The organism is Melghiribacillus thermohalophilus, assembly GCF_004342905.1.
GTDB classification, from domain to species: Bacteria; Bacillota; Bacilli; order Bacillales; family Alkalibacillaceae; genus Melghiribacillus; species Melghiribacillus thermohalophilus.
This window is the reverse complement of the sequence record NZ_SMAN01000013.1, coordinates 1-57,671: the sequence shown is the minus strand read 5'-3', so window position 1 is coordinate 57,671 and position 57,671 is coordinate 1. Positions and strand designations below refer to the sequence as shown.

Here is a 57,671-nt window from a genome sequence, read left to right as displayed (position 1 = left end):
TTTAATGAATGCCGGGCTGACAGGCTATATCATCGGGCAAAAAAATTATTTTTCCGTGTTTGCAGGAGTTTGGTACTGGATTGCAAATGATATGGTAACCGTAATAAAGGCATCTCCACTATCAAAGTGATTATGAACCGGAGGAAATACCATTGAAATTTGTGCCATTTTGCACGGATGATGGGCAAACCATATGGGGAATCCAGGAAGGAAATGAGATCCGTATCTATGACCTCAACATGATGAATATAAACGTGGATCATTGTGTTTCATTTTGCGCTGAAAAAAAGCCGGACCGGATATCGGCCGGCAAGTGTTTTAAAGAAGGAGACGCGATGAACGAGGGGTACCTCTGAATAGGGTGGAGGCAGCAAATTAACTTAACGATTCTGGAAAGGTGGGAGGGGACTTCGCGTGCGTCTCCTTCTGTACATTTTTATATCATCATCTATTGAGCTGAATCGAATGGGTAAAACTGCAAAATCTTCGAGGAAATCATCACTGTTTTTATAAGAATGCTTGACGGCTCTGGAGAAATGAATATCGCGGCAAATAGAAAAAAAGAAAAATGATTTTTTTAAGATTAACTGGACAAGGAATCATAAACGGTATGAGATAAACTAGTTTTATATATTCATTTACCCGATCGCTGACTTTAATATGACATTTTCTTTCTCGGTGGAAACAGAATAATTTCCTTACAGCCATCCATGGAAAAAAAGGCCATAAGGTTAGACATAAGACATAGAGACGCCGCAAGGAAACCGATTTACTAATTTTTAGAATATAATATTGAAAGATTCTGAAAAATGGGGTATAATCCATGTAAAAGAAAGCGCTTTCCCGGGAATAACTTTATTTTATGGTGTTTTTCCCAAGCCGGTCCGCGCAATTTTTAGCGAAAAAAGTAAACCGGTTTCCTTAAGAAGGTCGGGGCTTTTTCTCCATTCATTAAAAATGAACAAGTGGGGTGAACAGTTTTGAGAGTATTTCGTATTTCTGCTTTTCTGTTTTTGTTGGTGGTATTGTTAGTGGGATGCAGCGAGGATGAGGACGCATCAGGGGACGGAAAGGTAACCTTAAAATTCTGGGTATTTGGAAGTGCAGGATACGAACAGCTTGCAGAAGAATATATGGAAGATCATCCGGATGTGAACATTGAAATTAATCATTCGGAAATGAACGACCTGCACAACAATTTATTTACCTCCATTTCAGCAGGTAGCGGTGCTCCGGATATAACCATGATCGAAGTAAGTGCCATTGCTAAGTTTATGGAAGCACAGGACAGATTTTACAACCTTTATGATTTCGGAGCAGAAGATATAAAAGATCAGTATCTTGACTGGAAATGGAATATGGCTGAGAGTCCCGATGGCAGCTATTTGATTGGCCTTCCAACCGATATCGGCCCGACAACGATGTTTTATCGCACAGATGTTTTTGAAGAAGCTGGACTGCCGACAGATCCTGACGAGGTATCATCCATGTTTCAAACCTGGGAAGATTTCTTTGAAATTGGCAAACAAATCAAAGCAGAGACAGGAAAACCAATTGTCGACGGACCTGAACTTTTATATAACGCCTTGAGGGATCAGGCTGATCAACAGTATTTTAATGAAAATGATGAATTAATCATAGAAGGAAATTCGGCTGTTAAAGAGGCTTATGACTTCACTGCCCGGCTTATCGAGGAGGGTCTGGTGGGGCAAAATGAGCTGTGGACCCCCGAGTGGGGAAATGCCATGGCAGATGGCAGTTATGGTGTGCTGCTCGCGCCTTCATGGATGGTTGCCAATGTGAAAGAAAATGCACCGGATGCATCCGGAAAATGGCGCATTACGACAATGCCTGAAGGTGCCGGTAACTGGGGAGGCTCTTATATTGCAATTCCGAAAGAGTCTGAGCATCCAGAAGAAGCATATGCCTTTATTGAATGGCTGGTTTCGCCAGAAAATCAATTAACATCTTTTAAAAATAATGGCCTCTTTCCGTCAGCACTGCCGGTTTACGAAGAGTCTGATTTTATCGAGTCAACCGACGATTACTTTGGCGGACAGCAAGTAGCCAAAATTTTCTCTGAAGCTGCTGAACAGGTCAAGCCCGTTTATATGGGCAAAAACCATGCAATTGTCCAGACGGAAATTGTCAATGCTCTGATGAATGTAGTAACGAAAGGAACAGACCCAGAAGCTGAATGGGACGAAGCACTGACGAGAATTAAAGCTCAGCTGGAACGCCAGTAACTGCTTCATTAACAAGGAGCCGGAACAATCCGGCTCCTGATTCAATGGGAGGTGAAAACTGGTGAACTTGAATACAGACAAAAACAAGATGAAGAATATTTCCATCTTCACGGCAAGAATGACTGAAGAAAAAAAGGAAATGGTTACCGGTTATTTGTATATATCGCCTTTTTTTATTTTGTTTACTATTTTTGGACTTTTTCCGATTCTGTTCAGCTTTTACCTGGGATTCCAGAAATGGAACGGTCTGACGGAAATGGAGTTCGTGGGCTGGGCTAATTTTCGGTTCGTGCTGGAGGATCCTCTTTTTTGGAAATCATTATATAACACTTTTATTATGGGGCTTCTCGGAACGTTCCCCCAGCTGGTTGTGGCGATCGTTCTGGCTTTCGCCCTGAACTCGGCTTTGATCAAATTCCGCAATTTTTACAGAGTATCTTATTTTATGCCCTATGTAACGTCTACGGTAGCTGTAGCCGTTGTTTTTGGTGTGATTTTCAGCGAACAGGAATCAGGTTTGATCAATGTGATACTATCGTGGTTTCATTTGGATCCGGTTAACTGGACCACTTCCGAGTGGGGTGTAAAATTCGCTATTGCTGCCATGGTTTTCTGGCGCTGGGTTGGCTATAATACAATTATTTATCTGGCCGGTCTTCAAAGTATTCCAAAAGAACTATATGAAGCAGCCAAAATAGATGGGGCAACATTGTTTCAGCAGCTGAGATATATAACGGTGCCTATGCTGAGACCTTTTATTATCTTTACTGTATTTTTGTCTACAATCGGTGCCTTTCAATTGTTTACAGAGCCCTTGATTTTTTTAGGAAGATCTTATCGGGAAGAGGGAATTACGGTTGTACTGTATCTATGGAGAGAAGCCTTTGTTAATTTGTCATTTGGCCCAGCTTCTGCTACTGCTATTCTCCTGTTTTTCATCATTATCATATTTTCTTCAGTGAATGTATTTCTGGCAAACCGAATCGGAAGATAAGGGGTGAAACGAAATGTATAGGATGAAAAAGAGAATATCCACAGGCTTTGTGCATGTGCTGCTGCTTTCAGGTGCGCTTCTGTCTTTATTCCCCTTTTACTGGATGTTTGTAATGGCTACCAACCATAACAGTGCCATCAACCAGGTCCCTCCAGCTTTTTTGCCGGGAAACCAGACGGTAGAAAATTTTAAAAAAGTATTGAGTAACGTAGATTTTTTTGGTTCCATGTGGAATTCCTTTGTCGTGTCAACCTTAACGACCCTGGGAGTGTTGTTTCTTTGTTCCCTGGCCGGATTTGCATTTGCAAAATATAAATTTCCGGGCAAAAACATTCTGTTTTTGTTTATTTTGTTGACGATGATGGTTCCGCCCCAATTAGGGCTGATTCCCCAGTACTACATCATTACGAAACTGGACTGGCTGAATGATTTAAAAGCTGTGATTGTGCCGGGGCTTATTGATGCATTCGGTATTTTCTGGATGAGGCAATATATCAGCAGTGCCATTCCGGATGAACTGATGGATGCAGCTAAAATAGATGGATGCTCCAATTTTAGGATCTACTGGAATATTGCTGTCCCGATGATTCTGCCTGCCTTTTCAACCCTGGCCATCATTAAATTTATGTATATGTGGAATGATTTTCTGTGGCCTCTGGTTGTCTTAAGGGAAGAATCCGTTTACACCATTCAGATTGCGATCCGCAGCCTGATGGACAACTATGTTCGGGATTATGGTATGATTTTGTCAGGAACATTTTGGGCGACATTGCCATTAGTGTTTATCTTCTTATTTTTTAACAAATTATTTATTGACAGCCTGACACAGGGTGCACTGAAAAGCTGATTTTATATACGCTCAGAGAGGGGTAACCTATGAAACTGACCATACGAGATATAGCAAAAATGGCAAACGTGTCTCCGGCAACCGTTTCCAAAATCTTAAATAATACCGGTTCCATCAGTAAAGAAACCCGGGATAAAGTCATGGCGATCGTGGAACAGACAGGATATCGCCCAACCTTTTCTGCTAAATCTCTGGCAACGAAAAAATCGAACCTCATTGGAATTATTTATGCAGGGAAAGTGAATGTAGATTTTACCCATCCCTTTTTTAACCCAGTTGTTAATACCTTCAAGAAAACGGTAGGGCGGGAAGGGTATGACCTGCTTGTGTTTTCAAATGAAACCTTTTCGCTGGAAAAGGAGAACTACCTTGCCCGCTGCCGCCATTTTCATGTAGACGGCTGCCTGATTATTGCGGGGGAGGAAGTAGAAGAAGCCATCTATGAGTTAGATCAAAGCGATATTCCCTGTGCAGGCATTGACATAGAGCTGACCGGAAATCGATCGAGGTATGTCATGACCGATAACTTTAAAATTCCTGCTCTCGTCGTTGAGTATTTCTACATGAATTCCATTCGGGAAATTGCTTATATTGGCGGTTTGGCTTCTTCAAAAATTGGGGAAATGCGAAGGAAAGGGTTTCTGGAAGCAATGGAGAAATACGGGTTGCCTGTTCGGGAGCAGTGGATGAAATACGGGGACTTCTACGAGGACAGCGGATATCGGGCAATGAATGAAATACTGGAGGGAAAGTCCCACCCTAAAGCAGTTTTTGCTGCTTCAGATATGATGGCCCTCGGGGCGATGCGGGCCATTAAGGAAAAGGGCTTAAAAATCCCGGAAGACATTAATGTAGTTGGGTGTGACGATATTGAAGCCTGCCGTTACAGTGATCCGCAGCTGACTACCGTGAGGCAGGATAAAGAAAAGCTAGGCATGATGGCTGCCCGCATGCTCCTTGAACTGATTCATGGTGAAAATGGAGCGAAATCCGTGCTGATCGATCCTGAATTCATCGTTCGCGAATCATCAATAAAAGGTCTTTGAAAGTAGGAATGATATCATGGGGACTGCCAATAATGTATTTGTTCGGGGCATGGAAATTTTTAGCGCATTTGTGGTGCTTAACATAACCTGGATGATATGCAGTTTCCCTTTAATTACATCGTTTTCAAGTACCCTGGCACTATTTGCTGTGATGAGGGATATTCTCGTAAATGGTATTCAGCCAGGTTATATGAAGCAGTTCTTCATCTACTTTAAACAGTTTCTTGGAAAGGGAATGCAATTGTTTCTTTTCTGGGGAATTCCCGGGATACTGTTTCTTGCAGATTTTTTTCTGTTTCAGACCATTGACTTTGCTGGAAAGGGGTTTCTTTATAGTGTCTTAATTTTTTGTAGTCTCATTTACCTGGTCACCAGTCTGGCATTGTTTCCGGCTATGGTTTATCAAAAAAGTAACTCATTGCCGGTCCTGCTGAAACATGCGCTGTTTTATGGATTGGGAAAACCAGGGTATTCGATTCCTTCAATTTTCATAGTGGCCGGTTTTGCGGCCGTCGTGATTTGGTATCCTTTCTTTTTGCTGATCAGCTTCAGTATGCTTGCGTTTATACTTGTTTACTGGTATCGAAAAACGTATGAGAGGATGATGAAACACATTTAATTGCTTATCTTTTTTGGTTATTTGAGAAACCGGTTTCCTATAAAGATAAAGAAGAACGGAGGATGTCCATATGAGTGTCATTCAGTTTCCGAAAGATTTTGTATGGGGAGTAGCGACTTCTGCCTATCAAATTGAAGGTGCTGCATTTGAAGATGGGAGGGGTCCGTCCATATGGGATACTTTTTCACATACCCCTGGAAATATTATTGATGATGAAAATGGGGATGTAGCCTGTGATAGCTATCATCGCCTGGATGAAGATATTGCTTTGCTGAAGGAGCTTGGAGTAAACTCTTATCGTTTTTCCGTTTCCTGGCCGCGCGTCATTCCGGATGGCACGGGGAAGGTAAACAAAAAGGGTCTTCAATATTATGAAAACCTTGTGGATCAACTGCTTGAACATGGCATTGAGCCTATGTGTACCCTTTATCACTGGGATTTACCCCAAAAACTGGAGGAAAAGGGAGGATGGGACAACCGGGATACGATTGATGCCTTTGTTGAATATGCAAATGTTATGTTTGAACGATTAAACGGAAAGGTTAAGCGGTGGATTACTCTGAATGAGCCCTGGTGTGCCTCCTTTTTGTCTCATTATATCGGAGAGCATGCTCCAGGAAATCAAGATTTGCAGCTGGCGGTCAATGTCGCTCATCATCTTTTAATGGCTCATGGAAAAACGGTTCAGGCATTTCGGGAATTGGCTGTAGAAGGAGAAATTGGGTATGCCCCCAATGTGACATGGCTTGAACCTTACAGTCGAAAAAGTGAAGATATGGAAGCCTGTCGACGCGGGAACGGATGGTTTATCGAATGGTTTATGGATCCTGTTTTTAAGGGGGAATACCCCGCTTTTCTGACAAATTGGTTTGCGGATAAGGGAATAACCATTCCGCTTAAGGATGGGGACCTGGAGGTCATTTCTCAGCCTGTTGATTTCCTGGGCATTAATTACTACAATGGAAATCTTGCAAGGCATAAAGCTAATTCGGGATTGTTTGATGTGGAGAATATTGATGCTGGCTATGACAAAACTGACTTTGACTGGTTCATTTACCCGGATGGTTTTTATTCCGTCTTGCTGTATGTGAAAAAGCGTTACGGAAATATTCCTGTATATATTACGGAAAATGGTGCCTGCTATGACGATGTAGTCGAAAATGGACGGGTACGGGATGAACAGCGTATTGCATATATTAAAAAACATTTGATTGCACTCAACAGGTGTCTGGAGTCAGGGGTAAATATAAAGGGATACCACGTATGGTCCCTGCTGGATAACTTTGAGTGGGCATACGGGTATACGAAACGATTTGGCATTGTGCATGTCGATTTTCAGACCTTGAAGCGGATTCCAAAAGACAGTTATTACTGGTATCAAAAATTGATCAGAAATAATTGGTTTACCATTTGAAAAACAGTGCCTGTCACTTGTCGAATGCAGACAGACAGAATAAAGCAGTGTTACATTAGAAATTGATTGATTTATTAGGGGTTTTCGTAAAGATTTTTCGACAAGTGACAGGAACCCTGGCCTTATTCACAAAAAATATTCTGGTAGTAATCTGCTGACTGTCTGGACCCATCTTCATTTCCCTGTTCCTCATAAGCGATTAAAATAACACCTATATTCTGTTCAAGCTGTTTGATTTGCCGCTTTTGATCTTCAGACAGTTGTGCGAAACGGTATTTGTCCATTTTATCACATCCTTTTTGATGGTCTTGGAAAGCTGATAAGTTAGATAATGTGTGATGCCCTCATATCAGCATCCTGGAAAACAGATTCGGTTCTTCTTCGGTCACGCCATCTTTGGGACAGTTCGGTTAAAGAAAATATATGCCATGAGAGTAGCATACCGATGCCAGCAGCAAGGATAGGACAATGTAAGGCAGCTGATCCGCTGACTTTGCACTACCTGGATGATTTGTCATCCCGTTTACAGCATTAGTTTGCTCCTAAAGAAAAAATTAAACCGTGAATTGTATATCGTTTCTTGTCGACTTTCGACAAGTGACTGGCACCATAGAGGCATGGTAAAATAAATTTTAAAGGACTTTTTAAGGATGTGGTATCATATGTACAATATTCTTGTAACACTGGATGCCAACTATATACCGCCTTTAAACGTACTGCTCCACTCATTGTTTAAAAACCATCCGGATGATTCTTTTTCCATCTATCTCATGCACTCCAGCATCCCAGACCGGGATTTAACCGATCTGCACCAGTTTGTCAACGAAAGCGAAAATTTTTTATTCCCGATTAAAGTTGATCCCCAGACATTTTCCGGAGCGCCGGTATTCCGTCATTATACGGCTGAGATGTATTACCGATTGTTAGCTCATCAGTTATTGCCGGATCATCTGGAGCGCATTCTTTATTTAGATCCGGATATTGTATGTATGAATTCCATTTCTAAATTTTACAATACACCCTTTCATGATCATTTATTCATAGCGGCAGAACATGAATATTCTTCCCGGATGGCACGTTTGATTAATAAAATGCGCCTCAGGACACCTAAGGCCAAAGGGTATTATAATACAGGAGTACTTTTAATGAACCTCGAAGGAATGCGGGAGACTGTTTATCCCGGGGAGATCTTTCAATTTATTGAACAAAATAAATTGAAACTTGTTTTGCCGGATCAAGACATACTAAATGGCCTCTACTGGGATCGGATTCAATCCGTTCCGTCAATGTACTACAATTTTGACGCAAGATATTATGAGTTCTCGAAGTTTCTCCCCAATCAAAAGTACACCCTGGAATGGATTCGTGAGCATACCGTTTTCATCCATTACTGCGGAAAAAACAAACCATGGCACGATCATTACAGAGGAACGCTGGGAATGTTTTATAAGGAGTATGAAAAAGATTTGATGAAATTGAGAATTCAGGTATAAAATGTTCATCCTTTCTGTTCTGGATAAGGAGGGAGAAAAGGATGAACATAGATATTGCTGACCGGTTTCGAACCTTTTCCTGGACGATCCTGTCAATTCTACTGAAGACAAACGGAAAAACCATTGGGAGTGATCAGGTAATCGGACGGATCCTGCCTGCGGATTTTCAGAAGTCAGGTGATGAACTGATCAATCATATTAAAGATGTACATCCAGATGATGTTCGATCTCCTGGAATGGCAGGGTGACGATTTAAAAATAACCCCGGAAAGAATTGCGATCAACTGTAATGACGGGAAACAGGATAATGCGGGAAGAAAGCCTGCAGATGACTTGATTATTGAAGGTATTCAAATATGATAAGGGAAATAACAATTCCTTCCTTTCTGTCCGAACTTCGAAAATTCACCATCTTAAAGTCATAGTTTGTCGAGCTGACGGTGTCTAAAACTATAGAAAAATTTCTAGTTTTGTCGAATGTATAGCCAGTTTTGTCCGTATATGTTATATATTATTTTAATAAATTAAGCCTTCACCATAGGAGAGGATAGAACGGCAGTAGAACCTGGTCATTTTAATTGAAAAGGATGATGGACACTTATGTCAATTCAAACCGTTGATCGATTGTATGATCAAAAACCATTCAAATTTTCATGTCAGACGATGTATAATTTAAAAATATGGAAAATTATAGGATACGCTATACGCGTGAACACACCATTTTCCCGATTGGCGGAACGTACTGCTTCACTTCAGGAAAGGGATATTCATCAGGATTTAGAAATACTTCGGGGCACTATTAGGGCCTTCACCAGGAATTTTCCTCCCCATCATCGAATGAAGCTGCTGATTAAATTGAACTCTTCAACACTACTCCATACATCTTTTATGCCGTTGATCAAAGAACTCTTGAAGCTCCAGGCCTTTCAAAATTACCAAATCGTATTGGAAATTCATCTTCATCATGAGTCCTCAACGATTCATCTCCTGGAAAACCGAGTACGTCAGTTAAAAGATCTGGGTAGTCTGGTCAGTTTACAGGTGTCTTCATTAGATAGTTCCCCATATCGCTGTTTGATAGATCTAGAACCCTACTGGATTTATTTGAGTCCATATTTTTCATCGGGGTTATCCCGATCAAGAAAGAAGCAAAAAATCGTACATTCCTATGTTGAATCCCTTGGGAACAAAGCTGCCATCGGGCTCGAGGGGATTGAAAAACCAGAAGATCTGGCCATGGCCAAAGTATTAGGTGTTCAATTGGGACAGGGGAGCGTTTTTGATAAGGGGCTGAGCATGATGTGAGTGTCCGGGAAGTGAGTGCAACACAGGTTCCCGGAATTTATTTTATTTGAGAGGTATCCTGTTTTAGAATGGTTCTGTGAAAACCATATAGATTCTTTGATGAATGCCGATAGAAGGGCAAGGAATACATGCTGAATAGGGTTACCTGCATAGGGGAACTTTCTGATTGATTTTTTTGTACCGATAGAGATGTTGGTCTGGCGGAAGGCAACCATTTTCAAAAGAGGAGTGCTTCTGCCAATGTGGCTGCTGCTATAGCTCGCCTGGAAGAAGATGCTACGTTGCTGGTAATGGAGGTGACGATCCCTTTGGTGAAATGGGACAAATAATCCTTTTTTCATAAAATTGATGCCTTCATGTGTACGAAGCTCGGGCAAATTCTTCCCTTCCAACTATCAGGAAGTGAAATACAGGACTGAAATTTACATAAACAAACAGGTGCAATAGATGCACCTGTTTGTTTTATCGAAAACCGCCATTTTTATATTTTTCTATCTCTATTACCCCGGCCAATCAACCATACTGCCAGCGTCATTTTTCCTTTCACCTGCTTCCTGTTCATCACCCCCTTCAAATGTTTTTTCACATTTAGGGCACGTAAAATAAACATCATTCGTATGGAAATCTATGTATCCATATGTTAATTCCTGGATATCGAATATCCATTTCCATTCCATATCAAAATGATATCCACAATTTGGGCAAACGAGGTTAACAAGACCAGAGTGATCCCTTCCCTGGTGCTCTTTTTTACTCATTTCATCACTCCATATCCTTAAAATAGAATAGAAAAAATGTTCATCATCTGTTTTTTTAATCTTGATTGCTAAAAGGATCATATGTACACCCGAATATCCCGTCCCCTTATCATGCTTGAAAGATGATGCAAAGACTGTAGTAATGCCCGCTCTTTGTTAGAGCTGTACCCGATGGCAGTGAGGATATCGGATGATGCAAAATAGATCCCTGCCTGCAAAATCGATTCTTTTGTCATGTTTTTCCCCATGGCAAAGACGGTGTTCCGGTTAATCGTATGATAACTGATCTCAGCGTGTGGACGATGTCCTTTAACAACATACTGAAGGTTTTCTAGAATGGACCGGAGCATCCTGAATTTAATGTCGTTATGAATCGTTTCATGGTACAATAATAGGCAACAGTACATTCCATACATCACCACCGAGTTCGTTTATAGAACTATTTTACCATAGTTCCAAAAACGAACAAATATTTTGCATAAATTTTTTTTTAAAATGGTACCATTAGTCTCGAACACTGAGGGAAAGTGTTGTGAGATTAATGGAACAAAAACTGGCAGAGAACATTAAATATTTTCGCAAATTGCAAAATTGGACGCAGCAGGATCTGGCGAAACATCTCCAAATATCCCGCTCAGTGGTTGCGAAATGGGAAAGTGGGACTTCGGTTCCCGATGTCAAAACACTTATTTTACTGAGTAAAACGTTTCAAGTTTCCATTGATCATCTGGTTGGGATGAATACAAGCCGGGCTGATTTACTGAAGGAATTTCAAAAAATGTACATGTCAGCGGATCAGAGACAGTGGGACCCGGATATGATGGAAATTTTTGATTATCTCGTAAAACATCCCCGTATGAAGGAATATTTTCTGGAAATGATTAAATTACCGCTTAAAAAACAAAAGGTGGTCCACCGTATGTTCCAGACTATTATTGATGAAATGGAACGAACATAAGTGCCTGACGCCTGTCGATTTTTCTCGGTATTCGGCAGGCTTTTATGATGGCAAAAACGTATTCGAGTCTGATCCAGTCCATTATCCTGCCATTGAAAAAAATCAGAGGCACAACCATGTTGTTTACGATAACTCTTCTGCGAATGACCTTACATGATTAGATAATCACATCTAAGAAAACCTCATTGGCCATCTTCTTGACAAAAAATAGCACACGTTAGTTCCAGACACTTTCAAAAAATCCCATGACCTCGGTTCCTCTCAAAATCATGGCGGCTGCCGAAAATACAATGATCCCCTTTATCAATCGTTCATCATCCTCTTTTTCGTTAGGCACGTGTGTATGCCCGGAACATATTGTTTGAAACATTCATACCTGTTTTCCCTTATAATATTATGTAAGTATATATCTGGAATACGTAATAGAAAGCGGGGGATTTCCATGATGCAGGTGAAGAAAGCTATTATACCGGCAGCAGGACTTGGGACAAGGTTTTTACCCGCAACAAAGGCGCAGCCGAAAGAAATGCTTCCGATTGTTGATAAGCCGACGATTCAATATATTGTAGAGGAGGCTGTTGCTTCAGGAATTGAAGATATTTTAATCGTCAGCGGCCGTGGGAAACGTGCCATTGAAGATCATTTTGATAAATCCTACGAACTCGAAGAAACGCTGGCGAAACGGAATAAATTTGACCGATTAAAAGAGGTACAGGAAATAGCCGAACTGGCCAACATTCATTATATCAGGCAAAAGGAACCAAAAGGGTTAGGCCATGCCATCTGGTGTGCACGAAAGTTTATCGGCGATGAACCTTTTGCAGTTATACTCGGTGATGATATTGTCAGAACAGAAGGGGTACCGCCCTGCATCAAACAATTAATGACTATTTTTGAACAGTACCAGACATCGGTAATCGGGGTTCAGACAGTTCCAGAAGAACAGCTTCCAAAATACGGAGTGATCAAGCCGTCAGATGAACAACCGGAAGATGGAGTTCTTTCCATTGAGACACTGGTAGAGAAGCCAGATCAAGGTCAGGCACCATCGAGCTATGCGATCATGGGAAGATACATATTAACGCCTGTGATCTTCCAGATTCTTGAAGAACTTCCTCCCGGTGCAGGAGGAGAAATCCAGCTGACCGATGCCATTCAAATTTTAAATCAAAACGAAAAAGTTCTTGCCTATGAGTTTAAAGGAGACCGTTATGATGTAGGGGATCAATTTGGCTTTATTCAGGCTACACTGGATTTTGCTTTAAAACGCCCGGATTTAAAAGAAAAGCTTGAACGGTATATTCATCAAACCATCAGCAGCTTCGGAAAAACGGAATGAGCTTCTGTAGATGTGTAGCAGGGTGTTTGATCCCATTCCCTGGATGGACAAAAAGATGGTCCCATTTTCCTGATTTTCCGGATCATTCTACCCGAATTTTGTCGACTGTGATACAATAGGGGGTAAAGGTACAACTGGAGAAATCCAGTGTCACAAAGCTACAGGGGCTAAGGGCTTTTGCCTATGCCAGCCAGCTGCCATTACCGTACAAAAGGGAGGAAAAGGTAATGAAACCCGATTGGAGCAAATGGTTTTTTATTTTTTCAGCAGTCATGATTGTTTTTTCAACACCATCCTATATTTTGGCTGATGATGATTTCGAGGATGAAGAGTTAGAAGAATTAGAGGAAGAATTAGAAGAGTTGGAAGACGAACTCGAAGAATTAAATGAAGAATCAGAAGAAGATGATGAAGAAGACCGCGGAAAAGACAAAAAAGACAAGAAGAAAAAAATAGAAGAAAAGATCAGGGAAAAGCAGAAAAAAATTGAAGAACAGCTAAAAGAAAAACAGCAGAAACTGGAAGAGAAAAAACGAAAACAAGAGGAAAAACGTAAAGATAAACGAGAAAAAGAAGAAGAGAAGCTAAAGGAAGCACAGGAAAAAAAGCAGGAAAACTTCGAAAAAACTTTTGAAAAACGTAGTGAATCCATCGACAAGCAACTGGAAAATGTAGAAAAACATCTTGAAAAAATCAATGAGCAAATGGAAGACTATTTTGATGACCTCGCAGGAGACGATGATGCTGGTGAAGAGGACAACGAAACAGCGGAATTGAAAGTGGCAGAAACGGATGATGAAGACGAAGATGGCCAATCAGAAGATACAGATGAGAATGAAGCACTCGAACGAGACGATGATGAAAATGAAAACTATAATGAAGCAATGGAAGACCGGTTGAACAGTTTGTATGGCCAATTCGGTGCCCAGAAAAATAAATTACAAGCTGCAGAAAAAAATGTGAATAATCTGGAACGCTGGGCTGCTGACCGTTTAGAAGATGATATATATGTATCTGAGTTAGATGAACTACGTGACGAAATCGCCAGTCTTCGTGAAGAAATTGCTGCATCCGAAGAGCGCTTAAACGATTTGAAAAATCAAATGAAAGAAGACGCTAAAAAAGACGCTCAAGAAGATATTGAAGAAGAAACAGGAGAAGAAGAATCAGAAGAAGAAGAAAATGCTGGTGAGATAGATGACGAAGACCTGGAAATAATCAAAAAGGTTATAACTGAAACAATTGAGGAAATTGGATATGATTCACCGCTTTCTCAGGATCAGATCGTTCAGATTACATTACTGGTATTAGTTGAAATGTTAACGATGCATCAGTGAGAAGGGTTTGCTGCAGCTTATACGATCAAATAGGCGTTCACGACTATTCGAGGCTCAATGTAGAGCCAGGTTAAAAAAACAAGCCACCTGAACGATGGAAATTCAGGTGGCTTGTTATATGATTAAGCAGCAGATGAATCGTTTGTGCTCTGGGATGTATCGGTGAAATGATCAGGGGATATGTTTGCTTTTATTTGCATCGCAATATAATAGACAATTCCCGCTACAATCAATGACTGAACAGCCGGTAAACCTAATGGCTTGACATACTGAGTGATGTAGCCTATCCCCGTACCAAAAACGAGGGCAATCGTAGCCATCCAATTCCACCCTTTATGATCCACCCATTGTTTATTTCGGATAAAGAAAAAGTCGGTAAACATAACACCTGCCACTGCAGGATAAATTAAAGCAGTTAAATACAGAAAGTCCATAAAATAGTCTAATATTCCGGCCAGAGCAATGATAATGGCAATCAAAGTGCCGATAAATGTTAAAAGGGCTCTTCCTTTTCCAGAATTAACATTCAGCATATTTGATAATGCCAGCCCCATACTATAGTTGTTCACCAATTGGCTTGTCCAGGTTGCGAACCATAAAATTAAAAATCCCCAGACCGGAAAACCGAGATTTAACATCACGTTGACGATATCAGGGTCACCAACTCCGACTGACATGATCGCACCTACATAAAACAGAGGAAAACCCACTCCGATAATGCCCAGAGGAATCAAAACATTATCCTTGATTTTAGGCTTTGCATATCGGGTATAATCAGAGGAAATCACCCACTGTGAAACGTTAACGCCCAATACGAGACTGATTCCGCCCAAGAGTGTCAGCGTTGGGTTTTCCGGCTGCCATGAGACGATGGTATCCCAGCCCGTGTTTTTTAATGCATAAAATATTCCTGCAGCAATCAATACTAATCCTGCCGGAACTGCAATATAATCAGTCCATTTCATAGAAGAATATCCTATGATGGATGGAATGGCGAACAGCAAGCCAATCACAATGGTAATCATGGCCCAGGAGAACCATTGTGTGCTGTAATCAATCCCGAGCATCGCAGAAATCGCATTCCCGGCTACTGCTGTCTGTACGGCCCACCATCCCAGGGAAACGATAAAGATGGTTAAACCTACGATGAATCTGGCCTGTTGTGCCCCAAAGGCTGTGCGAGCAATCACGGAAGATGATCTCCCTGTTTTTGCCCCTATATACCCTGAAATACCATTTCCAACCCATTGGAAAATAAATAACGAAATAAACAAAACCCAAAAGATCGATGACATGCCGAAGCTTCCTACCAGTGTTGCTCCTACCATTAATACAGGAATGGTAAATTCTAATCCGCCAAAAATCATAGCTGGTGTTAACCAGTGCTGGCGCTGATCAAGAGGGATGGCCGATAACGCCTCATCCTTAACGACGGATTTATTTAACACTTTTTCTTCCATAACTTTCACACTCCTAATTACAGAATATTTTGAAAAATAAAAGGAAAATATATTCTCTTAGGGGGCAGCCCCCTAAGAGTAATGGATTTAACTGACTAAAACCCAGACAATTTCACAATCCTGTTCTCCATCATTGAATGCATAATGGGACTCTCCAGCGGGAATATAGGTTGCCTGTCCTTTCGAAATACGATATTCCTTTCCTCCACTTTCTGTAATCAGTGACCCTTTAATAACGAGAGAATATTCGTGTTCCTGATGTGTACTCATTCCTGATAAAGGAACTCGTTGTCCCGGGGGGATCGTCACAAAACCAAATTTCACAATCGTATGTTCAAACTGGTTTTGAAATAGTGTGATTAAAGACACAGGAGAATTTTGATCTGGTCCGATGGTATGAATCGATTGTACCTGCAAGCTACTTCCCTCCATTATTTCGTTCTGATGTTACCCCTTCAACTTCAAAGGTATCCGGGTTGACGATGACACCAAAGAGTTCTTTTGCCTGTTCAACGGTAAAATATTCATTTTTTACATCCATCGCTACTTTTTCAGGTGGCCGTTCAAAAGGGTTCCCATAACCTCCCCCAGAGGCCGTCATTAGTCTGACTTTATCTCCGGTATTTAGCGGGTATCTTGGGTAAATGCCAAAAGGACCATCCGTATCCCCATCACGCTTTTCGATGATGAACTGGTTAGGTGAACCTTCCTTTCCGCCGCTTGAACCCCAGGGTAAAAATTTATTTCTCCCAAACGTTGCTGTAACCATCTGGTTGTCTGTCAATGCTTCATAGGTTCTGATCACACCGCGGCCGCCAATGAATTCTCCTGCACCTGCCCCGTCTGACCTTAAGCTATATTCATTAACACGAACCCCATACCGGGTTTCTGCCACTTCAACTGGAACATTATAGGTTTCACCGTCTCCTATACAGAATTGTCCGCTCGCTCCATCCTGACCTTTGCCTGCCCCCCATCCACCAACAGAGGGCTCAACAATGAGAAATGGTTCGTCAGTATCATGATGTTTACCTGTTAACGTTACAGCGCATACGGACAATAAATGCCCTGCAGTTAATCGATCAGGCAATTCCGGAGCAAGTGCTTTCCAGATCAGATCTGCCCCTGCCAGCATGCTTTCCCAGTATATTGATACGGGAGCAGGTCGTTCAGCAGCCAGTACTGATTTTTCATCTGTAATAATTTTCAGGGGTCTAAATACGCCATCATTGACATCCTGGGAAGGATTCGTAATGGCAAGAAAAATTGTTCTGACGGCTGAAACGAGTGCCGTATACGAACAATTGATTGGCCCCATGACTTGAGGTGAGCTTCCTCGAAAATCACAAATGAACTCATCTTCTGTAATCGTCACCTTTACCTGAATCGGGAAAGGTCCGTTTCCAAATCCATCATCATCAATAAAATCTTTTGCTTCAAAAGTTCCTTTCGGTAGTCTGGATAGTTCTTGTCTTGCGAGCTGTTCTCCGTGGTCCAGCAGGTGATTGATTGATGTCAGAACCATATCTTTTCCATATTTGTCACATAACTCTTTGACCCTTTTTTCACCTGTTTTTAATGCAGCTACTTGAGCCCATAAATCACCGAGAGAAAGGTCTGGAAATCTTACATTGTACTTAATGATTTCAACAACGGCCTGGTTTATATGGCCTTCATTGAATAACTTGACACATGGAAATTGCAATCCTTCCTGGAAAATTTCCGTCGCATCATTGGTAAATGATCCTGGATCTTTTCCGCCAACTTCGGTCCAGTGTGCTTTATTCGCTGAGAAAGCAACCAGTTCTCCTTCATAAAAGATGGGCATGACTAAACCTACATCTGAAAGATGGGATCCTCCCCCGCCATAAGGGTCATTGATAATAAGGATATCTCCAGGTTTTAAATCCTCTTCCCCATACTTTTTCAATGTTTCTTTTACCATAAAAGAGAGCATTCCAATAAAACCGGTTACTCCATTACCCTGAGTCAGAAGTTGTCCTTTTGAATCTAGTAGTCCGCTGGCATAATCAAGCACTTCGTAAATGATGGGGCTCATTGATGTTCTTGCGAGTGCAATAAACATTTCATCTCCAATGGCAATCATCGAGTCTTTTACAATTTCCAGAGTAAATGGGTCTACATTCGGTGTAGCATACACATTCGATTTTTCCATTTATTTCACCCCCGTATCAATAATGAGATTCCCATAAAGATCAACGGTAATGGTTTGTCCCTCATCGATCACTGTTGAAGCTGATGGTTCTTCTACAATAGCTGGACCTTGAATAAAATGGGATGGGGACAGTTTATGTCGGTTATAAACCTTTGTTTTTGTCCATCCTTTTTCTTCAAAGTAAACCTTTCTTGTTTCAATTAAGGCGTCTTCAAGACGATATTTGTTATATTCCATTTCTTTTAGCACAGGCTTTTGTACTTTCCCAAAGGCTGTTAAATGAATATTTACGATTTCGGTAGGAGAACCGTCCAATTTAAAAGTGTAATTTTTTTCATGCAAAGTATGAAATCTCTGGATCACTTCTTCCAGCGTTTCTGTTGTCCATTTTCCATTCGGGACGGGAACTTTAACGGTATGTTCCTGGCCAAGATATCGCATATCGGCAAATCTTGAGAACATGACATTTTCCCGTTCAACTTGTTCTTCCGCAAATTGAGTTAGAGCCTGCTGTTCAAGCTTGTCCCATTCTTCATTCAGTTCATTCAGATCGGCTTCAGCCATTCGGCGAATAAAGGTTTTGATATAGTCATGACGAAGGTCTGTCATTAACATGCCCCATGCTGAAAACACGGAAGAGGCTACAGGAACAATGACTTTTTTTACACCGAGTTCCCTAGCTAACACGGGAGCGTGCATCGACCCTCCTCCTCCAAACGCGACCAGTGTAAATTCACCTGGATCATGCCCTTTTCGAACAGATATCAGTTTAAGAGCATTCAGCATGTTCGAATTTGCAATCCGAATGATTCCCAGCGCCGCATCTTCTGTCGACATGTGGAAATGTTTCGCTATTTTTTGGTCTATGGCCTGTTTAACCATGTCCAAATCTACTTCATAGTCAAAATTTTTCGGTGATAGACGTCCGGTAATGAGATTCGCATCTGTTGTAGTCGGTTCGGTTCCACCCTGACCATAGGCAACGGGTCCAGGTACTGCTCCTGCAGATCGTGGTCCTACTTTGAGCGATCCAGCATCATCAATCCAGGCGATCGAACCACCGCCATTTCCAATCTCCACAATATCCACAACAGGTATTTTGATTGGATATCCGGCGCTTCGTTCATTTTTTTCAATGTAGTAATCAGTAGATACCTTGACTTCGCCTTTTTCGATGAGTGAACATTTGGCTGTTGTACCTCCGATATCAAAGGCGATGATGTTTTCTTCCCCGAGAATTTCTCCTAGAACCGCTGCACCATAAATACCTGCGACAGGACCTGATTCAACGATATGAATAGGAGTTTCTTTGGCCTGTTCAAATGTTGTTGTACCTCCATTGGATTGCATGATATAGTTAAGACTGTCTGACGTTTTTTCAGACAATTTATAGTCTAGACGGTCGATGTAGGAAGATGCTGTGGGTTTAACATAGGAATTTAAAACGGCCGTATTCGTCCGTTCATATTCTCGCCACTCTTTGGTCACTTCATGGGAAGCAGTGACCGCCACTTCAGGCCATAGCTCTTTGATTAAATCGACCGTCTCTTTTTCATGGCTGGGATTCATGTATGAATGTAAATAGGCGACAGCAATGGCTTCTACATTTTCCTTTTTAAAGTAGTCGATGATTTCTTTAATTCGGTCCTTATTCAATGGTGTGATCACTTCACCTTTATGATTTAAACGTTCTTCAACTTCCTGGCGCAAATATCTCTCGACAAATGGAACCGGTTTTTTATACCTGACATTAAATAAATCTGGCCTGTTTCCTCTGGCAATTTCTAATACATCTCGAAACCCCTTCGTCGTGATTAGCCCGGTCTTCGCTCCTTTCCTCTCAGTAAGTGCATTGATAATAACAGTTGTACCGTGAATGAAGGTTGTAATGGACTCGCTATGAATGTTGCTTTTTTGAATGACATCCATTACCCCTTCTTCAAAGTTGGGTGGTGTAGTATGACTTTTGGCTACACCAATATGCCCGTCTTCATCCACATAGACAAGATCGGTAAATGTTCCACCAATATCTGTTGCGACTCTCACATGCATCCACCTTTCTAAAATTTATATAATAAAATCCCAGCAACTAAAATATGGCTGGGGTTAATACACAAAGAATCAGCGTTTCTTCGTTTAAGGGATTTTCCCAGTAATGATCCTTTTCAGACGGAAAATGTATGGAATCTCCCTGACGCACAAAATACTCTTGGCCATCCACATTAAATAAAACGGCCCCCTTCAGGACGTAATAAAACTCTTCTCCGGGATGCTTATAAACGGTATCCTGTTTTTGTTTTGGTGCAAGTGTGACCATAATGGGCTCTAATGATCTGCCTGAAAATTCTCCATTCAGTCTACGATAGGTTGCTTCAGATCCTTCGATTTTAAATGGTTTTTGATCGTCTTCCTTAACCATAAAGTTGTTATTTGTTGGTTTGTCAAAAAAGTAAGTAATGTCTACATTGAAGGCATCAGCGATTTTTTTAAGAGATGTGATGGCAAGGGATGATGATCCTCTCTCTACCTGTGACAGAAAGCTAACGGAAAGATCTGTTTTTTCGCTCAGTTCTTTGAGGGTCATACCGCTTTGTAATCGAAGTTCTCGGATTTTGTCGTAAATTTCAACCATTGCTCCCTTCCTTTCATATATTTTGAAATAAGTTTAGTATGAGTTTAAAATTTTCAGTATTACTATAATTGTTTTTATCATAACATAATTTTATCAGAAATAACAGAAAATTTTCAAAAAAGATTATTAAGTAATTCGCCAGGTGACAGGCACCGCTGAGGAGGACTTACAAGCTGTACTGGAGAATTAAGCAAAAGGCCTGGATCATTTTAATCGCATATGAAATCGGTGAACACAGCCCTTTCTTTGATTGGGACGGAAAAAACGACTGCTATGTCAGATCATGTACATCTCATTTATCTGAATTCACTTACAGGAGGCTATTCGGATCTTTTGGACAATCGTACGCATAATTTCTGATCGAATTTTTATGAGATTCTGCAGGTGAGCAACCCATTTTAAAACCAAGGAGGCAATGAAATGAATTTTGATTCATTGTATTACCCGTATCCTTCCCGGAGAATGGTCACTTATGGGAAAAATGGTATGGTAGCCACGTCACAGCCCCTTGCTGCTCAGGCGGGTATAGATATATTGAAAAAAGGGGGCAATGCCGTTGATGCTGCCATCGCGACAGCGGCCTGCCTGACCGTTGTGGAGCCAACGTCTAACGGAATTGGTGGAGATGCTTTTGCTATTGTATGGATGAAGGATCAATTATATGGGTTAAATGCCAGCGGACCGGCCCCCCAATATATATCCATCGAGGCAGTCAAAGAGCGTGGATATGATGAAATCCCTGCCCACGGGGTGATTCCGGTTACCGTTCCTGGGGCTCCTTCGGCATGGGCAGCCCTGTCCAGGCGGTTTGGAAACCTACCATTAAAAGAAGTGCTTCAGCCAGCCATTGATCACGCGCGGAATGGATATGTCATATCACCGATTTTAGGAAAGTACTGGAAGAAGGCATTTGATCAATTTAAGGACACCCTGAACGATGAAGAGTTTACCGGCTGGTTTGAAACCTTTGCGAAAGGAGGACGTGCGCCTGAAATTGGCGAGGTCTGGGCTTCACCGGATCATGCCAGCACCCTGGAAGAAATCGGTGAAACAGAAGGGGAATCCTTTTACCGTGGTCGTCTCGCTGAACAAATCGTCGAATTCTCTAGAACGTATAATGGTTTTTTATCCGATGACGATCTGGCATCCTACGAACCTGAGTGGGTCGACCCGATTTCGGTTTCTTACCGGGGCTATGACGTATGGGAAATCCCGCCGAACGGGCAGGGGTTAATTGCTCTGATGGCTTTAAACATTGTAAAAGGATTTGACTTTTTCGAAAAAGATCATCCAGATACGTTTCATAAGCAAATTGAAGCGTTAAAGCTTGCTTTTATCGATGGCCAGAAGCATATCACAGAACGGAGTCAAATGCGTTTTACTTCAGAAGAATTATTGAAAGAGGTATATGGAGCAAAACGAAGAGAACTAATTGGCGATCAGGCAATAAGACCTGAACCCGGGGAGCCTTCCAAAGGTGGAACGGTTTATCTTGCGACGGCAGACGGTGAAGGAAATATGGTATCCTTCATTCAGAGTAATTACATGGGATTTGGGTCAGGGCTGGTTGTGCCAGGAACAGGCATTGCTCTGCAGAACCGGGGTCACAATTTTTCGTTGGATCCGGCTCATGTCAATGCCCTGGCAGGAGGAAAGCGCACGTATCACACGATTATCCCTGGTTTTCTGACAAAGGACGGGCGTGCGGTAGGTCCTTTTGGAGTAATGGGCGGCTTCATGCAACCACAGGGACATATGCAGGTTGTGATGAATATGATCGATTTCGGCTTAAATCCGCAGGCAGCCCTCGATGCTCCCCGCTGGCAGTGGGTGAAGGATAATAAAGTTTTTGTAGAACCTCATTTTCCAAATCACATCGCCCAGGCACTGGCACGGAGAGGACATGATATTGTAGTGACCATCGATAGCGGCAGCTTTGGCAGGGGACAAATCATTGTGAGGGATCCGAAAACGGGGGTTCTAGCTGGCGGCACGGAATGGCGGACAGACGGTGCTATTGCTGTATGGTGATGATTGTTGGGGATCGAGCATTCGAAACGATGTCAAAGACCGAATCACTCAACTAGAGGACCCATCAGTCCAGGTGATTGTCGCAATGGCCTGACCGCCCATACATGTTGTGCAATGGCTCAACCGCCCAAACCCGGGGTGCGATGGCCCAAGTTAGGAGCAATGGCCCAAGCAGGGGGATGCAATGGCCCAAGTTGAGGAGCTAATGACCCAAGCAGGGGGAGTAACGGCCCAAGTTGAGGAGCTAATGACCCAAGCAGGGGATGCAACGGCCCAAGTTGAGGAGCTAATGGCCCAAGCAGGGGATGCAATGGCCCAAGTTGAGGAGCTAATGGCCCAAGCAGGGGATGCAACGGCCCAAGCGCGAGGAGCAACGGCCCAAGTCGGGAGTTCAATGGCCCAAGCGCGAGGAGCAATGGCCCAAGCGCGGGGAGCAACGACCCAAGCGCGGGGAGCAACGGCCCAAGCGCGAGGAGCAATGGCCCAAACATGGGGCTGTATCGCCCAAGTCAGGAGCCTAATCACCCAAACATGGGAGTAACTCTTCCAAAATAAGGATCAGTACTCTGGCGTATTCCGATTACATTCGGGTTGCCTTACGGGAATCGAAGAGTTTTCCAAAATTTTGACAACACGGTCTGCATGGTAAGATATGTGTAAAACGAATCTTCTATCACAAAAGAAATGAGCTGTCTGCAAGAAAAATCACCGTAGCAGCTCCATCTAACTTTTGTTTAGTTTTTTAAAAAACGAGGATGATACGTCATGATACACTGGCAAATATTTATCGCTTTTTTTCGGGTTGGCATGCTCGGGTATGGGGGAGGTCCATCCTCCATCCCATTATTTCATAAGGAAGTAGTAGAAAAATACAAATGGATGAATGATGATGAATTTGCGGATGTACTGGCCCTTGGAAATGCTTTGCCGGGTCCTATTGCTACGAAAATGGCCGGCTACATTGGCTATCGGGTTGCAGGCATCATCGGGATGATAAACGCTGTACTGGCTACCATTACGCCGACGATTATCATTTTGATTGTGATCTTAACATCCCTTGCCTCATTTAAAGATGAACCATGGGTGGCAGGTATGACGAAAGCAGTAGTGCCGGTGGTAGGGGTCATGCTGGCTGTATTAACGGTAGATTTTTTTGAAAAGTCCCGGATAAATCTTGGCTGGATGAAAAGCATTGCACTCATACTCGGATCGTTTTTTTTGATGGAATGGCTCGGGATACATCCAGGTATTGTGATTGGCGGGGTGCTTTTGTATGCCCTGCTCTCCCCTCTGCAGCAAAACGTGGAGCACACCCATAAGAAAGGACAGGCCGAATGATGAAGTTGTGGGAAATCTTTTTAGCTTTTTTTATACCAGGAATAGTGGGCTACGGCGGAGGACCTGCATCCATTCCCCTTGTAGAAAATGAAGTAGTTGGCCGCTATGGATGGCTGACGGTTCATGAATTCAGCGAGATGCTGGCCCTGGCCAATTCTCTTCCTGGACCGATTGCCACGAAAATGGCTGGCTACATTGGGTATATGGAAGGTGGGGTACTGGGAGCTGTTGTCGGCGTATTTGCCACTGTTGCACCATCGCTTTTTCTCATGATTGTTTTATTAAGTGTATTATACCGATTTAAAGATTCACCGCGTGTCAAAAAAATGACGGCCCTCATTCGTCCGACGATTGCCATTTTGCTCGGAATGATGGCTTATCGTTTTTTTGTGACAGCATACGAGGGTGCTGGACTCGGGCAAACCGCTTTTCTTGTCGTGTTGAGCTATATTTTCATGGAAAGGCTGAAGGTTCATCCAGCTTTTGTCATTGTAGGTTCTTTGATATACGGAGCGGTTTTCCTTTCTTGAAGTTGTTTTCAGGAATACCTGTGTACCCTGGTTTTTATAGGGAAACCTGGGATCTGTTATCATATAAGCAGAGATGTTTATTCAGGAGGTGTCAATGTGAAAACAGCAGTGATTCAAATGACGTCGCTGGACAACTGGGATGAAAATATGGAAAAAGCCGAGGCGATGATTGATCAAGCGGCAAATAAAGGTGCAGATCTGGTAGCCTTGCCTGAATATTTTCCGATTCAGGGGCGCTGGAATGATCGATTAAAACATGCTGAAAATTTACATGGGGATACCGTCACCCGTTTAATTGAAAAAGCAAAAACACATGGTGTCCATATTCTCGGGGGGACAATTCTGGAGAAGTCCAGCCAGGGTGAAAAAGCGTATAACACAAGTGTGCTGATCAGTCCGAAAGGAGAAATTTTGGCGTCTTACCGGAAAATTCATCTGTTTGATGTGGATATTCCGGGAAAAGAGAGTATTCGGGAATCAAACTATCTGAACCCTGGAAAAGAAATCGTAACCGCGGATACATCTCTTGGAACGATGGGTCTCAGTATATGCTATGACCTTCGTTTTCCGGAGCTTTATCGTGCGCTGGCACTGGCCGGTGCAGAAATCATATTTGTACCCTCGGCATTTACGTTATATACTGGACTACAGCACTGGGAAGCCCTGCTTCGGGCCCGGGCTATTGAAAATCAATGCTATATGATTGCGCCTGCCCAGTATGGAACCTATCCACCTGGTAAAATGAATTTTGGAAACAGCATGATTGTCGATCCGTGGGGAACAGTTGTGGCAAGAGCACCAGAGGAAGAAACGGTGATTTATGCAGAGATCGACCTGAAACGTTTAAAGAAGGTACGACAAAACATGCCCTGTTTTGACCATCGCAGGCCGGAATTGTATCAATAAACTTTCAAATATAAAGATTGCCAGGTATTGTTCATGCCTGGCTTTCCTCCACCTTCCCGGGTACAGTTTTTCCTCTATAACACCGGCTCTCTGTTATGAAACGTCCTGAACGATTTGATGTTCGTCTCTGTTTTCACATATTCATAATCTCCCATTATAGTCTACCGATAGTCTTCACGAAAACGATAAGATTTGAGTTTCTTTGAAATCCGGTAAAAGCTTTTTTCCCCTGTCAGCTTCTCGATGTTTTCACCCCCCGTCCGCAAAATTTCTTGGAATGACATCTGTCAAAGCGATAAACAGCCCCATAAAATATAACAGAGGATAAATTTTATTCATCCCCATCCATATGCGTTTTTCTACATGATTCACAGAGACTGCTTTGCTAATACCTGAACCCTATGGCTGATTAGTCCATTTTGTGAAAACGGGAATTCACAGCAGACAATGAAAATATAATTTTAATAACCGAACAAAGAGAAGGGGTTCAAATGAAATCTTCTTTTACGATTCATCCCCTGGGGGACAGAGCGATTCTGATCGAGTTTACCAGGAATATTTCCATTTCTGCTCACGAAAAAATTATGCAAGTGTCTGTTCATCTAAAAAAACAAAACTACTCCTGGATTGAAGACGTTGTTCCGGCTTATACGACACTGACGATTTTTTATGATCCTCTCAAGGTATCAGATCCTTATCCCTACCAAACAGTATGTCAAAACATGGCACAGTGTTTGTCCGCCGTGGATGAGGAATGGAAGAAAACCAGCAAAACAGTTGAAATTCCTGTCTGTTATGGCGGAACGTTCGGACCAGATCTGAAAAAAGTAGCGGCGATGAACAACCTTAAATCTAAAGAAGTGATTGACCTTCACAGCAGATCATTATATCGGGTATATTTCCTCGGATTTTCCCCGGGTTTTCCTTTTTTGGGAGATTTGAGTCCAAGCATTTCAGCACCAAGAAGAAAAATTCCGAGAAAATATGTTCCGGCCGGGTCGGTCGGAATTGCAGGAAATCAGACGGGGATCTATCCCCAGGAGGGCCCCGGGGGGTGGCAAATGATCGGTCGCACCCCTATTTCCCTTTTTTCAGCAGATCAGGAGCCGCCATCTTTGCTTCAGCCGGGTGATCAAGTATCGTTTGTTCCTATTTCAGAAGAAGAATTTGTAAAGCGGAAGGGGGAACAACGTTCATGATCTTATTAAAACCAGGAATGCTGTCAGTCATACAGGACCAGGGGAGGACAGGATACCGATCCTCAGGAGTTGCAAAGAGCGGGGCCATGGATGAACTGGCAATGGGGATTGCCAATTTCCTTGCGGGGAATTCCCGGAATGAAGCAGTGATGGAAATGACTATCAAAGGTGCCGCTCTGGAAATTGTGAAAACCGCCAGAGTAGCTTTTTTTGGGGCAGATATGAAACCCGAATTAAACAGCAGGCGATTACCTCCCAATTGTTCCATTGCAGTAAAAAAAGGAGATATACTGGCTTTCGGTTATGCGCAAACAGGATGCCGCTGTTATCTGGCTGTTCAGGGAGGGTTTGATGTTAAACCAGTTCTTGGAAGTCGGAGCACCCACTTGCAGGCGAAATTTGGTGGGCTGGAAGGGAGAGTGTTAAAAAAAGGGGATCACCTGCCAGTCAAACCATGTTTTTCAAAGGAACATAGAGATAGGTCACCAACCATTTGGTTAAATCCGGGTGTTTCTTCATATTTCACACGTGAGACAATCCGTTTTATACCCGGAAGACAGTATAGCTGGTTCTCAGAAGAAGCAAGGCAATTATTCCTAAAGCAGGGTTATACCCTTTCTCCAGATTCCAATCGAATGGGTTATCGTCTAGAAGGCGAGTGGCCGATTATGATCAAGGAAAAAAAGGAGATGATTACAGAAGGTGCAGCGCCAGGAAGTATACAGGTTCCGGGCAGTGGCCAGCCGATTATTCTCATGACTGATTCCCAACCCACAGGAGGGTATCCGAAAATTGGAGAGGTCATTTCTGTCGATTTACCTGTACTGGCACAAAAAAAACCAGGTGACCGGATCCATTTTGAGACTGTGACCATCAAAGAAGCTCAGAAACTTTATGCAGAAAGGGAAAAAAAGATTTCTGTCCTGCATAAAATGATACAAGAGAAACTGGGGGAATCATTCGGTGAAGACGATTGATCTAAATTGTGATATGGGTGAAAGTTTTGGTGCATATAATCTGGGAAATGATGAACAGATATTGAAATATATTTCCTCAGCGAACGTGGCATGCGGTTTCCATGCGGGTGATCCGGCAGTTATGGACAGGACTGTGAAACTGGCCATCAAATACGGGGTATCCATTGGTGCTCATCCGGGACTTCCCGATCTAGTCGGGTTTGGGCGGAGAAAGATGGACGTTTCACCAGAAGAAGTTTATCAAATGGTTGTTTACCAGACCGGGGCCTTGAAAGCCTTTGTACAGGTTCATGGAGGCCAATTGCGTCATGTAAAACCTCATGGTGCATTATACCATATGGCCGCTGCAAATCAGGAATTGGCGGAGGCCATTGCCGAAGCGATTGCACATCTGGATTCATCGCTCATTTTATATGGGCTTTCAGGGAGTGAATTGGTGAAAGCCGGCGATCGAAAGGGACTTCTGACGGCCAGAGAGGCGTTTGCTGACCGGACTTATCAGCACGACGGAACGCTGACTCCGAGAACTTCCCCGAATGCCATGATTCCATCGGGTCAGGAAGCCATCCATCAGGCTATGAAACTGGTCATGGAAAACAGGGTTCAGGCCGTGAACGGGGATATCATTGAGGTTCAGGTGGATACCATCTGTCTTCACGGGGATCGTGAGCATGCCATCACATTTGCAGAAAAAATCCACCATACTTTTCTGAAAGAAGGGGTTCGAATAAAGGCGATCAAATAAGGGTTGCTGTACCTGGATTCATAGAGATGAAGGAAAGGCGCAGGAGTGTAATAAAGATCTGGCTTCCCGTGAGAGAAGGTCAACGATTTGATGTTTAATCAATGATTGATCTTCTTAAATTCAGCAACATTTTTTGTTCCAGCAGCTGAAGTTAAAGTTTATTCCGATGTAGTGGTTCTTTTAAAATGGAGCGGGATAAACGAAAAGATCTCCTCCTAATGCCATTGCCTTTGCTGCTTCCATGCCGTTTGTTATCCCTCCGCTGGATAATGGTTTCTACGGGATTCCTTTGACGAACATCTGTTATGGCTTTAGCTATTGAAATGCCCAAGCCTTAAAAGCTTATGGTTCCCGGGTTAGCAATGAATGGGGAGAAGGGGCAAAACGCCGAAGTAGCGTATTCTTTTTTTTCAGAGAGCTACCCTTGTGGAACCGAGTGCCATCCTCAACCACTTTTTCAGCTGTCAGAAAAAGCCGGCGATTCATCGCTTTCCCTAGTTCAGTTCTCCCGGTCATGAACTGATCATCAATGGTATGTTCATATGTTTTCCTAAAAGGATGTGGAAAGGGAAATATGATGAAAATTGACTTCCGGCTATGCCTGATAGGGGAAGCGGTAATGTTAAAACCTGTCGGAACCGTCTGTATGTGAGCCAATATCGATGTGTTCTAGTTTGAGTCGGTCCATGTGATTGTTCAAGAAGGAAGGCACCTGCTTTCATAAACATTCAGTTGTACAGGATCTTCGGGCAGCTTCAAACCAAACCATCCTATATATTACTTCAAAGACAAAAGCCGGAGTCTTTTCGGATAAAAGTTTTTCAGCACACCTTTAACATCTTTTCCCCAACCTAAAGGATATCCGTCGATGGTCACTAACGTCCAGCCATGATCAGTATCGGTTTGCATCGTTTCCCCGCGAATATAAGGTTTCCAATGATCAGAATCTGACTTCAGGTTTAAGGTATGTTGGACCTGATCCTCTCGCAGAGCCATGGCCAAAGCATGAGCTGGCTCGAAACGGTTTTTCTTAAATGTTCCAAGGTGTAGTCCTCCACGTAGAATGTTTACCTGTTTTAGGTCAGGATATCCTTCAGGCAGCATAAAAAGTTGTTGTTTTACTTGATATAAGGATCCAGATAGATCCATGTTCAAACATGTTCGGGCAAATGGTTCAAACATGGCCAAATCTCCCTTTTTTACGCGGGCCTGTTTGACGGGCAGGGAAGAAGGGGTCGTTTCTTCTGTTTTTCGTAGCTTTGCGATAAAATGCCCTTCTCCGATGCCGGACTGGGGCCAGATTCTGGCGGTGTATGTTAACGATTGATGTTGATGGATGCTCCATTCAGGCCGCCCGTCTTCCATCCCCGGACCTTTTTCAATCGATTCGAGCTTCAGCCCGGGATACCGATGTAAAAGCTGTTCAATGGTCTGTTCATTTTCCTCGGGAGAAAACGTACAGGTGGAATAGACAAGCACGCCATTGGTTTTTAGCATAGCATATGCATGATCGAGTATTTTCCGCTGAGTGATGGAGCATTTTTCAACGTGCTGGATGGACCAGAATTCCCGGGCCTCTGGATCTTTACGAAACATCCCTTCACCGGAGCAAGGAGCATCTACGAGTATGCGATCAAACCAGCCCGTAAATGTTTGAGATAGATTTTCAGGAGATTCACTGGTGACAATCGCATTCGTAATACCCATTCGTTCTATATTCTCCACCAGGACTTTGACTCGTTTCGGATGAATTTCATTGGCAACGAGCAACCCTTTTCCTTTCATTTTTCCTGCAATTTGTGTACTTTTTCCCCCGGGAGCGGCACTCAAATCAAGAATTTGTTCTCCAGGTTTTGGATCGAGCACTTCAACTGGAGCCATGGCACTCGGTTCCTGAATGTAATACAGCCCTGCCAGGTGGTAAGGGTGCTTTCCCGGCTTTTCTTCTTCATCAACATAATATCCTGTGGGACAAAAGGGGACGGGTTTTAGTGGAAAAGGGGCACGTTCTTCCCATTCTCCCGAAGTCATTTTCAAAGGATTAAACCGCAGCCCTTTGAGGGGTTTTTCATCAAGACTGCTGATAAAGGATGTATATTCTTTCCTGGATAATAGTCCGGCCATTTTTTCCTTAAATGATTCTGGGAGCTTCATGGTATTATCTCCTTCCACGTACGATAAGTAATCGGTATAGTTATACCAGATTTGAAGGAAAAAATAAATGCCAGAACTCTATCTAAATAGGACGTTGGATTGGTCCCGGACTCCCGAGTATGCCTTTTCTGACTTTTTCCCGTCATCTCACATCATCATGCCAACCAACAGTTCATTCAATGTGGGGAACAAAAAACATAAAAGCCATCCCGCATCAGGAAGTCGATATGCGGATGGCCTTTATGTTTAGTTGCGGGTCCCTTCCATCAGTTGATTTTTATACAAATCAGCATAATGGCCGTTTCTATTGATCAACTCGTCATGGGATCCTTCTTCGATTAACTTGCCGTTTTCTAAAACAATGATCCGATCTGCATTTCGTATGGTGTTGAGACGGTGGGCGATGACAAAGCTTGTCCGGCCTCTCATCAGTCTTTCAAGGGCTTCCTGAATTTTGACTTCTGTGACGGTGTCAATGCTGCTTGTCGCCTCATCCAAAATTAATAGTTTGGGATCCCTGAGAATAGCCCTGGCGATCGTTAACAGCTGTTTTTGCCCCTGGCTGATGCCGCTTCCCTCCGGATCTAAAACCGTATCATATTGCTGGGGAAGTTTCATGATAAAAGAATGGGCGTTGGCCAGTCTGGCGGCTTCTATGATTTCGTCATCGGTAGCGTCTAATTTTCCATAGCGGATATTTTCCCGAATTGTGCCCTGAAACAAAAATGCATCCTGCAGGACAAATGCCATATGTTTCCGCAGACTGGATCGTTTAATGCTTTTGAGGTCAATTCCATCGAGTAAGATTTGGCCACCATTGTAATTGTAAAACCGGGAAATAAGGTTAATGACGGTTGTCTTTCCGGCTCCGGTATGACCGACAAAGGCGACGGTTTCACCTGGTTTCGCTTCAAAGGAGATGTCATCTAAAACAACTTCATCTTTATTGTATGCAAACGTAACATGCCGGAACACGACATGTCCATCAGGTTCTTCGATCGCAATCGCGTGTTTTTCATCCAGTTCTTCCCGATCTTCGTCCATAATATCAAAAACCCTTTCCGCACCAGCTACTGCGGAGAGAAGCTGGTTAAACTGGTTTGACAGTTCGTTTAACGGACGGGTGAATTGTCTGGAAAGCTCGGAAAAAATCACAATTGTTCCTACCGAGGCCAGATCATGAAGGACCAGAATTCCTCCCACAAAAGCAATCAGGGCAAAACTGAAAGCGTTAAGCATATTCATGAGCTTTGGTATAGCTCCGGAAAACACCGCTGCCCAGTAACTCGCCTGCATCACAGAGTCATTTTTTTCATGAAATTCATTTTTAACCCGGTTTTCCTGGGAGAAGGTTTTCACGATCCGCTGGCCAGATATCGTTTCTTCTACATATCCGTTCATTTCACCCAGACGTTTTTGCTGTATTTTAAACAGCGGACCCGTTCGTTTCGTAATCCATCTCATTCCGATCACCATCATTGGAATGATGATAAGGGTTACGATAGCCAGCAGGGGACTTAAGTAAAACATAACGGTTACTGTCCCGATTAATGTCAGGATGCTGGAGGCAATCTGGATGACCGAAGTATTTAACGTGTTGCTGATGTTATCCACATCGTTCGTGACCCGGCTCATAATTTCCCCGAACTGGCGTCTGTCAAAATAGGCAATAGGAAGGCTGTGTAACTGATCAAAAACCTGAGAGCGGAGGCGAAATACCGTATTCTGCGCAATGCCGATCATCCAAAATTGCTGTAAAAACATGGATAATGAGTAAAAACTATATACCACTAACAGTCCGATGATGACCGTTCCCAGTCCTGTTTCTTTTCGTTCTACAATAAAGTCATCGACAGCCATTCCAATCATGTACGGCCCAAGGATCGCGAGAGCTGAACTGGCAACCACCATTAAAAGCACCAATAGGAGAAGCCATTTTTCCTCCATTAAATAGCTGATCAACCGCCGGATGGTTCCCTTCCAGTCCCTGACCTTTGGTTTTGCCCGGACATCTTTAACCTGTTCAGCTTCCTGTAAGTCGACCTTTTCATATTGAAAGGGCTCAAGAAAGATATTCCTGATGTTCATCGTTTTCCTCCTTTCCATATTGGGACTGGACGATTTTTTGATATAAACTGGATGTCGCTAACAGTTGTTTGTGGGTGCCGGCAGCAATGAGCCTGCCCTCATCCATCAAAATAATTCGGTCGGCTGTCATCGCGGTCGTAATTTTCTGAGTAACCATCAGAATTGTACAATCATATTTTTGGATGGCTTGAAGCAATTTTGTTTCTGTTTTTAAATCGAGTGCACTGGTACTGTCATCAAGCATTAAAATTTTAGGTTTGCGTACCAGGGCCCGGGCAATCGACATTCGCTGTTTTTGCCCCCCTGATAAATTGACCCCTTTTTGTCCGATCATGGTTTCATATCCCTCTGGCAGACCGGCAATGGTATCATGGATCTGCGCATCTTTTGCTGCCTGGATGATTTCCCCTCTGGTTGCATCATTTTTTCCCCAGGCAATATTTTCGAAAATGGAACCGGTAAACAACAGAGGATCCTGGGGAACGTAGCCGATTTTTTTTCTCAAAAGATCGAGTTTCATGTCACGTACATCTACCCCATCAATCCGAATCTTGCCCCCGCTTACATCATAAAGCCGGGGGATGAGCTGAAAGAGGGTGGTTTTACCCGAACCGGTCGCGCCGATAATTGCGATTTTTTCTTTTGGTTTAGCGGTAAAGGTGATGTTCGAAAGGATTTTTTCCTTTGAATCGGGATAACGAAACGAGACATCATGAAATTCGACTTTGCCGGCTGTAATCGTATGGTGTGCGTTTGCCTGCTCGGATTCCAGAAGGTCAATTTCGGCATTCATGACCTTTTCCAGTCGGTGGGCCGATGCGGTCATTCGTGCAAATGCCATGGACAAAAAGCCAAACATTCCGATAGCCATGGAAACTCTCAATGCATAATTGACAATGGCTACTACTTCCCCGACAGTGGCCCGGTTGTTTGAAATCTCAATATTTCCATACCATATAATGAACAATAAGCTCATGTTCATGACCAATAACAGAACAGGCATGGATGTTTCAATGAACCGGAGAGATGTTTTCGTGTACTGCATCAATTCGTGATTAGCCTGTTTGAACCGTCCCCTTTCAAACCGACTTCGCAAAAAGGCTTTAATCAGGCGAATGCCGGATAAATTTTCCTGCATGACCCGATTGACCTGATCAAGCCGGTCTTGAACAAGTTCAAATAAGTGTCTTGCCTTTTTTAATACCCAGAATAAAAATCCGACTAGTAAGGGAACAAGAATCAAAAAAATCATTGCAATGCGCCAGTTCTCCACAAAAGCCATCATAACTCCTCCCGCAACGAGCAGGGGAGCGCGGATCATAATCCGAAGCCCCATAAATATTCCGTTCTGAATCTGGCGCACATCATTGGTAAACCGGGTTATTAAGGTAGATGTAGGGTATTCGTTTAAATTTTTGAATGAAAACGCCTGAACTTTTTCGAATAGTTTTTTTCTTACATCGTATCCAAATCGAAACGTGACATGGGATGAGTAAAACGAATTGGTAACACCCGCCAAAAAAGCAAGTAGGGCGAGCCCCATCATAATCAATCCCCACATCACCACTGTGTGTAAGTTGTGAGCAACAATCCCATCATCAATCATTTTTCCTAAGAAAAAAGGAAGGAGCAGTTCGACGGCTAATTCAATGAGCATCAATGACCAGGCAACAGCCATATGGGCGTAATAGGGTTTTAGATATTTAAACACAAAGTGCATGATGGATCCTCCAGACAATAGACATTTCCAATGATATTTATTTTACAATGAATTGTACATTTTGGCAGTTTTAAAGTTTTTTCATGTATTCACCAGGGGATCAATCCTGATCATACACCTTATACGGGAGATATCATAATTGATCAAACCAGTGGCTTGTACGTGGTGGCCATTATATTTCATTAATCGCAAAAGAAAGTTGAGAAAATCCCACAAAAAAGCAGAAAAAAATCTATCGAAAACGATCGAATTTTCTCAACAAGAAATGGTTGAAACGAGTATGAAAACTTTATTACAATAGAAACAAGCCTCGATCAATACTCATAACTAGACGCTTTTTTTTGCTGCCCCTGGTGGGCAGCACTTTTTTTTGCCTGAAACATATTTCGATCCGAAGGGGTTTTAGAACCATTAAAGATTTTTTCATGTTTTTTAGACGGTGGATTCACCAGGTGTTTATAGGTAATAAAAATCTGATTCATTCGTTTCTGGATAAAAATTCGGGGAAAGAGTGTAACCTTTTACGGTATTTATCCTTCAAATATATAGAAAGTGTAGTATAATGGATATTGATTTTAACAAATGTTTACACTCCATTTACATTCGTTTCAAAGAGGATGCTACATGTATGGTATTCAACCGAACACGAAACAATGGAAATGATGTCCTATCATTCTGAAAATATCCACACGTTATTGAACCAGGATGGAAAGTAATAACTTCTTCAAAAGATCAGGAAAAGGACATACTAAACAACGAGGAGGGTCTTTTGTATATGTTTAAGGCCTTAATAATTTGTTTTCTGATTTCAGTCCTTGTTACGCCATTCGTTAAAAAACTGGCGATCAGATTAGGGGCTGTTGATCAGCCGAACCAGAGAAAAGTTCATACAAGAGCCATGCCCCGTTTAGGGGGATTAGCCATATATATGAGTTTTCTCGGGGGAATGATTTTATTTTTCCCGAACGATTCAACGATCTGGCCGATTCTGATCGGTGGACTCATTATTATCGTGACAGGAGTCATGGATGATATCAAGGAGTTAACCCCATTATGGAAACTGACAGGTCAGCTGGCTGCTGCTCTCGTTGTTGCCATAGGAGGTGTTACCGTCGATTTTATTAACCTTCCTTTTGGTGAGGGGCAGCTTCACTTTGGGCATTTTAGCATCCCTATTACTATTTTGTGGATTGTCCTGGTAACCAATGCCATTAATTTAATTGATGGTCTGGACGGGTTGGCGGCAGGCGTTTCTTCCATCGCATTGCTCACCATATCTGGACTTGCGATCACTATGGGTAATACTTTTGTGGTGATTATTGGCTTTATTTTACTTGGAAGTACACTGGGCTTTTTGGTGTATAATTTTTATCCGGCAAAAATTTTTATGGGAGATTCAGGAGCGTTATTTTTAGGTTTCATGATCAGTGTACTTTCTCTGTTAGGATTTAAAAATGTAACATTGTTTTCGTTTGTCATACCAATGATCATTCTGGGAGTGCCTTTTTCAGATACCATTTTTGCCATTGTTCGCCGGATTCTTCACCGGAAACCGATTTCAGCTCCAGATAAGTCTCATTTGCATCACAGTTTGTTACGTCTTGGTTACAGCCATCCCGAGACAGTATTAATGATTTACACCATGAGTGCTTTATTTAGTCTCGCGGCTGTTATTTTTACTCAGTCCACTCTGTGGGGAGCTCTTTTTATATTAGGAATCGTGATGCTATTAATTGAAATTATTGTGGAAATGACTGGCTTAATCAGCCATAATTATCGCCCTTTGCTAAATTTAGTGCGGGACAACAGAACGAAAAGATAATCTAATCCGACTGCAGGCTTCTAATTTTGTTAGGAGCCTTTTTTATACGAAGGAACCAGCATGGACGGCTGCCCTTCTGTCACTGTCTATAAGGATAAGCTTTATTTGACAAAATTTAATGCCTGGGCATTCGTCTATTACAATAAGAGACTCCCAATATTTCTGGCATGCCTGGATGAAGACTCGGCAGGAGTAACGATCCATTCATAGTACAGGGGGCGATTGTTTTTTGTATAAAGCATCGCAAGAGGAATCCGCATATCTCAACGAAACAGGGTTTTGAAACAAATAAAAAAGGATTCCGGGACCAATTACGTCTCCGGAAATCCCAATCACTAAGTGCTTCAATTATAAACCGCTCTCGTATGATTCTGGCTGAGTAAGCGCCGGATGGTTTTCATCAGTGATCAGTGACTGTTCAAGCTCCAGATGGGCCTGTAATGTTTCTTTTACTTTGCTCAGGTTCGTCTGATCCAGCTGGTAATAATAAATTTCATCGATGATGGAATGATTCCCCTGTAACTGCAACGTTTCAATGTTAAAGGATTTTCGGTTCATGACATAGTCATGAAATGACACGATTTCGTCAAAACTTAAATTTGTGCTCATATTCCCGCCCAATGACTCAATGACATCGTCATATTGGCCAATGGATTGAATGGATGCGGCTTTGCGAAAGATCGCTTTCAATAATTCCATTTGTCTCTTGCCGCGTTCAAGGTCACTGTCATATTTTCTCGTGCGGGCAAGGGCAAGAGCCTCTTCCCCATTAAGATGCTGCGGTCCTTCTTCTAGATAAATGGCATTTTCTACATCATCGCTGTTTTTTTCACTGATGGCAAAAGGTACATCAAATTCAATCCCGCCCAGCGCATCAACAACTTCAACAAAAGCATCAAAATTCAATCGGACAAAATAATCAACAGGAACATCGAATAAATGCTCCACTGTTTCAATAGAAGCATCAATTCCGCCATAGGTATGAGCATGTGTGATTTTGTCATACCGGCCTTCATAGGGGACATAAACATAGGAATCCCTTGGGATGCTCACCAGTTTGATGGATTTCTCTTTTTCGTTAAAAGTAGCCAGAACCATGGCATCTGAACGGGCGCTCTCACTGAAATTTCTGGAATTGCTATCATCAATACCCAGAAATAAAACAGAAATATTGTCGTATTCAGGGTCAACTGACTCTGTTCGTTTCTCGGATATGTCGCCCCGTTTTAATTCAATTTGCGCCTTTTCCGTTGTATCCTTTGCCATATCGGTTAAATAAACAGCATAGCCGACCGCTGCACCGGTAGCAAAGATTAAAAGGGCAACCATGGCTCCTATAAACCATTTTAACTTTTTGCGCCTTTTTATTTTTTGACCCATTGTTGTTCAATCTCCTTTTACTGCGGAGTTACATCTTCCTCGATATATTTCATTTGACCATGAGTAATGGTGATCTGATTGCTGGTGAGGTTAATGAGCCAGTTTAATGCTGTCTCTTCTTCATCTTTCGGAACATATATGTTCAGTTTGACCTTATCGGTATATTCCATTCCATCGATGATATAGGAGGAAGACCGCAGTTCATTTTCCAATTTCCCTAATAAAGCATAATCGCTTTCAACGATGATTTGTTTCATCAGTTGTCTTCTAACAATACCGGTCATCTGAAGAGCCTCTGAAGTTGCACGTGAATAAGCCCGAATCAATCCGCCAGCACCCAGTTTAATCCCCCCGAAGTAACGGGTGACAACGACTGCGGTATCTTTCAACTGCTTTTTCTTTAAAACTTCGAGTATCGGAATGCCGGCCGTTCCACTCGGTTCACCGTCATCATTTGCTTTTTGTATTTGATCGTTTTCGCCAATCATATAAGCTGAACAGTTATGGGTTGCATCATGGTGTTTCTTTTTAATGGCCTGAATAAATGCCTGGGCTTCCTCTTCTGTTTCAACCCGTTTGACATAACCGATAAATCGGGATTTCTGAATGACGATTTGATTTGATCCTTCTTTTTTTACGGTATAATATTGATTTAACATCTTGCGGTAAGCCTCCTGACAATTCATTATAAAAGAGTCGATAGAAATCAGCAAACATTTTTCAACCGAAAAAAGCCTGTCAAATTGTGGTGTTCATTTACATATTAAGGGGTTAAAAAAATTTAAATTTATAACTTTTCGGCAGCAAACGAGATTTTTAAATAGGAATTTTTGAATAAGTACCCTCATAAGAGGATTAGGCCAAACGAATGAATTTCATGAGAAAAGTGGAGGAGAATTTCCATGTCCTTTACAAAGAATGGTGAAAAAGCATTAAATCAAGTCATCGATGAGATGATTGAAGCTGTATCCCATAGTAAAGAAGAAGTACTTCACATCAGCGAAGAAACGAGAGCAGAAATTGAAAATCTGGAGAAGGAACTGGAGTCTATAAAAGTACGGGTACAGGAAATGATTGAAGAAGAACAGGAGCTTGAAAAAAGAGTAAAAAAAGAACGGTATCGGCTGTCTGAGGTCAGCAAACATTTTGACAGATATACCGAGGAACAGGTGCGTGAAGTTTATGAGCGGGCACATGAAATGCAGACAAAGCTTCTGGTTCACAGGGAAAAAGAAAAGGAAATCAGAAGGCGCCGGGATGAGCTGGAGAAAAGACTAAAATCCCTTTCACGTACCATTGATCGTGCCGAACGGCTTTTAAGCAAAATCACAACGATTCTAAAATATTTGACCGATGATTTTCAGCAGGTTTCTGATGCAATTGAAGATGCGAAAGAAAAACAGGCTTTCGGGCTAAAAATTATTGATGCACAGGAGGAGGAGCGGCGGCGACTATCACGGGAAATTCATGATGGGCCGGCTCAGATGCTCGCCAATGTGCTCCTCAGGTCAGATCTTGTGGAGCGCACCTTTCGTCAGCGTGGTGTTGAGGCCGCTATGAGAGAAGTCAAAGAGATGAAAGAAAATGTTCGTTCTGCCCTTTATGAAGTTCGACGAATTATTTATGATCTGAGGCCAATGGCCCTGGATGACCTGGGATTAATTCCGACGATGAGGAAGTATTTGGATACCGTCGAAGAATACCATGACACCCGAATAGAGTTTCAATCTTTCGGACAGGAAAAGAGGATCGATTCGAAATATGAAGTGGCTTTATTCCGATTGGTGCAAGAAGCCGTACAAAATGCCGTCAAACATGCAGATGCTACACTCATTCAGGTTAAAGTGGAGTTGAAGAAAAGCAAGGTGAACATGATTGTAAAAGATAATGGGGTTGGTTTTAATCCTGATAAAAAAAAGGAAGGGTCTTTTGGAATCATTGGAATGAAGGAGAGGGTTGAGATATTGGACGGAGAACTTATGATTGATTCTGCACCGGGTCGGGGAACGAAAATTGAAATAAAAGTCCCACTTCGGCCTTAAGAATAAATTGCTCTATATTTCCTATATTTTATATATTATAATGAAAATAGACATGGTGAATCGATCTTTATTGACAAAAACGGCATGGTTTTATGATGATGGGCATAAGAATTTGGATGGGAGAATGGTAGAAACGCAAATGCAGGAGGTAAAAAAGGATGCCGATTAAAGTAGTGTTAATTGATGACCACAAATTGTTCCGTGAGGGAATCAAACGAATCCTTGACTTTGAACCGGACTTTGAAGTTGTGGCAGAAGGTGATGACGGAAACCAGGCTGTTGAACTGATTTCTATACATCAACCGGATGTGGTCATCTTAGATATCAATATGCCGAATATGAATGGGGTTGAAACAACCAGAAAATTGCTTGATCAATTTCCGGATTTGAAAATTTTGATTTTATCCATACATGATGACGAAAGCTACGTAACCCATGCCCTCAAATCAGGTGCACAGGGATATCTGTTAAAAGAGATGGATACCGAAGAATTAATCGAAGCCATTAAAGTGGTTAAAGAAGGCGGTTCCTATCTGCATCCCAAAGTAACCCATAATTTGGTGAAAGAATATCGTCGTCTCGCAACGGAAAGCCAGAAAAACCAGTTGAGCCGGGTTGAATATCGAAAACCTCTTCATCTGTTAACACGCCGGGAATGTGAAGTTTTACAGCTCCTCGCTGACGGAAAAAGCAACCGCGGCGTGGCAGAAGCTCTTTACATCAGTGAAAAGACCGTAAAAAATCATGTGTCAAACATTCTACAAAAAATGAATGTGAATGACCGTACTCAGGCTGTTGTACAGGCCATCAAAAATGGCTGGGTGGATGTGTCCTGATGCCTGCCTGAAACAGAAACCAGAAATTGAGACAAACTTAATCACGAGTATGAGTGATCCTCACGTTAGCCTGGAGAGGATCACTCATTTTTATTCTTATCCCAACCGAGGCATCAAAAATACAAAACGCACTGATTGGATGTCATCACCTGGCTGGATCCCCCTCCTTACTTTAAACACGTCTAGCTCCTTCCCTGGAACTCCGCTGTCAGAGCTGTACCGAGAAACTTTCAAAAAAGGAATTTTTAGTGAATTTTTTACGATGTTCGTGTAGAATATTAAGCAGTTAACATGTCGCGAACAAGTCAATGAAAAGGAGACAGATGCCATGAAAACGGCAGTTTTGACAGACAGTACAGCCTACATACCAGAAGATGTTCGTAAAAAATGGGGCATTCACATGGTCCCCCTCAGTGTTATTTTTGGTGAAGAATCCTATCAGGAAGAAATAGACATTACGGCTGAAGAATTTTACAGCAAAGTGAAACAGTCGAACGAACTTCCCAAAACATCACAGCCTTCTATCGGTATGATTACGGATCTGTTTGAAGAGCTTTCGAAGGACTATGATGCGGTCATATCCATACATTTGTCCAGTGGAATCAGTGGTACTTACCAGGCTGCGGTGTCTGCGGGAAACATGGTAGAAGGAATTGAGGTCTATCCGTTCGATTCGGAAATTAGCTGCATGGCTCAGGGATTTTATGTTCTGGAAGCTGCACAAATGGCCCGGGAAGGAAGGAGACCGGAAGCCATCTTATCCCGTTTAAATGAAATGAAGGAAACGATGAGGGGCTACTTTATCGTAGACGATTTAACCCATCTGCACCGCGGGGGACGCTTGAGTGCTGGTCAGGCTCTGGTTGGCAGCCTTCTTCAAGTCAAGCCGGTGCTTCACTTTGTGGATACAAAAATTGTTCCCTTTGAAAAAATCCGCACAAAGAAAAAAGCTTTAAAACGAATTCTTGAACTTTTGGCTGAGGAAGCACAAAAAGGCAAACAGATTGAGGCTTGTGTTATCCATGCCAATGTACCAGAAGAAGGGGAAAAACTTAAGAAAAAGATTGAGGAAGCCCACGATCATGTTCATGTGACTCTGAGCTATTTCGGCCCCGTCATCGGTACCCATTTGGGAGAAGGTGCCCTCGGCATCTGCTGGTATATAAAATAATCAATCAGCACCAGTCACCTGTCGAAAACGTTTTAAATGGTTAGAGGAGTTCTCATATTCTCTGTTGAAAAACTAATTAACACCCCGGCAGGTGACTGATTCCAGATGAATTGGAGGGATGTTTTCCGGTGATAAACGATCAAACCATCATGAATTATGCCCGTTTTTGTTCAGGCAAACTTCTGTTGAGACAGGAACTACCCTTTTCAAATGAGGAAATCGATGATCTCATTCGCAAGCATTATCTTGCCGAAATACCCGGAATCATTGAAACCTGGTCTGGATACAGATGTAATCGCTGCGGCAATGAAAAAAATCATTTATTCGGTATAATCCCTCGTGCCTGTGCTTCAGATCCTGTACTCCCACACCATCTCCTTTCTTCCTCAGAAAAATCAACCCTTAGAAAATACTTCCCTTTTTACCAGCGCAAATTACAAATTTCCAACTCCAGCAGCCAACCTTATCGTCATGATATTTACTGTAGAAAATGTATTGAAATGGGGCGCGTAAGTACTTTTGAACCCCTATATCGCTGGGATGGTCCATCAGTGAATCTGCCCACTATTCAGCATGCCTGTCGATGGAGAGGAAAACTGACCCCTTTCCAGAAACAGGCCGCAAACCGCATCAGAACAGCTATACAACAGCAAACAGAGCTTCTGGTATGGGCCGTCTGTGGTGCTGGAAAGACGGAAATGCTTTACCCTGGTCTGAACTGGGCATTTTCACGGGGGTTTCGTGTCTGTCTCGCTACACCCCGGACAGATGTAGTTACCGAGCTATATCCCCGTCTTCAACAGACTTTTCCATCGATTGAAATCGTTCCTCTTTATGGAGGCACACCACACAAAGACGAGAATGCACAGCTGGTCATTGCCACAACTCATCAGCTACTTCGATACAATCATGCTTTTGATGTTATGGTCATCGACGAAATTGATGCCTTTCCCTTCCATGCTGACCCGATGCTCCCCCATGCCGCCGGCAGAGCCAGGAAACCGGATTCCGCTTCAATCTATCTCACTGCTACACCCCGTCCAAAAATGAAATGGAAATTCAGGGTCAATCTCCTGCCAGCGGTTTTTGTCCCTGCCCGATACCACGGTCACCCGCTTCCGGTTCCACAATTTGTTTCCGTGCTTCGCCTTCGTTCCTGTTTAAAAAAACAACGTCTGCCCGAACCGGTTCAAATCTGGTTACGTAAACAACAGGCAAGCAAAAGACAGCTATTGATATTTGTTCCTACAGTTGAAGACGCCCATCTTATCCATTCGCTTATTCCAGACAGCAAAAAGGTTTTTGCCCGCAGCCCAGAACGAAAGGAAGTTATTGAACAATTCCGCTTGCAAAAAATACAGATTCTGGTAACCACGACTATTCTTGAGCGAGGGGTCACGTTTCCATCGGTAGACGTTGCCGTGATCGATGCGGGGCACAATGTCTTTGACGAAGCAGCTCTGGTGCAAATTTCCGGCCGTGCTGGAAGAAGTGCAGATGATCCTTTTGGGGAGGTTGTATTTTTCTACCAGAATAAAACAAGTGCCATGGTTCAGGCGAGGCGATCGATACAGAAGATGAATCAACGGGCTAAGCACACACATGATTACTGTCCCACGGAACAGGAGGAATAAAGATGCATTGTCTCTGGTGTCATGAAGAAATCATCCCCGAGGTTACCTGGACGAACCTCTTTCGGATCCATCAGGAACAACTTCTTTGCTCAACATGTGAAGAACAATTACCCCTGATTCCATCGAACGGCTGTAAACGATGTTCTCGTCCTGTGGAACAGAAAGAGGTTTGTGAAGACTGCAAAAGATGGGAATCCTCACCAGAATGGCGGGGGCTTCTAACCCGGAATATTTCTGTTTATATATACACGCCTTTTATGAAAGATATCATGGCCCGCTGGAAATACCGCGGGGATTACATCTTGATCAGTATGTTTCAACATCATATTAGACAAGTCTTTTCCAGAACCCTTTCTCAGCAGGAAGGTGTTCTTGTACCTGTTCCGTTAAGTGAGGAGCGGTTAAGAGAGCGAGGATTCAATCAGGCGCAGGCCATTGCTGAACTGCTGCCCCTTCCCATTGAACATGCTTTGATCCGGATTCAGAGCGAAAAACAGGCAAAGAAATCCCGCTCCGAACGTTTGCAATCGTCCAATCCATTCAGGCTGGTAAAGCCCATTGAACAACCAGTTATTCTCGTCGATGACCTGTACACAACAGGCATGACAATCCGCTGGGCTGCTCAAATACTAAAAGGTGCCGGAGCAACAGAAATATATTCTTTTACGCTAATCAGGAGTTAGATGATCAAGGCCAATCGGTTTCTTTATGATGACATCCCCCATATATTCTTCCAGTCCGGCCAGTTAGTCAAGAAAAATTTCCTAACTATCTTTGAGAGTTTGGGTTTGAACCGATATAATAAATACAACAAGATTACGAGGAGGATACTGTTATGGGGGAGCTTGCGAATTGCAGACGATGCGGAAGAGTGTTTGTAAAAACGGTTCGGGATATTTGTGAAGCTTGCTATAAAGAGGAAGAGCAATTATTTGAAAAGGTATACAAATACATTCGAAAAAAAGAAAATCGTTCTGCGACCATTCCGGAGGTTTCTGAAGCTACTGAGGTTGATGAAAACTTGATCATGAAGTGGGTTAAGGAAAAACGGATCCATACAAAGGATTTACCCAACTTCACGTATGAATGTGAGCGCTGCGGCAGTCCCATTCAGGAAGGAAAAGTTTGTCAAACCTGCGCAGCAGATTTAAAGAAGGAACTTGAAAGAGAAGAAATGATTCAAAAGATCAGCGAAGAGAACAGAAAAAAACAGCAAACCTATTTTTCAGTAGATGATAAAATCAGAAGGAAACGTTAAACCTTTTTTGTTTCGGTCCGATATAAGCAATAGATAGTGACGGATCGTTTAAAGTGAGGTGTTATTGCATGAAGATACAGGGACCGAATCATTTAAACCTGAACCCATATCAGAAACCATATCAACAGCAGGCAAAGATGGGGAAAGGAAAGACTTCGGAAGATAAAGTGGAAATTTCCAGCGAGGCTAAAAAAATGCTGGAGACCAATCCGATTGCTGATGAACGCAAAAAGAAAGTCGAAAAATTAACAGAGCAGGTTCAATCCGGAGAGTACAACATTGATCCGGAAACCACTGCTAAAAAGATGATTGAGTTTTTCCGCAAATAAGAAATGAAGGATGTTCAGTCAAAAGCAGCTAAAGGAGGACGAATCCTTGTCCGTTCAGCCGATCATTGAAGCAATGAGCAAATTATGCACGAAGCATGAAAGTCTTCTGATCATTTCCAGGCAAAAATCGGAATACCTGAAAGAGGGAAATGTAACTGCCCTGCAGCAGCTTTTACCTAAGGAAAATCAGCATGTTCGGGCGATTGAAAAACTGGAAAAGAATCGGATTCAGCTGACCAACGAATGGTTCGAGAGATATGCCGGACCGGAAACAGAACAGACCATTACATCTATGCTTGAATATATGGATGATGAAAAAGAACGGGCAGAACTAAAAGCCGTTTATGAAAAACTAATCATTATTCTGGCAGATCTTAAACAGCAGGAGCAGCTTAATGAGGAACTGACCAGACAGTCCCTGCAGTTTGTGGAACTTTCCCTGAATATGCTGCAGCCGTCAGCCAAAAGTATAAACTATGGAAAAGGGAAAGATTCTGGGGACAGTTCCAGATCAATTTTTGATTCAAAAGCTTGACGGATCAGAGAGGAGACTTCCAAAATGACTTCTACTTTTTTTGGATTTGAAATCGCAAGGCGGGCTTTGTTTGCCCAGCAAACAGCCATTCATACAACTTCCCATAATATCGCCAATGCCAGTACACCTGGCTATTCCAGACAACGGGTGAATTTTCAGCAGACCAGTCCATATCCTGCGCCGGGACGGACCAGGCCGGAAATCCCTGGACAAATGGGGACAGGTGTGGAAGTGGGTTCCATCCAGCGAATCCGTGACCAATTTCTTGATATCCAGTATCGGAATGAAAATAACAAATTTGGATACTGGGAAGCCCGATCGGCGGCCCTTGAACAGATGGAAGAGATTATGAATGAGCCAAGTGAGTACGGACTCTCTAAAACACTGGACCGTTTCTGGCAGTCTCTTCAGGATTTGTCGGCAAACCCTGAGGATTCAGGGGCAAGGTCGGTAGCCCTCGAACGTGGAGTGGCAGTGGCAGAGTCTTTTAATTACTTATCTTCTTCCTTAAAAGCGGTTCAGGATGATTTGAAAAATGAGATTGATGTCACAGTCGATAAAATCAATTCGTTATTAACGCAAATAGATGGAATTAACAAACAAATCAGTGAAGTTGAACCCCATGGGTATGTCACAAATGACCTGTATGACGAAAGGGATCGGTTGATTGACGAACTGTCCAGTCTAGTGAATATTGAAGTAGATTATTCCGACAGTGGCGGAAATTCAAGTGATATTGCTATGGGACTTGCTGAAATCACACTTGCGGACGAAGGCATTGTCCTTGTGAGCAATGATATGAGTAATCCGGATCGGGTAAATGAATTTTCGATTGATACAACGGGTCTTGTTACAGATATTGATATCGGCACAACTACGCTCAATTTTGCATCAGATTTTCAATCCTCCGGAAAATTAAAAGGGCTGATTGAGTCTTACGGATATATAGATACGTCAGGAAACGAGGCCGGGTTGTATCCGGAAAGGCTCCAGTCATTAGACATCATGGCATACAACTTTGCTGATGCCTTTAATGCCCGGCATAATCTTGGAACGGATTTAAATGGGAACCCGGGAGTGGATTTCTTTAATCTGGCTGGCCCGGCAGATGCCGCTGCAAATATAGAAGTTAATCCTGCTTTGACAGAGGATGGAATTGCAGCTTCATTAAATGGGGATGCAGGAAATGGAGAAAATGCTATAGAACTGGCAAAAGTCATTGAGGAGGAAGAATTGCCTGGACTGGGAAATGCTACCGTAAAAAATTATTATGAATCCATTATTGGTGAAATGGCTGTTCAGGCTCAGGAAGCGAACCGCATGATGAATAACGCAGAGACGCTCCAGCTGGCTGCTGAAAAGAGAAGACAGTCTGTCAGTGCGGTTTCACTGGATGAAGAGATGACGAATCTGATTCGTTTTCAGCACGCCTATAATGCGGCTGCCCGCAATATCACGACGATTGATGAAATGCTGGATCGAATTATTAATAACATGGGACTTGTAGGAAGGTAGGTGACGGATCTTGAGAATTACACAGAGTATGCTGGCTCAAAACTTTTTGCGAAATTTAAGTCGAAGTTACGATCGTCTTGGGATTTATCAGGACCAATTATCGACAGGTAAGAAAATTACACGCCCATCTCAGGATCCAGTTGTTGCCATGAAAGGCGTCAACTATCGGACTGAACTGACTGAGATCCAACAGTATCAGCGGAACTTAAGTGAAGTGAGGAGCTGGATGGATAATTCGGACACTGCACTCGATAAAGCGACAAAAGCCCTCCAGCGCTTAAGGGAATTAGCTGTTCAGGCAAGTACAGACACTTATGAAACGGATCAGCGCTCAAATATTGCATCAGAAATCGATCAGCTGAAGGCACATTTAGTCGATATTGCCAACACTAAAGTCAACAATAAATACATTTTTAACGGAACCAAAACGAATGTCAACCGGTTTAATGATGATGGGACAATCAACGATCCAAGTGATGATCCCGTCTACATTGAGGTTTCAGATGGTGTTAATCTCCAGGTGAATGTCACCCTTGGTGGAGCTGATCCAGCATTTTCTGATGCCATGTTTCAAAGAATTCAGGATTTTGCGGATGATTTAAGGGATCCGGCCTTATCCGGCGATGATTTTGATCATTACATAGACGAACTTGACGGATTTATTCAGAATATTGTAGACGAACGGGCCGACCTCGGAGCACGTATGAATCGGGTAGACCTTATTGAAGATCGGTTAAGCGCCCGGGAAGTGGTGGCAAGTCGGGTCCTGTCTGATAACGAAGATGCAGATATCGAGGAAGTGATTATGAACCTGAAAACCCAGGAAAGCGTTCACCGGGCAGCCCTTTCAGTCGGTGCCCGCATCATCCAGCCGACCCTGATTGATTTTCTGAGATAAGCTATCTGTTTAGCAGGTAGCTTTTTTCTTACCTGTGATCAGAACCGATCCTATATCAGCAAAAGGCTTACTCATCAACTTGATGGACAAATACGAGGAGCCGTCTTCTGGTACCGCTTCGTGCTTCTGAGCGGCCAACTTTCTAAACTACAGCTTGTTAAATGGTTATGCCCTGGATGGAGGTGTTTATGTTTTGGACATGCCACAAATTCGAATTCAGTCATGGCCGACAAGACTGGATATACATACAAAAGATGCTCAGCTTCATATCCAACAGGAAAAAGCGGATATGTCGATTGAGCAGCCTAAAGCTGATCTGCAGATCCGACAGAAACAGGGAAAATTAACGATTGATCAGTCCCAGGCCTGGAGGGACATGAACCTTCTCAGTGTGTATGAATCGATAGAAGAATTCGCCCGCCTTGGCAGAGATGGATGGCTTGCCGGAATCGCACGTGTGTCAAGGCAGGGAGACGAATTAATGAAAATTGAACATGCCGGTAATCCTATTGCTGCTCAAGCTGAAGAAAATGGCTTTGACCCGCCAAAAGAATTTAATATTGGATGGATTCCATCTGTTTTTGCTGTAAAAACCCATTATGAACCGGGTGGAGCAGACATTCATGCCGAGCCGCAAAAACCGAAAATTTCCGTTCGTCCCCGTAAACCGAATATTCAATATGAACCCTGGCATGTCAACATAAACGTTGCCCAATATCCTAAACTGGAGATTGATGTGGAAGATTTAAAATGGAGAAACTTCTCTTTTGAAATCACAATTTAGAAAGTGGTGTCAGAATGAAAATCGAAACACGTTATTTTGGTGAAATGGAACTGGATGAATCTTCTGTCTTGCAATTTGCACATGGAATCCCTGGATTTCCGGAAGAAAAGAAATTTGTCCTTCTCAATATTCCTGACAATCCCGCTTTTCAAATTTTACAGTCTGTTCAGAACAAAAACCTTGCTTTTGTGGTTACGAATCCTCATCTCTTTTACAGAGATTATGCCTTTGATTTAGATGATGGAACCGTTGCTCAGCTTGATATTCAAAAGCCGGAAGATGTGGCTGTATATGGTATCCTGACACTCCAGGAACCCTTTGAACAGTCCACGATTAATCTCCAGGCACCGGTCGTCATTCATACGAAAAACAGACAGGCGAAGCAGGTTGTCTTAAATACAAAAGACTACCATACCAGACACCCCATCACCACTATCAAACGTCAGGGGGAAAAAGCCCATGCTAGTGCTCACAAGAAAAGTAAATGAATCCGTTCAGATTGGAGATGACATCGAAGTAAAAGTTGTCGGGATCGATGGGGAGCAAATTAAACTGGGTATTTCCGCACCAAAAGATGTAGATATCCATCGCCTTGAAATCTATGAACAAATTCAGGAGGAAAATCGGAAAGCCAGTCAGGGGACAAAAAATGCAATAGATTTATTAAAAAATGCAAAAAAAGACTAAAACATCGTTTGGGGATGTCGATATAAGAAATGTAAAACTTAAGTACTAAAGGCGGCCGCTTTAGTCTAAAAAATTATGCCACAGGGACGTGGCGAAAAAATTCAGGGAGGAATTTAGAAAATGAGAATTAATCACAACATTTCTGCGTTGAACACATTTCGTCAGCTTTCTATGAACAACACAGCTACTCAGAAAAACCTTGAAAAACTTTCTTCTGGTTACCGCATTAACCGTGCCGGTGACGATGCAGCAGGTCTTGCTATTTCCGAAAAAATGCGCGGACAGATCCGCGGTCTGGAAATGGCTCAGAAAAACGCTCAGGATGGTATTTCCCTAATCCAGACAGCAGAAGGTGCATTAACTGAAACTCACTCCATTCTTCAGCGTATGCGTGAGCTGGCTGTACAGGCAGCTAACGATACAAACGTAAGTGCTGACCGTGATGCGATTCAGGCTGAAATCAATGCCCTGGTATCAGAAATCAACCGTATCGCAGACAATACTGAGTTTAACACTCAAAATCTATTAGACGGATCATTTACTGGAAAAGCATTCCATATTGGTGCTAATAGTGGTCAGAATATTACAGTAGATATCGCAACTATGAATGCATCTGCTCTGGGAGTAGCTTCAATCTCTGTAGCATCTGCTGGTGTTGCGAACACAGCTATTACGAGTATTAACGATGCAATTGAAGCAGTTTCTACTGAACGTTCCAAACTGGGTGCTGTTCAAAACCGTTTAGAACACACGATTAACAACCTCGGTGCTACTGCTGAGAACTTAACAGCAGCAGAGTCCCGTATCCGTGATGTAGATATGGCTAAGGAAATGATGGCATTTACGAAAAACAACATCCTGATGCAGGCAGCTCAGTCCATGCTGGCTCAGGCGAACCAGCAGCCTCAGGGAGTACTGCAGCTTCTCCGATAAGTTTCTATTCAATTCAAAGCCAGATCCCTTTTATAGGGGTCTGGCTTTTTTATCTTTCCCAAAGCGGAATTTTGCCTTAATTGAAGTTAATGAAACATGTTAAAATGAAAGTACAAGCAACAACAGTTTATGGAAATATCGATCATACGGCAAATGAATATGACATATTCAGTTTATATTTTATTCTAAAAAATTGTACATAATGGTCGATATCATGATTGAGGTGTATGTCATGAAAACAGAAGAACAAACACAGATAAACATTGTGAAAGAAACATCAAAAAGCGGGCATGTTATTTTAAAAGTAAATGATTATTATCTGCACAGCAGATATCATCCGCTCAGGGAAGCACAACAAATTGCTGATCACCAGTATAAAAGAAATTACCTGCACATTTTATTTGGTTTGGGATCGGGTTATGTTGCGAAAGCAATCAGCCAAAAACTTTCAGAGGAAGAATTTTTAATTATTATTGAACCTTTTGAACAGGTCTTTGAGGAATCGAAACATGTTGTAGAACATTTAGAGCGGACGATTTTGATTCGTGAACAAGACGGTCAGGGATTGAAAGAGTTTTTAGAGCCGTTTATGAAGCGTTTTGGAAAAAAGGTCCGTTTTATTTGTTCTCCAAATTATGATAAAGTATCATCGGAGTCCTACCAAAGAACCTTAAAAAGCGTAAAAGATCGGCTATATATGGAGCAGGTTAATATTAATACCATTAAATATTTTTCAAAGGAATGGCAAAAGAATTTTACCCTAAATCTTTTTTATGCCTTCGATGATATACCGTTCAAAAAACTAACAAACTACTACACCGTTCCTGTTGTCGTTGCATCCGGAGGGCCATCTTTAACGAAACAGATTCCTTTGCTCAAAAAAATACGGGAACATATCATTCTCGTCTCATCAGGTTCTACCATTAATACACTACTGAAACATGGTATCGAACCGGATTATGTGGTGACCATCGATGGGGGAATAAAAAACTATGAACATTTTGAATCTTTAACCCTTGATCATTGTAATATCATTTACTCCTTATCGAATCATGAAGGAATTCTGGATCATTTAAACAAAAGAGGAATCCTATTTATTTCCAAAATTAGTGACGAAATCGAAAAATATACCGAGAAATTATTAAATAAAGATGTTGATGTTTTAACAGGAGGAGCTTCTGTTGCCAATTTTGCCTTAAACATCGGTTACAGAATAACTTCCGGGCCTATTGCTCTGATTGGACAGGATTTAGCATATACGGATAATCAAACACACGCAAAATATAATAAGCATTATCAAAAAATAACTGAAGAATACATAAAACAAAAAGGACTATTTTATACGGAAGGCTACAATGGAGACCAGGTCCTAACCGATTACCCATTTTATACAATGAAATATAATTTTGAAAGTTTATTAAAAACATTTGATGATCCGGACCGAATTTTTAACTGTACAGAGGGAGGCATTAAATTAGAAGGATATCAGCAGATATCGTTTAAAGAGTTCTGTGACAGATATGTGGACCAAAAAAGCAGACCCCGGCCATTCAACCTGGAGAAATACCCCAGAAAAATCATTGATGACTGGAGAAACTTCCTGGTCAATATTGAAAAGGAAATAAACGTTCATGAGAAAGTAGAGCGTCTATTACAGGATGGAATAATACTGTTAAAAAGGAATGTGTCAAAACAAAAATTTGATCGAAAGATCATTAAAAAACTGGACAGAATCGATAATCAATTAAAGGAAATTTTTGAAGATGGCATGATGTCTATTATTTCAGAGCCAATAGTCATGGATACGTTCAATAACTATCTCCCCGGGGATCATGAAACGGAATTGGAAACCTTCCAGCGTGTTTATGCCCGTTCTATGGAGTTATACAGCCGATTACAGGAAGCTGCAAATGACTCCAGATCCTATTTTGTTCAATTAAAAGAAAAAATCCAATACAAAATAAAAGAATTAGAAAATGAGGGATAATATGAGTGACAAAAACATTGTGACCGAAACTCAGGAAAGCTTTTACATCTATATTGAGCGTGTTGCCAGGGGCGCTATGAATATAGCGGAAAAAATCAGGGAAGAGCAGGTTGGAGAAGCAATGAACATGATTGCCGATTTTAGTGAAGGGGTCATGTGGATCAGCCAGGTCATTGAATTAATGAAGAATCAGAACTACAAAATTGACATTGATCCTACGAAACTGAATGAGTTTTTGAGTGAAATAAACGAAGGTTTAGAACGTGAAGACTATGTCATTGTAGCTGATTTATTTGAGTATGAAATTCATCCATTTTTTAAACAATCTCAGGGTGAACGGTTTATTTTTGAGGGATAATCATGTTTCAATCGAATCTTGCTTCTATATCGGATAAAAAATTAAGAGAGCTGCTACAGCAATCGAGCTCATCGAATACAGGGCCGTATGAAGTGTTTCAATCAAGGACAGGAGATTGGAGCCTGAAATGGGGTAACGTTCATTTTTACAGTAAATATAACCCGCTTAGGGAAGTTGAACAATTTATTCGCGCCAATATTGACCCGTCCGCAGAGCAGTATGTGTTATTCGGATTCGGACTGGGATACCATGTGGAACAATTGATGGAGGCTGAGCCAGAGAAGAAAATTGCAGTAGCTGATATTACAGCTGCTCCCTTATCAATGGCTATGCATCATAGAGATTTGACTCACATATTTGCAAATCAAAATATCACTATCAATCTATTCCATGATCTGACTGAGCTGCAGAATTTATTGGTTAAGTACAGGTTTGCTGAAAGAAATACAAAAATAATCATTCCAAAGCCCTGGATTCACACCATTGATGACACTCGTCTTAAAAATTTTTTTGAAGACATAAAAATTCATGACATGTCTTATCAAAGATTTGGAACGGAAATGGAAGTAAATTTTTATCAAAATATTAAGCAGGATTACTGTCATGTAACGCCATTACTCGGGAAATTCAAAAAGTATAAGGCAGCTTTAATATCTGCCGGCCCTTCACTGGATGATTGTACGGATACAATTCTCAGCTTGAAAAATAAATACTTTTTACTTTGCGTTGGTTCAGCGTATCGAACGCTTTATCAAAAAAATATTAAACCGGATGCTGTCATTGTAACGGATTCGCAAAAAATCGTCCTGGAACAATTCAGGAATCTGCCCTGTGATGTTCCGATGTTTTTTCTTTCAACTACCAGCAAAGAAACAGTGGCATATTATTCCGGGAAGAAAATCATCCTCCTCCAAAGGGGGTATGATCAATCTGAATCCCTGGCATATTCACAGCACCTACCTTTATTTGATACGGGAGGATCAGTAGCAACGACCGGGCTAGAGCTTTTAATCCAAATGGGCTTTCAGGAGATCGTTTTCTTTGGTCAAGATCTCGCTTACAGAGGGCATCAATCCCATTCTTTATATTCCTCCTCAAATAAACAACTGCTCCCCCATTCGCAGCATACGGTTAGGGCTAACAATGGTAAAATGGTCAACACTTCTAGAAGCTGGAATGCATTCCGCAACTGGATTGAGAAAAAGATTGCGGAACATCCGGAAATGATGTTCTTCAATACTTCATTTACCGGAGCGGAAATTAAAGGAGCACCCTATACGAACGCATTGACGATTGAAAATGAAGCACAAAAAATGACTGACACCAATTTCGCAAAAAAGGTAATGGACGTGATTGAAACAAAAATATAATAACTTTACTTACAAACGGCCAGGCTCTGAGGATAGATAAATGTATCTATACTCAGGGCTTTGCTATCTATGTGATATCCACGTTTTGCATCATGTCGGCCAACTTCATGTTAAAATAGCTTAATAATTACGAATTTTATCCGATATAGTATAAAGAAATTAAACTCGAGGAGTTGTGTTGATATGGATGTAAGGAGTGTTCTTTCTAAATCTCAACTCTTGAACGGGGCACCATCAGAGCATTTTACTAAAAATATAGAGGCAATTGGAGGGACGGGAAGAGAAAAAGCAGATGCGCCAGACTCGCAGCAAACTGGCCGGCAAAAGAACATTGATAAGGAAGAGGCAAAAAATATAGTGGATGGTTTAAATGAATTTCTGGCTCCTTCCCGAACATCGATTCAATTTCAGTTTCATGAAAAATTAAATGAATATTATGTCACAATTGTAGACACGGAGTCTAAAGAAGTGATTAGAGAAATCCCACCGAAAAAATTACTGGATATTTATGCAGCCATGGCAGAATTTATGGGATTAATCGTAGATAAAAAAATATAAAGGACGGTGACCATGAATGATCAGCAATAATATGAGAATCGGCGGTCTGGCATCGGGAATGGATATTGATCAGATTGTTGCAGATTTAATGAAGGCGGAGCGAATCCCGCTTACGAAAATGCAGCAGGATAAAACCTGGTTAACATGGAAACGGGATGCTTACCGTGAAATCAATACACTGTTATTTGAATTGGATCAAATGGCACTGGATATGAAATTATCAAAGACGTATCAGGCTAAGTCCGCTACTTCGACGGATGAATCAGCTGTGACGGTGTCTGCCAGTCCGTCTGCTTTAAACGGAAATTATAAAATCAAAGTGGAGCAGATGGCAACTGCAGCAATCAAGGTAAGTACCGGTACAATTTCCGGCGCAACAAAAATTGATCCTGATGACACCCTGGCCAATCAATCCGGTAATTTTGACAGTACAAACCCCATTCCAACCGGGGATTTAATCGTGAAAACATTTGATGAAAATGGGAATGAACAGACGGCGACCATCACGATTTCTCATGATAAATCATTGAATGAAATTCTGTCTGAGATCACCAATTCCGGAATAGGAGTACGAGCATTTTATAATCAGGATGCCGATCAAGTTGTGTTTGAACGAACAGAAACCGGGGATTTTAAAGCTGGTGAAACCGAAATACAATTTGATGGAGCAGCGTTATCTTTTATTACAGATCATTTGAAAATTGATACAAGTGCAGCGGGGGAAACCGGAGGAACGAACGCACGGTTTATATACAATGACAGTTTAACGATTGAAACGACTGAAAACCACTACACCCTTAACGGAATCACTTATAACTTTCACAACACCACCAGTACGAATGTACAAGTCTCCGTGAATAACAATGTGGATCAGGCAGTAGAAAATATCACTAATTTTATAGATAAATACAATGAGATTGTGGAAAAAATCAATGGAAAACTGACAGAAAAACGTCATTATGATTATAAACCCCTGACAAGTGAACAAAAAGCTGATATGGAAGAAGATGAAATCGAGTTATGGGAAGAAAGAGCGAAAAGCGGCTTGCTCAGAAGTGATCAAATCCTGTCAAGTGGACTATTTGACATGCGTCAGGCCTGGTACAGTGTCGTTGAAACCAATGACAGCTATCAAATTTTGACTGAACTTGGGATTGAAACATCTAAAGATTTTTTAAGCGGCGGGAAATTGACTGTGGACGAAGATCAATTGAGACAAGCTTTGACGGATGATCCGGAGGCTGTATATAAATTATTTAGCAATGATGTTGAGGGAAACGGCAGAGGAATTGTGAACCGCCTGGAAGACGCCCTTGAGCGAACGATGAACCGTATCGAAGAACGGGCAGGAAAAGGAACAGATACCCTCGATCAATATACCATGGGCCGCAGGTTAAAGGATATGGATAAACGGATTACTGCATTCCAGCAGCGCTTGATTGATATCGAAAATCGCTACTGGAATCAATTTACCGTAATGGAAAAAGCCATTCAGCGGATGAATCAGCAATCCATGTTTTTAATGAACCAGTTTGGCGGCGGCATGTAAGGAGACCGTTTAAACCGGATTTGCTGATTGAACAACAGGTATATGGGAACTCATAAAAAGGAGTGTGTGAATACAGTGGCAAACCCAACATACGAAACTTACCAGAATCAGGCCATTAACACGGCATCACCAGGGGAACTGACCTTAATGCTCTATAATGGTTGTCTGAAGTTTATTAAGCTGGCGAAAAAGGGAATGGAAGAAAAGGATTATGAAGCGAAAAATACGAATATTCAAAAGGCCCAGCGCATTATTCAGGAATTAATGGTGACCCTCGATCCCCAGTATGAAATTTCGGGTCAAATGATGCCGCTCTATGATTATATGAACCGTCGTTTGATGGATGCCAATGTGAAAAATGATCCGGAAATTCTGGATGAAGTGGCGGGATTTGTAACCGAATTTCGGGATACATGGAAAGAGGCATTAAAAATTGCCCGTCAGCAAAAGTATGGAGCAGGCGGGAAGGCGTAATGACAGCTGTTCAACGTTTAAAGGATTTAATGGAAAACACCATTGAGAAGCTGGACAGGCTTGAACAACAAAAAAATCGGGAAGGGTTTATTGAAGCGTTTGAACATTTCTTGGACGAACGGGAAAAACTTTTACAGGACATTCATCCTCCTTATACAGATGAAGAAAAACAGATGGGCGAGCAGCTGGTAGCTCTCGACCAAACCATTCAAGAGCAAATCGGACGGTTTTTTCAGACATTAAAAACATCTATGCGGAACTTAAAAAAACAAAAGCACTCCAATAAAAAATATAACCATCCATATCAAGACGTCTCGACGATGGACGGAATGTTTTTCGATAAGCGAAATTAATTTTCATCAGAAGCATCACAATGTAATTTGAACCAGTCATCCCAACCTAGGATGACTGGTCTTTTTTAATGTTTTTGAAAACCCCTGGCTATGCCAGGGGTTCCGGAAAGCTTTTAGCGTGGGATAAAAAAAGCCTCACTTCATGGTAAGATATAGTAGGTTTCCCGACCACTGCATCTTACCAGAGAAGGAGGCATGTCCAATGAAGGACAAGAATAGTTTAGCACACACAACATGGAATTGTAAGTATCACATTGTATTTGCACCAAAGTACAGAAGACAAATTATTTATGGTAAGTATAAAAAGAGTATAGGGCAAATTATCAGAGCTCTATGTGAACGGAAAGGCGTAACGATTCACGAGGCAAATGCTTGTTCTGATCATATTCATATGTTAGTAAGTATTCCACCAAAGTTAAGTGTATCTCAATTTATGGGCTATTTAAAAGGGAAAAGTAGCCTTATGATATTCGATCGTCATGCCAATTTAAAATACAGATACGGGAATCGAAAATTTTGGTGTAGAGGATTTTATGTGGATACAGTGGGACGAAATAAAAAGAAAATCCAGGAATATATTCGGAATCAGCTTAAAGAAGACTATATGAGTGATCAACTCACACTATTTGAAGAGTACGATCCGTTTACAGGGCAAAAAAATAAGAAGAATTAAGAGATTCTTTAAGAATCAGTGGGTAAATGTGGTGCAAGAGGGAAACCCTTTCGGTGGGCCTTTTAGGCCGAGGCCGGTAATAGAGGCTTCTAGCCGCAGAGCAAACCACCAGTTCACATGATATGATCCCCTTATAGTAGACAGAAAAAAGAAAGCACATTAATCTGTCTACTATGGAGGGGATTTTTTCTATGGGGAAAATACGAAAAACAT

The 57,671-nt window shown here is 42.1% G+C and carries 57 protein-coding genes and 1 riboswitch (1 of these 58 running past the window's edge); of the genes, 43 read left to right on the top strand and 14 right to left on the bottom strand.

Annotated elements, in window-relative coordinates; translation table 11 throughout:
* The 7 genes from EDD68_RS15255 to EDD68_RS09815 form a co-directional block, all read left to right on the top strand.
* A protein-coding gene (locus EDD68_RS15255) for a hypothetical protein (RefSeq protein WP_165902132.1) crosses the window boundary here: on the top strand, window positions 1–130 show its 3' portion. 26 nt of this gene lie to the left of the window's left edge; only the last 130 of its 156 coding nucleotides appear in the window; its start codon lies beyond the left edge, outside the window; its stop codon occupies window positions 128–130.
* Between the two features lie 850 nt (window positions 131–980).
* Window positions 981–2,246 carry an ABC transporter substrate-binding protein gene (locus EDD68_RS09840; RefSeq protein WP_132372076.1) on the top strand — a complete coding sequence of 422 codons (1,266 nt, stop codon included), beginning with the start codon at window positions 981–983 and terminating at the stop codon, window positions 2,244–2,246.
* 88 nt (window positions 2,247–2,334) lie between these two features.
* On the top strand, window positions 2,335–3,240 hold the full coding sequence (locus EDD68_RS09835) for a carbohydrate ABC transporter permease (protein ID WP_132372096.1): 906 nt from the start codon (window positions 2,335–2,337) through the stop codon (window positions 3,238–3,240).
* 22 nt (window positions 3,241–3,262) lie between these two features.
* Window positions 3,263–4,087 carry a carbohydrate ABC transporter permease gene (locus EDD68_RS09830; RefSeq protein WP_424399164.1) on the top strand — a complete coding sequence of 275 codons (825 nt, stop codon included), beginning with the start codon at window positions 3,263–3,265 and terminating at the stop codon, window positions 4,085–4,087.
* 29 nt (window positions 4,088–4,116) lie between these two features.
* Entirely contained in the window at window positions 4,117–5,133 is a 1,017-nt protein-coding gene (locus tag EDD68_RS09825) for a LacI family DNA-binding transcriptional regulator (RefSeq protein ID WP_132372074.1), read from the top strand.
* Between the two features lie 16 nt (window positions 5,134–5,149).
* A complete protein-coding gene (locus tag EDD68_RS09820) occupies window positions 5,150–5,752 on the top strand; it encodes a DUF624 domain-containing protein (protein WP_132372073.1) in 603 nt (200 codons plus the stop codon).
* Between the two features lie 70 nt (window positions 5,753–5,822).
* A complete protein-coding gene (locus tag EDD68_RS09815; RefSeq protein ID WP_132372072.1) occupies window positions 5,823–7,166 on the top strand; it encodes a GH1 family beta-glucosidase in 1,344 nt (447 codons plus the stop codon).
* A gap of 122 nt (window positions 7,167–7,288) precedes the next feature.
* Here the strand turns inward: EDD68_RS09815 and EDD68_RS15250 are convergent, their stop codons facing one another.
* Entirely contained in the window at window positions 7,289–7,450 is a 162-nt protein-coding gene (locus EDD68_RS15250) for a hypothetical protein (RefSeq protein WP_165902131.1), read from the bottom strand.
* A 378-nt stretch (window positions 7,451–7,828) separates the two neighbouring features.
* On the opposite strand from EDD68_RS15250, the gene EDD68_RS09810 reads away from it, so the two are divergent.
* The 3 genes from EDD68_RS09810 (at window position 7,829) to EDD68_RS09795 (ending at window position 9,964) form a co-directional block, all read left to right on the top strand.
* The gene (locus tag EDD68_RS09810) at window positions 7,829–8,659 is read left to right on the top strand and encodes a glycosyltransferase family 8 protein (protein WP_132372071.1); all 831 of its coding nucleotides are present in this window, start codon (window positions 7,829–7,831) and stop codon (window positions 8,657–8,659) included.
* A 41-nt stretch (window positions 8,660–8,700) separates the two neighbouring features.
* Window positions 8,701–8,907 carry a C15 family peptidase gene (locus EDD68_RS09805; RefSeq protein WP_132372070.1) on the top strand — a complete coding sequence of 69 codons (207 nt, stop codon included), beginning with the start codon at window positions 8,701–8,703 and terminating at the stop codon, window positions 8,905–8,907.
* 352 nt (window positions 8,908–9,259) lie between these two features.
* Window positions 9,260–9,964: an EAL domain-containing protein gene (locus tag EDD68_RS09795; RefSeq protein ID WP_132372068.1), complete on the top strand. Its 705-nt coding sequence runs from the start codon at window positions 9,260–9,262 to the stop codon at window positions 9,962–9,964.
* A 500-nt stretch (window positions 9,965–10,464) separates the two neighbouring features.
* On the opposite strand, the gene EDD68_RS09790 is transcribed toward EDD68_RS09795, so the two are convergent.
* Both EDD68_RS09790 and EDD68_RS09785 read right to left on the bottom strand, forming a co-directional pair.
* Complete coding sequence (locus tag EDD68_RS09790) at window positions 10,465–10,722, bottom strand: zinc ribbon-containing protein (RefSeq protein ID WP_132372067.1); 258 nt, start codon at window positions 10,720–10,722, stop codon at window positions 10,465–10,467.
* 77 nt (window positions 10,723–10,799) lie between these two features.
* Complete coding sequence (locus EDD68_RS09785) at window positions 10,800–11,129, bottom strand: hypothetical protein (RefSeq protein ID WP_132372066.1); 330 nt, start codon at window positions 11,127–11,129, stop codon at window positions 10,800–10,802.
* A gap of 134 nt (window positions 11,130–11,263) precedes the next feature.
* On the opposite strand from EDD68_RS09785, the gene EDD68_RS09780 reads away from it, so the two are divergent.
* The 3 genes from EDD68_RS09780 (at window position 11,264) to EDD68_RS15245 (ending at window position 14,356) form a co-directional block, all read left to right on the top strand.
* On the top strand, window positions 11,264–11,680 hold the full coding sequence (locus tag EDD68_RS09780; protein WP_132372065.1) for a helix-turn-helix domain-containing protein: 417 nt from the start codon (window positions 11,264–11,266) through the stop codon (window positions 11,678–11,680).
* Window positions 11,681–12,125: 445 nt separating this feature from the next.
* Entirely contained in the window at window positions 12,126–13,019 is an 894-nt protein-coding gene (gene galU, locus EDD68_RS09775; protein ID WP_132372064.1) for a UTP--glucose-1-phosphate uridylyltransferase GalU, read from the top strand.
* Between the two features lie 117 nt (window positions 13,020–13,136).
* Window positions 13,137–13,221: riboswitch (cyclic di-GMP riboswitch) on the top strand.
* A 25-nt stretch (window positions 13,222–13,246) separates the two neighbouring features.
* Window positions 13,247–14,356, top strand: coding sequence for a hypothetical protein (locus tag EDD68_RS15245; protein WP_165902128.1), 1,110 nt, complete (start codon window positions 13,247–13,249; stop codon window positions 14,354–14,356).
* A gap of 122 nt (window positions 14,357–14,478) precedes the next feature.
* Here the strand turns inward: EDD68_RS15245 and EDD68_RS09760 are convergent, their stop codons facing one another.
* The 5 genes from EDD68_RS09760 to EDD68_RS09740 form a co-directional block, all read right to left on the bottom strand.
* Window positions 14,479–15,816 carry a purine-cytosine permease family protein gene (locus tag EDD68_RS09760; RefSeq protein WP_132372062.1) on the bottom strand — a complete coding sequence of 446 codons (1,338 nt, stop codon included), beginning with the start codon at window positions 15,814–15,816 and terminating at the stop codon, window positions 14,479–14,481.
* Window positions 15,817–15,903: 87 nt separating this feature from the next.
* Entirely contained in the window at window positions 15,904–16,233 is a 330-nt protein-coding gene (locus EDD68_RS09755; protein ID WP_132372061.1) for a cupin domain-containing protein, read from the bottom strand.
* Window position 16,234: 1 nt separating this feature from the next.
* Window positions 16,235–17,992, bottom strand: coding sequence for a hydantoinase B/oxoprolinase family protein (locus tag EDD68_RS09750; RefSeq protein WP_132372060.1), 1,758 nt, complete (start codon window positions 17,990–17,992; stop codon window positions 16,235–16,237).
* Complete coding sequence (locus tag EDD68_RS09745; protein WP_132372059.1) at window positions 17,993–20,038, bottom strand: hydantoinase/oxoprolinase family protein; 2,046 nt, start codon at window positions 20,036–20,038, stop codon at window positions 17,993–17,995. It abuts the gene before it with no gap.
* A 43-nt stretch (window positions 20,039–20,081) separates the two neighbouring features.
* Window positions 20,082–20,624: a helix-turn-helix domain-containing protein gene (locus EDD68_RS09740; RefSeq protein ID WP_132372058.1), complete on the bottom strand. Its 543-nt coding sequence runs from the start codon at window positions 20,622–20,624 to the stop codon at window positions 20,082–20,084.
* A gap of 420 nt (window positions 20,625–21,044) precedes the next feature.
* Here EDD68_RS09740 and EDD68_RS09735 point away from each other — a divergent pair, with 420 nt between their 5' ends.
* Window positions 21,045–22,655 (top strand): gamma-glutamyltransferase family protein, encoded by a 1,611-nt coding sequence (locus EDD68_RS09735; protein ID WP_132372057.1) that lies wholly within the window; start codon window positions 21,045–21,047, stop codon window positions 22,653–22,655.
* A gap of 119 nt (window positions 22,656–22,774) precedes the next feature.
* Here the strand turns inward: EDD68_RS09735 and EDD68_RS09730 are convergent, their stop codons facing one another.
* The gene (locus EDD68_RS09730) at window positions 22,775–23,146 is read right to left on the bottom strand and encodes a hypothetical protein (protein ID WP_132372056.1); all 372 of its coding nucleotides are present in this window, start codon (window positions 23,144–23,146) and stop codon (window positions 22,775–22,777) included.
* A 274-nt stretch (window positions 23,147–23,420) separates the two neighbouring features.
* Here EDD68_RS09730 and EDD68_RS09725 point away from each other — a divergent pair, with 274 nt between their 5' ends.
* From EDD68_RS09725 to EDD68_RS09700, 6 genes are all read left to right on the top strand, one after another.
* Complete coding sequence (locus EDD68_RS09725; protein WP_132372055.1) at window positions 23,421–23,993, top strand: chromate transporter; 573 nt, start codon at window positions 23,421–23,423, stop codon at window positions 23,991–23,993.
* A complete protein-coding gene (locus tag EDD68_RS09720) occupies window positions 23,993–24,523 on the top strand; it encodes a chromate transporter (RefSeq protein ID WP_132372054.1) in 531 nt (176 codons plus the stop codon). The genes EDD68_RS09725 and EDD68_RS09720 overlap by 1 nt, the downstream gene beginning before the upstream one ends.
* A gap of 96 nt (window positions 24,524–24,619) precedes the next feature.
* The gene (locus tag EDD68_RS09715; RefSeq protein ID WP_132372053.1) at window positions 24,620–25,429 is read left to right on the top strand and encodes a carbon-nitrogen hydrolase family protein; all 810 of its coding nucleotides are present in this window, start codon (window positions 24,620–24,622) and stop codon (window positions 25,427–25,429) included.
* 491 nt (window positions 25,430–25,920) lie between these two features.
* Complete coding sequence (gene pxpB, locus EDD68_RS09710; RefSeq protein ID WP_132372052.1) at window positions 25,921–26,628, top strand: 5-oxoprolinase subunit PxpB; 708 nt, start codon at window positions 25,921–25,923, stop codon at window positions 26,626–26,628.
* Window positions 26,625–27,605: a 5-oxoprolinase subunit C family protein gene (locus tag EDD68_RS09705; protein ID WP_132372051.1), complete on the top strand. Its 981-nt coding sequence runs from the start codon at window positions 26,625–26,627 to the stop codon at window positions 27,603–27,605. The genes pxpB and EDD68_RS09705 overlap by 4 nt, the downstream gene beginning before the upstream one ends.
* The gene (locus EDD68_RS09700) at window positions 27,592–28,350 is read left to right on the top strand and encodes a LamB/YcsF family protein (RefSeq protein WP_132372050.1); all 759 of its coding nucleotides are present in this window, start codon (window positions 27,592–27,594) and stop codon (window positions 28,348–28,350) included. The genes EDD68_RS09705 and EDD68_RS09700 overlap by 14 nt, the downstream gene beginning before the upstream one ends.
* Before the next feature lie 777 nt (window positions 28,351–29,127).
* Here the strand turns inward: EDD68_RS09700 and EDD68_RS09695 are convergent.
* From EDD68_RS09695 to EDD68_RS09685, 3 genes are all read right to left on the bottom strand, one after another.
* Window positions 29,128–30,504: an RsmB/NOP family class I SAM-dependent RNA methyltransferase gene (locus EDD68_RS09695; protein ID WP_132372049.1), complete on the bottom strand. Its 1,377-nt coding sequence runs from the start codon at window positions 30,502–30,504 to the stop codon at window positions 29,128–29,130.
* A gap of 246 nt (window positions 30,505–30,750) precedes the next feature.
* Window positions 30,751–32,592 carry an ABC transporter ATP-binding protein gene (locus EDD68_RS09690; RefSeq protein ID WP_207902568.1) on the bottom strand — a complete coding sequence of 614 codons (1,842 nt, stop codon included), beginning with the start codon at window positions 32,590–32,592 and terminating at the stop codon, window positions 30,751–30,753.
* Window positions 32,567–34,312, bottom strand: a complete 1,746-nt coding sequence (locus EDD68_RS09685; protein ID WP_132372048.1) for an ABC transporter ATP-binding protein — start codon at window positions 34,310–34,312, stop codon at window positions 32,567–32,569. The genes EDD68_RS09690 and EDD68_RS09685 overlap by 26 nt, the downstream gene beginning before the upstream one ends.
* Before the next feature lie 775 nt (window positions 34,313–35,087).
* On the opposite strand from EDD68_RS09685, the gene EDD68_RS09680 reads away from it, so the two are divergent.
* Window positions 35,088–36,134, top strand: coding sequence for a glycosyltransferase family 4 protein (locus tag EDD68_RS09680; RefSeq protein WP_132372047.1), 1,047 nt, complete (start codon window positions 35,088–35,090; stop codon window positions 36,132–36,134).
* 348 nt (window positions 36,135–36,482) lie between these two features.
* Here EDD68_RS09680 and EDD68_RS09675 read toward each other — a convergent pair whose 3' ends face one another.
* On the bottom strand, window positions 36,483–37,514 hold the full coding sequence (locus EDD68_RS09675) for an LCP family protein (protein ID WP_132372046.1): 1,032 nt from the start codon (window positions 37,512–37,514) through the stop codon (window positions 36,483–36,485).
* 17 nt (window positions 37,515–37,531) lie between these two features.
* Complete coding sequence (locus tag EDD68_RS09670; protein WP_132372094.1) at window positions 37,532–38,173, bottom strand: YigZ family protein; 642 nt, start codon at window positions 38,171–38,173, stop codon at window positions 37,532–37,534.
* A gap of 243 nt (window positions 38,174–38,416) precedes the next feature.
* On the opposite strand from EDD68_RS09670, the gene EDD68_RS09665 reads away from it, so the two are divergent.
* The 22 genes from EDD68_RS09665 (at window position 38,417) to tnpA (ending at window position 57,458) form a co-directional block, all read left to right on the top strand.
* Complete coding sequence (locus EDD68_RS09665; RefSeq protein ID WP_132372045.1) at window positions 38,417–39,556, top strand: sensor histidine kinase; 1,140 nt, start codon at window positions 38,417–38,419, stop codon at window positions 39,554–39,556.
* A gap of 158 nt (window positions 39,557–39,714) precedes the next feature.
* Window positions 39,715–40,392, top strand: coding sequence for a response regulator (locus EDD68_RS09660; protein ID WP_132372044.1), 678 nt, complete (start codon window positions 39,715–39,717; stop codon window positions 40,390–40,392).
* A 328-nt stretch (window positions 40,393–40,720) separates the two neighbouring features.
* The gene (locus EDD68_RS09655; RefSeq protein ID WP_132372043.1) at window positions 40,721–41,563 is read left to right on the top strand and encodes a DegV family protein; all 843 of its coding nucleotides are present in this window, start codon (window positions 40,721–40,723) and stop codon (window positions 41,561–41,563) included.
* 128 nt (window positions 41,564–41,691) lie between these two features.
* Window positions 41,692–43,197, top strand: coding sequence for an ATP-dependent helicase ComFA (locus tag EDD68_RS09650; RefSeq protein ID WP_132372042.1), 1,506 nt, complete (start codon window positions 41,692–41,694; stop codon window positions 43,195–43,197).
* Between the two features lie 2 nt (window positions 43,198–43,199).
* Complete coding sequence (locus EDD68_RS09645; RefSeq protein WP_132372041.1) at window positions 43,200–43,880, top strand: ComF family protein; 681 nt, start codon at window positions 43,200–43,202, stop codon at window positions 43,878–43,880.
* Window positions 43,881–44,032: 152 nt separating this feature from the next.
* Window positions 44,033–44,455 carry a TIGR03826 family flagellar region protein gene (locus EDD68_RS09640; protein WP_132372040.1) on the top strand — a complete coding sequence of 141 codons (423 nt, stop codon included), beginning with the start codon at window positions 44,033–44,035 and terminating at the stop codon, window positions 44,453–44,455.
* Window positions 44,456–44,523: 68 nt separating this feature from the next.
* Entirely contained in the window at window positions 44,524–44,784 is a 261-nt protein-coding gene (flgM, locus tag EDD68_RS09635) for a flagellar biosynthesis anti-sigma factor FlgM (protein WP_132372039.1), read from the top strand.
* 10 nt (window positions 44,785–44,794) lie between these two features.
* On the top strand, window positions 44,795–45,319 hold the full coding sequence (locus tag EDD68_RS09630) for a flagellar protein FlgN (protein ID WP_132372038.1): 525 nt from the start codon (window positions 44,795–44,797) through the stop codon (window positions 45,317–45,319).
* 24 nt (window positions 45,320–45,343) lie between these two features.
* Window positions 45,344–46,834 (top strand): flagellar hook-associated protein FlgK, encoded by a 1,491-nt coding sequence (gene flgK, locus EDD68_RS09625; protein WP_132372037.1) that lies wholly within the window; start codon window positions 45,344–45,346, stop codon window positions 46,832–46,834.
* A 10-nt stretch (window positions 46,835–46,844) separates the two neighbouring features.
* Window positions 46,845–47,732, top strand: a complete 888-nt coding sequence (gene flgL, locus EDD68_RS09620) for a flagellar hook-associated protein FlgL (protein WP_132372036.1) — start codon at window positions 46,845–46,847, stop codon at window positions 47,730–47,732.
* Window positions 47,733–47,931: 199 nt separating this feature from the next.
* Window positions 47,932–48,516: a DUF6470 family protein gene (locus EDD68_RS09615; protein WP_132372093.1), complete on the top strand. Its 585-nt coding sequence runs from the start codon at window positions 47,932–47,934 to the stop codon at window positions 48,514–48,516.
* 14 nt (window positions 48,517–48,530) lie between these two features.
* Window positions 48,531–49,004, top strand: a complete 474-nt coding sequence (fliW, locus tag EDD68_RS09610) for a flagellar assembly protein FliW (RefSeq protein ID WP_132372035.1) — start codon at window positions 48,531–48,533, stop codon at window positions 49,002–49,004.
* The gene (csrA, locus tag EDD68_RS09605; RefSeq protein WP_132372034.1) at window positions 48,976–49,203 is read left to right on the top strand and encodes a carbon storage regulator CsrA; all 228 of its coding nucleotides are present in this window, start codon (window positions 48,976–48,978) and stop codon (window positions 49,201–49,203) included. The genes fliW and csrA overlap by 29 nt, the downstream gene beginning before the upstream one ends.
* Before the next feature lie 120 nt (window positions 49,204–49,323).
* Window positions 49,324–50,136, top strand: a complete 813-nt coding sequence (gene hag, locus EDD68_RS09600) for a flagellin Hag (RefSeq protein ID WP_132372033.1) — start codon at window positions 49,324–49,326, stop codon at window positions 50,134–50,136.
* Window positions 50,137–50,350: 214 nt separating this feature from the next.
* Window positions 50,351–52,123 (top strand): motility associated factor glycosyltransferase family protein, encoded by a 1,773-nt coding sequence (locus EDD68_RS09595; RefSeq protein ID WP_243646827.1) that lies wholly within the window; start codon window positions 50,351–50,353, stop codon window positions 52,121–52,123.
* A gap of 1 nt (window position 52,124) precedes the next feature.
* Window positions 52,125–52,481 carry a DUF8042 domain-containing protein gene (locus tag EDD68_RS09590; RefSeq protein ID WP_132372032.1) on the top strand — a complete coding sequence of 119 codons (357 nt, stop codon included), beginning with the start codon at window positions 52,125–52,127 and terminating at the stop codon, window positions 52,479–52,481.
* A 2-nt stretch (window positions 52,482–52,483) separates the two neighbouring features.
* A complete protein-coding gene (locus EDD68_RS09585) occupies window positions 52,484–53,851 on the top strand; it encodes a motility associated factor glycosyltransferase family protein (protein ID WP_132372031.1) in 1,368 nt (455 codons plus the stop codon).
* Between the two features lie 183 nt (window positions 53,852–54,034).
* Window positions 54,035–54,409 (top strand): flagellar protein FlaG, encoded by a 375-nt coding sequence (flaG, locus tag EDD68_RS09580; protein ID WP_132372030.1) that lies wholly within the window; start codon window positions 54,035–54,037, stop codon window positions 54,407–54,409.
* A 16-nt stretch (window positions 54,410–54,425) separates the two neighbouring features.
* Window positions 54,426–55,958, top strand: a complete 1,533-nt coding sequence (locus EDD68_RS09575; RefSeq protein ID WP_243646826.1) for a flagellar hook-associated protein 2 — start codon at window positions 54,426–54,428, stop codon at window positions 55,956–55,958.
* A gap of 42 nt (window positions 55,959–56,000) precedes the next feature.
* Window positions 56,001–56,432 carry a flagellar export chaperone FliS gene (gene fliS / locus EDD68_RS09570; RefSeq protein ID WP_132372029.1) on the top strand — a complete coding sequence of 144 codons (432 nt, stop codon included), beginning with the start codon at window positions 56,001–56,003 and terminating at the stop codon, window positions 56,430–56,432.
* Window positions 56,432–56,785 carry a flagellar protein FliT gene (fliT, locus tag EDD68_RS09565; RefSeq protein WP_132372028.1) on the top strand — a complete coding sequence of 118 codons (354 nt, stop codon included), beginning with the start codon at window positions 56,432–56,434 and terminating at the stop codon, window positions 56,783–56,785. The genes fliS and fliT overlap by 1 nt, the downstream gene beginning before the upstream one ends.
* Before the next feature lie 202 nt (window positions 56,786–56,987).
* Entirely contained in the window at window positions 56,988–57,458 is a 471-nt protein-coding gene (gene tnpA / locus EDD68_RS09560; RefSeq protein ID WP_132372027.1) for an IS200/IS605 family transposase, read from the top strand.
* The last annotated feature ends 213 nt before the right edge of the window (window positions 57,459–57,671 follow it).

Bases quoted from the DNA above. Each gene is read 5' to 3' on its own strand.
- EDD68_RS09835 (WP_132372096.1), top strand. From the start codon at position 2,335: ATGAAGAATATTTCCATCTTCACGGCAAGAATGACTGAAGAAAAAAAG.
- EDD68_RS09830 (WP_424399164.1), top strand. From the start codon at position 3,263: ATGAAAAAGAGAATATCCACAGGCTTTGTGCATGTGCTGCTGCTTTCA.
- EDD68_RS09825 (WP_132372074.1), top strand. From the start codon at position 4,117: ATGAAACTGACCATACGAGATATAGCAAAAATGGCAAACGTGTCTCCG.
- EDD68_RS09820 (WP_132372073.1), top strand. From the start codon at position 5,150: ATGGGGACTGCCAATAATGTATTTGTTCGGGGCATGGAAATTTTTAGC.
- EDD68_RS09815 (WP_132372072.1), top strand. From the start codon at position 5,823: ATGAGTGTCATTCAGTTTCCGAAAGATTTTGTATGGGGAGTAGCGACT.
- EDD68_RS15250 (WP_165902131.1), bottom strand. From the start codon at position 7,450: ATGGACAAATACCGTTTCGCACAACTGTCTGAAGATCAAAAGCGGCAA.
- EDD68_RS09810 (WP_132372071.1), top strand. From the start codon at position 7,829: ATGTACAATATTCTTGTAACACTGGATGCCAACTATATACCGCCTTTA.
- EDD68_RS09805 (WP_132372070.1), top strand. From the start codon at position 8,701: ATGAACATAGATATTGCTGACCGGTTTCGAACCTTTTCCTGGACGATC.
- EDD68_RS09795 (WP_132372068.1), top strand. From the start codon at position 9,260: ATGTCAATTCAAACCGTTGATCGATTGTATGATCAAAAACCATTCAAA.
- EDD68_RS09790 (WP_132372067.1), bottom strand. From the start codon at position 10,722: ATGAGTAAAAAAGAGCACCAGGGAAGGGATCACTCTGGTCTTGTTAAC.
- EDD68_RS09785 (WP_132372066.1), bottom strand. From the start codon at position 11,129: ATGTACTGTTGCCTATTATTGTACCATGAAACGATTCATAACGACATT.
- EDD68_RS09780 (WP_132372065.1), top strand. From the start codon at position 11,264: ATGGAACAAAAACTGGCAGAGAACATTAAATATTTTCGCAAATTGCAA.
- galU (WP_132372064.1), top strand. From the start codon at position 12,126: ATGCAGGTGAAGAAAGCTATTATACCGGCAGCAGGACTTGGGACAAGG.
- EDD68_RS15245 (WP_165902128.1), top strand. From the start codon at position 13,247: ATGAAACCCGATTGGAGCAAATGGTTTTTTATTTTTTCAGCAGTCATG.
- EDD68_RS09760 (WP_132372062.1), bottom strand. From the start codon at position 15,816: ATGGAAGAAAAAGTGTTAAATAAATCCGTCGTTAAGGATGAGGCGTTA.
- EDD68_RS09750 (WP_132372060.1), bottom strand. From the start codon at position 17,992: ATGGAAAAATCGAATGTGTATGCTACACCGAATGTAGACCCATTTACT.
- EDD68_RS09740 (WP_132372058.1), bottom strand. From the start codon at position 20,624: ATGGTTGAAATTTACGACAAAATCCGAGAACTTCGATTACAAAGCGGT.
- EDD68_RS09735 (WP_132372057.1), top strand. From the start codon at position 21,045: ATGAATTTTGATTCATTGTATTACCCGTATCCTTCCCGGAGAATGGTC.
- EDD68_RS09730 (WP_132372056.1), bottom strand. From the start codon at position 23,146: ATGTTTGGGCCATTGCTCCTCGCGCTTGGGCCGTTGCTCCCCGCGCTT.
- EDD68_RS09725 (WP_132372055.1), top strand. From the start codon at position 23,421: ATGATACACTGGCAAATATTTATCGCTTTTTTTCGGGTTGGCATGCTC.
- EDD68_RS09720 (WP_132372054.1), top strand. From the start codon at position 23,993: ATGAAGTTGTGGGAAATCTTTTTAGCTTTTTTTATACCAGGAATAGTG.
- pxpB (WP_132372052.1), top strand. From the start codon at position 25,921: ATGAAATCTTCTTTTACGATTCATCCCCTGGGGGACAGAGCGATTCTG.
- EDD68_RS09705 (WP_132372051.1), top strand. From the start codon at position 26,625: ATGATCTTATTAAAACCAGGAATGCTGTCAGTCATACAGGACCAGGGG.
- EDD68_RS09695 (WP_132372049.1), bottom strand. From the start codon at position 30,504: ATGAAGCTCCCAGAATCATTTAAGGAAAAAATGGCCGGACTATTATCC.
- EDD68_RS09690 (WP_207902568.1), bottom strand. From the start codon at position 32,592: ATGAACATCAGGAATATCTTTCTTGAGCCCTTTCAATATGAAAAGGTC.
- EDD68_RS09685 (WP_132372048.1), bottom strand. From the start codon at position 34,312: ATGCACTTTGTGTTTAAATATCTAAAACCCTATTACGCCCATATGGCT.
- EDD68_RS09680 (WP_132372047.1), top strand. From the start codon at position 35,088: ATGTTTAAGGCCTTAATAATTTGTTTTCTGATTTCAGTCCTTGTTACG.
- EDD68_RS09675 (WP_132372046.1), bottom strand. From the start codon at position 37,514: ATGGGTCAAAAAATAAAAAGGCGCAAAAAGTTAAAATGGTTTATAGGA.
- EDD68_RS09670 (WP_132372094.1), bottom strand. From the start codon at position 38,173: ATGTTAAATCAATATTATACCGTAAAAAAAGAAGGATCAAATCAAATC.
- EDD68_RS09665 (WP_132372045.1), top strand. From the start codon at position 38,417: ATGTCCTTTACAAAGAATGGTGAAAAAGCATTAAATCAAGTCATCGAT.
- EDD68_RS09660 (WP_132372044.1), top strand. From the start codon at position 39,715: ATGCCGATTAAAGTAGTGTTAATTGATGACCACAAATTGTTCCGTGAG.
- EDD68_RS09655 (WP_132372043.1), top strand. From the start codon at position 40,721: ATGAAAACGGCAGTTTTGACAGACAGTACAGCCTACATACCAGAAGAT.
- EDD68_RS09645 (WP_132372041.1), top strand. From the start codon at position 43,200: ATGCATTGTCTCTGGTGTCATGAAGAAATCATCCCCGAGGTTACCTGG.
- EDD68_RS09640 (WP_132372040.1), top strand. From the start codon at position 44,033: ATGGGGGAGCTTGCGAATTGCAGACGATGCGGAAGAGTGTTTGTAAAA.
- flgM (WP_132372039.1), top strand. From the start codon at position 44,524: ATGAAGATACAGGGACCGAATCATTTAAACCTGAACCCATATCAGAAA.
- EDD68_RS09630 (WP_132372038.1), top strand. From the start codon at position 44,795: ATGTTCAGTCAAAAGCAGCTAAAGGAGGACGAATCCTTGTCCGTTCAG.
- flgK (WP_132372037.1), top strand. From the start codon at position 45,344: ATGACTTCTACTTTTTTTGGATTTGAAATCGCAAGGCGGGCTTTGTTT.
- EDD68_RS09615 (WP_132372093.1), top strand. From the start codon at position 47,932: ATGCCACAAATTCGAATTCAGTCATGGCCGACAAGACTGGATATACAT.
- fliW (WP_132372035.1), top strand. From the start codon at position 48,531: ATGAAAATCGAAACACGTTATTTTGGTGAAATGGAACTGGATGAATCT.
- csrA (WP_132372034.1), top strand. From the start codon at position 48,976: ATGCTAGTGCTCACAAGAAAAGTAAATGAATCCGTTCAGATTGGAGAT.
- hag (WP_132372033.1), top strand. From the start codon at position 49,324: ATGAGAATTAATCACAACATTTCTGCGTTGAACACATTTCGTCAGCTT.
- EDD68_RS09595 (WP_243646827.1), top strand. From the start codon at position 50,351: ATGATTGAGGTGTATGTCATGAAAACAGAAGAACAAACACAGATAAAC.
- EDD68_RS09590 (WP_132372032.1), top strand. From the start codon at position 52,125: ATGAGTGACAAAAACATTGTGACCGAAACTCAGGAAAGCTTTTACATC.
- EDD68_RS09585 (WP_132372031.1), top strand. From the start codon at position 52,484: ATGTTTCAATCGAATCTTGCTTCTATATCGGATAAAAAATTAAGAGAG.
- flaG (WP_132372030.1), top strand. From the start codon at position 54,035: ATGGATGTAAGGAGTGTTCTTTCTAAATCTCAACTCTTGAACGGGGCA.
- EDD68_RS09575 (WP_243646826.1), top strand. From the start codon at position 54,426: ATGATCAGCAATAATATGAGAATCGGCGGTCTGGCATCGGGAATGGAT.
- fliS (WP_132372029.1), top strand. From the start codon at position 56,001: ATGGGAACTCATAAAAAGGAGTGTGTGAATACAGTGGCAAACCCAACA.
- fliT (WP_132372028.1), top strand. From the start codon at position 56,432: ATGACAGCTGTTCAACGTTTAAAGGATTTAATGGAAAACACCATTGAG.
- tnpA (WP_132372027.1), top strand. From the start codon at position 56,988: ATGAAGGACAAGAATAGTTTAGCACACACAACATGGAATTGTAAGTAT.